Genomic DNA, 52,462 nt, shown 5'->3' on the forward strand with positions numbered 1-52,462 from the left:
TCGGTTTGGTTGTGTCAGAATCTTCAGTCGGTTTGGTTGTGTCAGAATCTTCAGTCGGTTTGGTTGTGTCAGAATCTTCAGTCGGTTTGGTTGTGTTAGAATTCTCAGTTACTTCAGCTGCTTCGGCTGCTTCGGTTATGTCAGAATTCTCAGCTACTTCAGCTGCTTCGGCTGCTTCGGCTGTGTCAGAATTCTCAGCTACTTCAACTGCTTCGGTTGACTTGTCTGAGCTGGTTGATATCGCCGAATCAACTGCCTCGGCAGCGTCGATATCGTCCTCGTCGGTGCCGTCTGATTTTGATCCAGTCTCTTTTTCAGACGATTCGTTTCGTTCGTCTCCGCGGACAGAAAATAACCCAAATAAACCACTCAGTGCGATCGTGCTGGCGAGTGGATCGCTAGTAGTTGCGGTTGCCGCTGCCGAAACGAGAATCCCCGTGCTGGCCGCCGTTGCAATACGACACGCAAAGGGCCGATCAGTCCACACGTCATCGTTCAAGTGGCGGTGAATTACCCACGCCAACTGCGAACGGTTACTCATATACAGTACCCACGCGAAAGAGCGAATAAATTTGTGGCCAAAACTATCCAACGTGATAATTAGCTCTGCCAGCGAAACTCCGTTTGCGTGTCGGGCGATCTAGACACTCCAAACAGTGTGGGTGAGTAGAACACAGCCAGCACGCTCACGCTTCGGGGGTGTGTCTTGACGGTGACGTCCGCGAGCACACAGACGATACGGACCGAACAGAGGCGTGTGTCAGCGTTACACGCCAGAATCGATGAGATACAAAAACGGTATTGTCGGGAATCGGAACTCGATCCGGGATGGGGGCCGACCGATGTCGTTATCTCGGGCGGTTTTGACCCGTTCGGTGATTCCCGCCTCTGCTAGTTCGTAGACGAGTCGTTCCACAGTCGCTGCAGTGAGCTCAATATCAGTTTCGACGATTGCTTCGGTCGCCGAACCCACACTATCGAGTGACTCCGGCGACAGTGCGACCAGCCGGCGTAATACCGCCAGACGGCTTTCAGACAGCGAAAGGACTCGCCCAAGCGAGACACACGGTTGCGGAACGTTTTCAATCGCCGACGTGAGATATTGGTCAGTCACGTTCTCTGCGTTCGATCGATCCGCTTCGATTACTGCCCCAAAGACGGCCGCAAGGGCGTCGTGTGCGTCGCCGTTAGCCCACGTTGCTACTGTTCGAAGCTGCTCGTGGGCGATTGCGTTCCGGACGAGACTGTCTGAGAGCCGAGTGGTGAGTATTTCGATGAGCGCGTGGCTCCGATAGGCGTCGAAGCGTTTGACTTCGATCGGATCGTCCGCGTCGATTCCGATCGACTGAGGCGGATCTCTTCCAATTAGAACGACGGATATCGTCGCGCTAATCGACGAGAGTGTCTCTCGGAGCGTGTCGAACGGTTGGGTTTCCGGCTCGCCAATGTGGTCAACGGCGATCACCGCCCCGCGTTGGACGGGTTCTAACGCGGACTCAAGTTTGTTTCTCACCCACTCGGTCCCGATGCCGTGTTTCGGTACCGACTCGTCGACTAACTGATCAAGGATCGATCGGTACAGCGAAAACGCGGTCGTTGCCTGCCGAGAGTCGACATAAACAAAGTCGAACACCCGGGCATAGTCGACCCGCGTCGACGTGTGAATCGGCTCGTTTCGAGCGGTTCGAATCCGATTGAACCCTCGAAACAGCGCTGTGATGACCGCACTTTTTCCGCTGCCTTTCGGTCCCCATACGTAGAGATCCGATGGAACGACACCCGAAAGTGCCGGATCTAATTCATCGAGGAGCTGTTCGAGCATCGACCCCTGACCGGTCGGCTCGTCGGGGTGATACAACGGACTCAGCGGCTCGTAATCGAGCACCAGCTGCGGATCCGAACCGAGCTGTCTGCGGCGGGCGATTCGATCGTCAATATCCATTTGTCAGTGTGTGTCTGGGTTTCCGAATTGTGGCGGTTCTGTAGGTGGGGTAGATCCGACGCACCCCAGGTACTCAGATACGGTACAACTGCATCTCAACAACGAAACGGGAGGGAAGGCGTTTAGACGTACCCGGCGTTCGGGATGACGCCTGCGATGTGGAGAATCGCGATAATGACCATAGCCAACGCGATCGCCATCGCCGGTGGGTCAACGTGTGTCCCGCCATGCGCGTAGAAGATACGCTGGGTGACCTCGCCGAAGAGGCCGCTGATTGCGCCGAACACGCCGGCTGCGAGCAGCGCGACGACGCTCCCTGCGATCGGGTCGACGACTACGGCGCCGACCGCGCCGATAAGGGTGATGTGGTGCGTCACCGGGATCTTCTCGACGCCGAGCTGTAAGAACAGCAGGCTGATCGCGGAGATGGCGTACCCGAGGAAGATGCTCCCCGTCTGCAGCCAGATGTACCCGCCGAGGATACCGCCGACGAGGCCGATTGCGGTGACGCCCGACCACTTGTACTGGTGCGGGAGCCATGGCTCGGTCGCCGGACGACCAGCGTGTTCCTCAGCTCCGCTGTCGGCCTTGGGATGGTCCTCGCCGCGCTCGAACGGCGACATGTCGAGAAGTCCGTCGCCCGCGGGCTTCCCGATAATCGGGTAGCCGAACGCGACCCGCGCGATGAGCGCGCTCAACACGACTGTCAGCGCGATCGAGTCGGTTAAGCCGGTGCCGCTCACCACGAGCAGGCTCCCGGAGAGCTGGTTGATCAGGACGCCGACCACGCCGAAGACGGCGCCGACGGCGAGGATGTCCGGCTTGGTGCCGAACGCGTACGTGATGTCTTTCCCGAAGTGGTAGCCGCCGTCAGCGGGGTTCATTTCAGGGTACTTTTTGCCGGCGTACGCCGAGGCAGCCACACCGCCCGCGAAGGCGATGTGCGGGCCGGTAATCGCACCGAACCCAATAACCCCGGTCACACTAACTGCGGGATCACCAGCGATTAAGAGCCCCTCACCGAGGAAGACGAGAAAGCCCGTGAAGATGAACGCCGGCAGTGCGCCGATGGCGGCGCCGAACGCTCCGCCGGCCAGGGCGGTGATGAGGAGGAGGACGAACGCCTCGACCTCCATCCCGATTATGGGAACCTGCAGGAGTGCATCATACATTCTTATTCGCCTCCGTCGCGGGCCCAGTCAAGCGACCGCTCGACCGCTTCGTTCCAGCGCCCGTAGCGCTCGTCGGCATCCACACCGGATTTCGCCTCGAAGCTCCGATCGATCTGCCAGTTGTCCCGCAGTTCATCAATCGTGTCCCAGTAGCCGACCGCGAGCCCAGCGGCGTACGCCGAGCCCAGCGCGGTCGTCTCGTCGACAACCGGCCGAACGATGTCGGTGTCGATAATGTTTGCCTGCAGCTGACACAGGAAGTTGTTCTTGACTGCACCGCCGTCGACGCGAAGGCTGCCCAGCTCGATGCCGGAGTCTTCGACCATCGCCTCGGCGACGTCGCGGGTCTGGAACGCGATCGATTCGAGCACCGCACGGACGAGGTGCTCGCGGCGGGTACCGCGGGTCATGCCGACGACCGTCCCGCGAGCGCGCTGATCCCAGTGTGGTGCACCGAGCCCGGCGAAGGCTGGGACGAAGTAGACGCCATCGGTTGAATCAACACTGCGAGCGAGCTTTTCGGACTCGGCAGCGTTGTCGATGAGCGTCATGTCTTCGAGCCACTCGATCGCCGCACCAGTGATAAAGATCGCACCCTCAAGCGCGTACTGAACCGGCTCGCCAGATCGCTGGAAGCCGACCGTGGTGAGCAAGCCGTGTTCGCTCATGACGGCCTCGTCGCCGGTGTTCATGAGCATGAATGAACCGGTGCCGTAGGTGTTTTTCGCGTCTCCGGCGTCGAAACAGGTCTGACCGAACAGCGCTGCCTGCTGGTCACCGAGTGCGCCCGCGACAGGCACTTCAGCGCCGAGGAAGCCGTCCGGATCTGTCGAACCGTAGGTTTCTTCATCCGACGATGGACGAACCTCTGGCAGGGTCGCTGCCGGGACGTTGAACTCTTCGAGGAGTTCCTCGTCCCAGTCCATCTCGTGGATGTTGAAAAGCATCGTCCGCGAGGCGTTCGTCACGTCGGTGATGTGGTTCCCGGTGAGATTGTAGATCACCCACGTATCGATCGTCCCGAACAGAATTTCACCGTCCTCTGCGCGCTCTCGAACGTCCTTTGGGCGCGAGCGCTGGAGCTTGATCGGATCGGTGTTGTCGAGCAGCCACTCGGCTTTCGTTGCCGAGAAGTACGCGTCGGGCTCAAGACCGGTCTTCTGTTGGACCTCGTCTTTTTTTCCGTCCGCTTCGAGCTTTTCGATCCGGTCTGTGGTCCGCCGGTCCTGCCAAACGATCGCATTCCCGATCGGCCGGCCGGATTCTGCGTCCCACATTACCGTCGTCTCACGCTGGTTCGTGACGCCGAGCGCCTCGAGCTGATCAGCGTCGATCAGCGCGTCGTCGAGCGCGGTGTTAATGACGGATTTCGTGTTCTCCCAGATCTCCATTGCGTCATGTTCAACCCATCCCGGGTTGGGATAGATCTGTTCGTGTTTTTCGTAGGCGTTGGCGATCACTTTCCCGCTGTGATCAAATACCATGAACCTCGTGCCTGTTGTCCCCTGGTCTATCGCTCCGACGTACGTGTCGTCTGTCATACGTATATCACCATTCTGATGCGGGCATGCTCCGGGCGTCCGGAATTCTTTATTGGTGCTCCCGCGTCATCAGTAAACACTATAGACAACCATGATAAAACTTTCTCCTTCTGCATGATTAACCGATATCTTCTGTGCATTTTTGCAGCTTGAAGGCAAATATGGCCGGCGAATATTGGAGAATTCCACTGCCAGCGCCGAATTTTTGTGTGTGATTATTACGCACAGACTAAATTTTTACCCTTAGTTCCGGTCGGCAGATAAAGTAAAGTGTATCGGGCCCAAGATGGAATTGAACCAATGACTGACACGCCACACGTCCTCGTAATCGGCGGCGGGTCAACGGGTTGCGGTATCACCCGAGACCTTGCTATGCGGGGATTCGAGGTAACCCTCGTTGAAAAGGGTAACCTCACGCACGGGACGACCGGACGCATGCACGGGTTGTTACACAGTGGAGGTCGGTACGCGGTGTCTGACCAGGCCAGCGCAACCGAGTGTATCGAGGAAAATCGGGTGTTACGCGACATTGCCAGCCACTGTGTCGAAATGACTGGTGGACTGTTCGTACAGCGCCCCGAAGATGACGACGAGTACTTCCAAAAGAAACTCGAGGGGTGTCGAGAGTGCGGCATTCCCGCAGAAGTACTCTCGGCCGAAGAAGCCCGCGAGATAGAGCCGTACCTCGCGACTGACATTAAGCGAGCGATCAAGGTTCCAGACGGCGCGATCGATCCATTCCGGCTCTGTGTAGCAAACGCTGCGAGCGCCCAAGAACACGGTGCACGGATCGAAACACATGCAGAGGTGATCGACGTACTCGTCGAAGACGACGAGGTAGTCGGTATCGAGGTCAAACACGATTCGGGACCAGGCAAACGCGAACACAAAACGCCAGGAACGACAGAAAAAATTTACGCGGACTACGTTGTGAGCGCGACGGGCGCGTGGGCAGGTCAGATCGGCGAGATGGCTGGCGTTGATGTTGAAGTTCGTCCCTCGAAGGGAGTGATGACGATCATGAACTCCCGTCAAGTCGACACAGTCGTCAACCGCTGTAAACCGAAGGGTGACGCCGACATCGTCGTCCCACACGAAACGACGTGCATTCTTGGAACAACAGACATCGAGGTTGAGGATCCCGAAGATTACCCTGAAGAGCAATGGGAGGTCGATCATATGATCGACACCCTCTCAGAGCTCGTCCCGATGTTGAATGATGCCCGAACGATCCGATCGTTCTGGGGTGTCCGACCGCTGTATGAGCCGCCGGGAACCGGAACAGATGATCCAACCGACATCACGCGGGATTTCTTCCTATTGGATCACGAGGAGCGCGATGGCCTCTCGGGGATGACCTCGATCGTCGGTGGGAAGTTTACGACCTATCGGATGATGGCCGAAAAGATCACCGACCACGTCTGCGAGCAGTTCGGGATCGACGCCGAATGTCGAACCGCCGACGAACCGCTGCCGGGCAGCGACGATTTCTCTGTATTGCGCGATTACATGGATGAGTTCGGACTGCGATCGCCGATCGGTCGCCGCAGCGTCCAGCGACTCGGCTCGCGGGCTGACGAGGTGTTGAAAACCGGTGAGCCGAATCCGGTGGTCTGTGAGTGTGAAGCGGTCACACGTGCGGAAATCCAGGATGCGATCGAGCAATCTGGCTCCGACCTCAACGCGGTTCGAATTCGCACGCGCGCGTCCATGGGTAACTGCCAGGGGGCATTCTGCTGTCAGCGAATGGCTCACGAGTTGTACCCGAACTACGACGAGGAGACGGCCTACTCGGCGTTCGACGAATTGTTTCAGGAACGCTGGAAGGGTGAGCGACATGCGCTGTGGGGCCAACAGCTCTCGCAGGCCATGTTGAAGTACAGTCTCCACTCGACGACAATGAACGCCGATCACGATGCGGTGCGAACCGGCGATGCGATCGATTTTGCGGCCTTCGATGGCGGAACCGACGCCGCCAGCGAATCTGGTGCGACCGGTGCGGCTGCAACCGACGGTGGCATCAGCTCTCCCGGCTCGAACGGAGGTGACCAGTAGGTGGCGATCCACGAGGACGTGTTGGTCATCGGTGGCGGTATCGCTGGAACGACCGCCGCACTCGCGGCCGCAGAGACGGGCGCACAGGTCAGACTCGTCACCCACAAAAAGAGCACGCTCAGACAGGCCAGCGGGCTGATCGACGTGCTCGGTTACGCACCAGACGTCGACGGTCCGGTGAGCGATCCCTTCGCTGCGATCGAGAGCCTTCCAGAGGGCCATCCGTACCAGCTCCTCGGGGAAACGGCGATCCGTGGCGGTCTCACCGTTTTCGACGAGGCAGTCGGCGAGGCCTACGAGGGCAGCCACACGGACACGAACGCGCTGCTTACGACGAGCGGCGGCGCGATCAAGCCGACGAGTCGATACCCAACCTCTACTGCAGCGGGACTCGTGAGCGATGATCGCGCGATGTTGATTGTCGGCTTCCGGTCGTTGACGGATTTCGACGGTGAACTCGTCGCAGATCATCTCGCCGCGGCTGGGGTTCCCTTCTCAGTCGACGGTGTCGAGATCGAGGTCCCCGGATCGTATCGCGCTGACTCGCGGGTGACCCGGATTGCAAACGCGCTCGATTTGAACAAAGACCTCGACTATGAGGGCAGAGCGCTCCCCGCTCGTGAGGCGTTCGCGGAAGTAATCAAACCGCATCTGGGAGACGCCGATCGGGTTGGGCTGCCGGCCGTGCTCGGCGACGATCACGCAGATGAAGTTCGCGCTGATCTCGAGCGACACCTTGGTGCAGCGGTGTTCGAACTCCCGATGGGGCCGCCAAGCTATCCGGGGCTGCGGCTCGAAGACATACTGTTCGACGCCCTCGATGAAGCGGGGGTCCGACTGAGTGATGGCAACCCAGCAGTCGGGTACGAGGCAGACGGCGATGCGATCGACGCAATCATTGTTGACCAGATGAACAAAGAGGTTCCCTACAGCGCCGAACAGGTAGTCCTCGCAACCGGCGGCTTAGTCGGCAAGGGAATCGACTCCGACCGCGAGGGCGTTCGCGAACCAGTGTTTGACTGTCACGTCCCGCACCCGGACGATCGCTACGACTGGTTCGTTGACGACGCCTTCGGCGAGCATCCGTTTGCGAAGTTCGGCGTACAGATCGACGAGGCGTGTAAACCACTTGACGGCGACGGAGTTCCGGAGTTTTCGAACCTTCGAGCAGCCGGCGGCGTCGTCGGTGGGGTCGACAGAACGGCAGAGAAATCAAAAAGCGGCGTCTCGCTGGCGACCGGCTATGTGGCTGGTACTGCGGCTGGGGAGGCGATCTAATACATGAGCGACGCAGAATCACCAAGCGACTTCGATCCAACGGCACAGTCATTCGAGCCAGTCCAGGTCTTCCCGAATAACGAGGATATGGATCTGCGCCCGGGCGCAGATAACTGCTACAAGTGTACAGCCTGTGACACGTCATGTCCGGTCGCGGAGGTCGACGAGGACTTCCCAGGACCGAAGTTCCAGGGTCCAGAGCAGTGGCGACTGAAACGAAAAGAAGACCAGGCGGTCGACGACTCGATCATGTCGTGTTCGAATTGTATGCGGTGTGACAATGCTTGTCCGTCGAGCGTTCCGCTCAGTCAGATGCACAACACCGCCCGTGGAGAGTACGTCTCAGAAGAGATGAATAAACTCTCCCAGGAGTACATCCGCAACCGGATCCTGGCGAACTATCGCTTTTTCGCCAAGATCGGCAGCAAGGTACCGCGGCTCTCCTCGGCAATTATGGGCAACAGACTCGTCCGCGAAATCAACGAACGGATCCTTGGGCTTCCCGCCGAGCGGGAGTTCCCCGCGTTCGCGACCGAGACGTTCCGCGAGTGGTGGAGCAACCGCGGCGGCCCGAAGGTCCGATCGGAGGACAAGCGCGTTGCGTATTTCCACGGCTGTTACTCGAACTTCAACACCCCTGAGGTCGGCAAGGCGATGGTTCGGGTGTTCGAGTCGTTCGGCTACGAGGTCGTCGTTCCAAAGCAGGGCTGTTCGGGAACACCAATGTTTGCAAACGGGATGCTCGATGATGCGAAACGCGAGGCGGGCATCACCGTCGAGAACTTCTCGGGGCTCATCGATGAGGGCTACGACGTGATCGCCTCCTGTACCTCCTGTTCAATGTCGCTGAAACAGGAATATCCAGAGCTGTTCAGCATGGATGGGATCGAAGACCTCTCTGCGCATACCTATGAAGCGATGGAGTACCTCCGAATTCACGAGGACCTCCACAGTGCGATCGAAGACGCATCCGTTGACGAGCAGGCGTACGCCTACCACGCGCCGTGTCACGCGCGGAACCAGGGGCTCGATCGCCAGGCTGTCGAGCTGTTCCGCGATCTCGATGGCGTCATCATCGAGGATGTGGGTGACTCCTGTTCGGGTATCTCTGGAACCTACGGCTGGAAGAAAGAAAAGTACGAAAACTCGATGAAGATCGGCGAGGAGATGTTCGACCACATGGAGCACGCGACCGGCGATGTCGGGATGACTGAGTGTCCGACGTGTTCGATGCAGATGGAACACGGTACCGGCTACGACATCAAACATCCCCTGCAACTTCTCGAAGAGGCGCTTGTCCAGTAACGATCGACGCTCTCGTCTCTGTTTTTGCGGTTGCGGGATCTGCGATTATTCTGAAAGTGAATTGGCGAATTGTCGAGTATCGTCGGTTGAAATAAAAGTGATATACAAAAATACCAGCGCATACTGCTGTTATTTTTCACTGGTTTCGGCTGCACTGACCGTAAGCACGGGTACGTCGGCAAACCTGACGATTTTCTCGGTGACACTCCCGATGACGTATCGCTGCATTCCCGATCGGCCGTGTGTACTCATCACGATCATATCGATTCCGGCATTGTCAACATACTCGAGTATCGTTTCGTAGGGTGAGCCGAACCGGACCGCAGTCTCCGTTTCGACGCCCTCGAATTGTTTGGCAACGGTAGTGACGATTTCAGTCCCCTCGTCTTCGAGGTCCTCACGCCCTGTGGGCCGGCTACCGACCATTCCCGACGCATCTTCCGTTGGAGCTCCAACCATCCCAGGACCACCCTCAAAATCAAGATTGCTGGCCAAGCCAATCCCTATGTGTTCGCTATCGATCACGTACAGCACGTGAACGGTTGCGTCATGCTGTTTGGCCTGGTTTTGAGCGTGCTCAATTGCTGATTCTGCGATCGAACTCCCGTCTGTTGGGTAGAGGATTTTGTCGTACATGCATATCACCGAGCGTTCTAATATTGTACAACTACCTGAAAAAGTGTGTTGGAAGTTATCACACTTTGTGACGGTCTATACCCAAAATTCGTGATTAAATCGGGTGTTTGGCGAGATCTTGACTCTGTTCGACCATTGGATGAGTACAGAAATTCTGATATGGTATATGATATTTTTGGCCGCCCAGCGAATTTCTGCTCTCCAGCGTAGGTGCAGTTGCGATGCACCAACATGGTAAAAACTGCAAACACCCACTCGGATTTTCGCGCTCGTAGTGCACACTTTTTGATCCAAATAAGGTACTTTGTTTGATAACACTCTTTTGCAGGTTTCGGTCTGAAAACCTGTAGGTACGCCGACCCATGCGTTCAAATACGGCGAACGATTGAAAGAGTGTATGTTCGTCGATCGGTCCGAACGGTTGGGCGAGAACCCGCCGATGAAAGGCTATGGGGTCGCGGTGACTCCCGGTGCCGATGGACCGATGCTGTTCGTCACGGGCTTTGGCTGTCCGAACCGGTTGTACACGTTCGATGGCCGCAGGATCCGCGATCGCGGCTGTGGCATTCTTGCGGACCCCGATCGTCGAGCAATCGGCGTTGCAGCCGCTGACGTCGACGCCGACGGTAAAGAGGAGATATACGTCCACAATACCGACGCCTACGGCGGTTACACGGACAACGGCGATATGCTCCTCGATCGGATTGCGCACGATGAGCGAGAATTGTGGTGTGACGTCTTCGGGCTGGATGTAAACTACGATCGTGGTAACTTCCACGCCGGGCGATCGGTCGCGGCGGTCGATCGGTTTGGGACCGGTCGATACGGTATGTTAGTCGCCTGCTACGGTGTCCCTTCACGGTTTTACGAACTCGGGGACGACGGTGAGCTTACCGACATGGCAGACGCTGTTGGGCTGCGATTCACTGATGGCTGTCGGTCCGTCATTGCCGGGCCGATCGTCTCCGAGTCGATGGATGTCTTTGTGGGTGCCGAGCGCGGACCAAACCGACTGTTCAGAAACGACAACGGTCACTTCGTCGACATCGCCGAAGCGTTCGGGCTAACAGATAAGGCGGGAAATGCAAGAGGAGCGGCGCTGTTGGATAACACTGCTGGCGGATTTGACATCGCAGTCGGTAACTGGGAAGGCCCCTGTCGGTTGTTTACCAGAGAGGGCGATCGGTTCCGCGAAACCGCGCCAGACGCACTGATCGGCTCCGAGCGCGTGAGGAATCTCGTCGTTGCTGATTTTGACAACGACGGCCGCCAGGAACTGTTCGTCAACGCGATCGGGGCGGAGAACCGCCTCTTTCAGTGGGAGAACCGACGGCTCGAAGCGATCGACCCCGGCGACGCGTTCGAACCACGGGGGCTCGGAACCGGCGCCACCGTTGCGGATATCGATGGAGACGGAACGCTTGAGCTGATCGTAGTTCACGGCGAAGTCTCCGCCCAACCGCTGTCGCTATTTTCGGTCCCAAACGACAATCGCTGGCTCCGGGTGCGACCAACCACACAGTACGGCGCTCCAGCTCGGGGCGCGCTCGTGGAGATGGAGACGACTGCCGGAACCCACCGCCGCGTGATCGACGCCGGGAGTAGTTACCTTTGTCAGGCCGAACCTGTCGCCCATTTCGGACTCGGAACCGATCGAACCCCGCTGTCAGTGACCGTCCGATGGCCCGACGGCCGGACACGGACGATCGACAATCCCAACGCGTGTTCCGAGCACACGATCCCACACCCGCTTTCGCCGCCGGGAAGGTAGATCGATCGCCCAAGAGCAGGTAGATCGCTCGCCCAAGAGGTATTTGTTGTCCTGTAACGTACTCCGTCGCATGAGCGACTCGACACGGGATAGCGCATCTCGCGAGCGTCGCCGAGAGATCGCCGGACGCTGTTTGTCTGCGGGAATCGCCGCTGCCCATCCCGACCGAGTTGTCCGTGATCACGTTTCGATATCCGAAGGCAAGGATACGCTGACGCTCCAATCCAGTGACGAGACGGAAACAATCGACCTCACTGCGTTCGATCGGCTCATACTCGTCGGCGGTGGGAACGCCGCTTCGCAGGTCGCTCGGGAGGTAGAGTTGATCCTCGGTGACCGTCTTTCGGCTGGCATTGTTGTCACAGACGATCCGGTGGAGTGCGATCGGACCACAGTGCTTGCTGGCGGGCACCCACTCCCCACGGAAACAGGCGTCGAGAGCGCAACGCAGGTGCTCGATTGGGTTCGCGAAGCCGACGAACGAACAATCGTCCTCGCCGTCGTGACTGGCGGAGCGAGTGCAGTGTTGGCCGTCCCGGCTGAAGACATCTCCGTGGGGGCACTTCAGGAGACGACAACCGCGTTGCTCGAAAGCGGGGCGACGATCGACGAGATCAATGCGGTCCGCAAACACCTCTCGGCGATCAAAGGGGGTCGACTCGCAGCGGCAGCCGCGCCGGCCACAGTTCGGGTGATCGTTCTCAGTGACGTCGTTGGCAACGATCTCACGACGATCGGCAGCGGGCCGTTCGAGCCTGACCCGACGACCTACGCCGACGCGATCGAGGTGCTCGAACAGTACGACCTCTCGGTACCCGATGCGGTCCAATCACACCTCGAAGCTGGTGCGGCGGGGTCGCTCTCGGAGACCCCAAAGCTAGGAGCGAACTGCTTCGATCGGGTTCGGACGCACATCATCGCCGACGGGATGACCGCGATGCGGGCGGCCGCATCGGTTGCCGAAAAAGCCGGTTACGAGCCGTTAGTGTTATCGGCGCGGATTCGTGGAGAGGCACGAGAAGCCGCAAAGACCGCTGTTGGGATCGCCGAAGAGTCGCTAGCCACGGGAGTCCCAATCGGTCCACCGGCGGCGATCATCTCTGGCGGGGAGACAACCGTGACCGTTGAGTCCGCGAACATATCAAATCGAAATACAGCGTCGAAGGGCATAGGCGGGCCGAACCAGGAGTTTGCCCTCTCGGCGGCGATCGAACTCGGCGACGAACCGATCACCGTAGGTGCAATCGACACCGACGGAATCGACGGCCCGACCGACGCGGCTGGCGCGATTGTCGACGAAGCAACCGTCAGTGATCGTGGGTCGATCGACGGAGATGAACACACGAGCAGGATCGATCGGTCGACAGCGATCGCAGCTCTTCGTGAGCACCGTGCGTACGGCGCGCTGGACGACGCAGATGCGCTGTATCGATGCGGTCCAACGGGAACCAACGTCAATGATCTACGAGTCGTACTCGTCGAGACGGATTGATCGTCGCGAAACTGTCACATCTGCCGAGTTGGATGGGTTCAAGTAAGCGCGGCGTCGACCCTGTTTGTATGGTTGATCTGACGTCCGATCTGGGCGAGGACGTAGATGAAACGAACGCCCCAACGTGTGCAGCGTGCGGTGAACCGATTATCCAGGAACCGACTCATCGAGTCGTGACTCGAATCGAAGACGGCATCGCGACCCATACTCACTTTTGTGATGATGCCTGCCGAGCTACCTGGAACGACAAATCCAATTGAGGAGGTCCTCCGGCGATCCCGGGTAGCGTTTTTATCCCCGGAGGGGGTATCTCGTGATATGATTTCCCTTGAGGACGCGGTGACAGCACGGTTAGAGTCTCACGGCGCGCGATTTGAGGTGTTGGTCGATCCAGATGCAGCGCTATCGATCAAACGCGGGGAGTTCGACGGGGAGCTTTCGGATGTGATCGCCGCTGAGGACGTCTTCGAAGACGCCTCACGCGGCGATCGACCCGCCGAAGCCGATCTTGAAAAGGTATTCGACACGACCGATCCGCTGGAGATAATTCCGGAAGTCATCACACGCGGGGAGATCCAGATCACAGCCGAGCAGCGACGCGAGATGCAAGAGCAGAAGCGAAAGAGCCTCATTAACACGATCACGCGAAATGCGGTCAATCCACAGATGGATAACGCACCGCACCCGCCAGAGCGGATCGAACGGGCGCTTGAAGAAGCAGGCTTTCAGGTCGATCCGATGGAACCGGTCGAAAACCAGGTCGACGACGCGCTCGACGCGCTGCGGCCGGTTATCCCCATCCGATTCGAGGAGGTGACGATCGCTGTTCAGGTCGAGGCCGAGCAAGCCGGTAGCGCCCAGGCACAGATCCGCCAGTACGGCGATCTCGAGCGCGAAGAGTGGCAAAGCGACGGATCGTGGGTTGGCGTATTGACTTTCCCCGCAGGTCTGCAAAACGACTTCTACGACATGGTTAATGACATCACGAGCGGACAGGCCGAAACACGCGTCATCAAGGATAAAGACGAACTCAGTACGCGCTGACTCGTTGGTGTGGTCTGCGGTAGCATTCGCGGGCCGGATTTAAGTCTGTCCGCCGGCTAGCTTCAACTCAACAGTGCAGGCTATCCGTACACTTCCGATCGACGCGGGTGAGACGTTGTGAGAGCGATCGTCGCCAAACGCACAGACGCAGGAACACCCGATCTCACCGAGATCCACGATCTTGCGGTCGCGGCCGGCTACGTTGTCGTCGGCGAACTCACCCAGACGCGTCAAGAGGATCCCGGCTACGTCTTCGGGGAAGGCAAGGTCGAAGAACTTGCCGCGCTTGCGGCCGACACCCGCGCTGGCGCGGTGATCATTGACAACGAGGTCGGCCCGTACCAGATGTACAATATCGGGCGAGCGATGCCCGATGGCGTCGAGGTGATCGATCGGTTCACGCTTATTCTCGAAATCTTCGGTCAGCGTGCGAACACGCGAAAAGCCCAATTGCAGGTCGAACTCGCCGAACTTCGCTACGAACTCCCCCGAGCAGAGGCCAAAGCCAGCCTCGCAAAGCGCGACGAGCGCCCCGGGTTCATGGGACTCGGCGAGTACGATGAGAGCCGCGAGAACGACATCAAGGCTCAGATCTCGAACATCAAAGCCGAGTTGGATACGATCGGAAAAAAGGAAGAAACCAGACGCGAGCGCCGTCGCGAGTCGGGATTCGATCTAGTGGCACTCGCGGGGTATACGAACGCCGGCAAGTCGACGCTGCTTCGTCGACTAGCCGCAGAACTCGACGTGGACGAAAACGAGGACAAACACCCCGATCTCGACACTGTCGCCGAGTCCAAGGACATGCTGTTTACCACGCTTGGAACCACGACGCGGCGTGCGGAGCTCGATCGCCGCGAGATCCTGCTGACAGATACAGTCGGGTTTATTTCCGATCTTCCCCACTGGCTCGTCGAGTCGTTCCAGTCGACGCTCGATTCCGTCTATCGGGCAGATCTGGTTTTACTCGTTGTCGACGCCAGCGAAGATGTTCAGACGATTCGTGAAAAGCTTGTCACCTGTCACGACACCCTCTACGATCGCAACGAGGCACCGATCGTCACCGTCTTCAACAAGATCGATCGCGTTGACGACGACAAACTCGATCGCAAACTTGCCGCGCTGTCGGGCCTCACTCCGAACCCTGTGACTGTCTCTGGGTTGACCGGTGAGAATGTCGAGTCTCTCCGCGAACGCGTTGAGCGAGAATTGCCCGACTTCGAGCGCGAGCGGTTGTTATTGCCAATGGGCGAGGAGACGATGGGCGTCGTCTCGTGGATCCACGACAACAGTTACGTCATCGACGAATCATACGAAAACGACCACGTTCTCTTGGATTTTGAGGCGCGGCCAACGATCGTCAAGCGCGCCCGCGCGAAAGCAGCAGATCTTCAGCCAGTTGAACGGGCGTAACGCTCCTGACGATTGGCATTTGACGGTTTTCTGCGCCTATCGACCCCGAGGTACCGGCGAAACGAGGATTTACCACGCCGAAAACCGTCGTGTATTATCATGACAGATTCACGCGGAGAGCCACCGACTGAATCAGACGATCGAATTCCGGTGACCGTCGTCAGCGGTGTACTCGGTGCGGGTAAGACGACGCTCGTGAACAACCTCCTGCGAAACGAGCAGGGGTACCGTATCGCGGTGATCGTCAACGACATGGGTGAAGTAAACGTCGACGCTAATCTCTTTGAGCGAGAAAACGAGGACGCTGGCATTGTCGATCTCTCGAACGGCTGTATCTGCTGTCGGCTACAGGACGATCTGTTGACCGAGGCCGAACGGCTCGCAGAGCTTCGGGAGTTCGACTACCTTGTCGTCGAGTCCTCCGGAATCTCCGAGCCGATCCCGGTCGCGCGAACACTCGTCGAAGGGACTGCAGACAGCAATGACCCACGCGAGCGGTTTCGTCTCGATACGACTGTCACCGTCCTCGACAGCTACGGCTTCTGGAAGGAGTTTGATTCAGGCGCGTCGATCCCCGACAGTGACGATCCCGATCGCCCACTCGCGGAGGTGCTCGTCGAGTCGATCGAGTTCTGTGACGTTTTGCTCTGCAATAAAACGGACATGGTCCCGGATGCGGAGATGGATACGATCGAAGCCGCCATCAGGCAACTCCAGCCGCGGGCACACATCGAACGGACGACCTACAGTGAGGTTGATCCCGGGTTGGTGTTAGGAACCGGCCGGTTCGATTTCGAAGAAGCCCGGCGATCGGCCGGCTGGAAAGCACAACTCCGAGAACACCGCCGCGGCGACTATGACGTGGATGCCAACGAGCATGCGACGGGTGGACACAGCCACACGGAAGGTGCGGCCGATGCACACGGAATTGATTCGTTTGTCTACGCTCGCGACCGACCGTTCGATCCCGAAGCGCTTGTCGAGGCACTGGGCGAGCGCGACGACAACGTGATTCGCGCAAAGGGGCTGTGTCACGTCGCCGGCACGGATTCGGTGATCGGAATGAGCCGGGCAGGAGGCGCGATTCAGGCGGGGCCGATCGGCGACTGGGGCGAGGAGTCACCACGGACCGAACTGGTGTTTATTGGCAGCGATATGGACCGCGACGGAGTAACAGAACTGCTCGACAGTTGTCTCACTGAACCAGACGCAGCTGTTGCGGATCCCGTGTCGGTGTTTCCCGTCAGGATCGATCCCTGAACAAACGTTGCCTTAGACCGTCAGATCGTCCTGTAGCTCGTCGAATCCTTCGCTGAAGCCGTAGTTCGATCGCTCCGCACGAAGGTCTGCCATCGCGTCCTGGTAGGTGCGATCGTACTCCAACAGATTCGTCCATCCGTCTGTCATCGCATAGTTGCAGTACTTACACATGGTGTATGGTTACCATCGGGCGGCTATTCATCTTTTCGCGGAGCAGTGGGTTATCGTAGCGGTTGCAATTATTTTTTCACTCCGATTCAGTTACCGCAAGTTCACGCTTTCTCGGACTGCTTTTCCCGGTGCCTGTTGCAAAGAGTTGCAAACGTTACTATAATCTTTGCCGGTGCCCGACAGTGATAACCGAGCAGAAACGCTACAGACGTGGTATGTGCAATCAACTGTCGCACCGAGACGTATGAAACCGACATCAAACGCGATCGACGGCGAACTGACCGGTGAGTGTGAACGCTGTGACTGGTTCGTGGTGCGAGGATCGTATCCAGAACTCGTCAAGGCGTACCACCACCACCTTCGATCGGAACACCCACGGACCTGGCTTCGTCGGTAACTGGTTTCACAGACGATATTACTAATATCGGGGTCGTATTATAATGATATATGCCTGCCAAATCAAGCGGATCGCACCTCTTCGGACACCTCGTGTCACTCATTGCCGCCGGACTGTTGGTTGAGCACATCAACACGTTTTTGCCCTCGTTTGAACAGGTTTCGTACCTTGCGGGATCTGCATTTACTGCAGCGACAGATATCTCGGTGTCTCCCGAGGTGAGCGGAATGTTCCTCATTTCGACCGTGTTGATTTCGCTGTGGGGCGTTGGGTATCACTTTTATCACTAACACGCATTTTCACGCTACGATTCAGAAACTATCGGCTCAGACGCGCGTAAACCGAATATGGTACTATTTCTTACAAAGTGTTGCAAACGCTACTATGGCCTTGCTCGTTTGTCGGATAATAAATGGATGTGGAGGGCCGGGACAGATTGATTTTGCTTGCCTACGGCTCGAGTAAGACCTTCGTTACGCCCTCTTCGCGGTTGTCGAAGGCTTCGTACATTTCCGGTGCCTCATCCAGTCCGACACGGTGAGAGACCACCCAACTTGGGTCTGCTTTTCCGGAGATAATCATGTCACGGAGGTACCGGTTGTAGCTTTTGACGTTACACTGGCCGGTCCCGACCTTCTGGCCCTTCTCGAAGAGCTTCCCGAAGTCGATTCCAAGTCGACCCTGTGCGGCCATGTCGTCCGGTGCACCCGGGTCAGACGGCACGTACAGCCCCGGCACGCCGAGTTGGCCGGTCGGTCTGACGACCTGGATTAGTTGGTTGAGCACAACCGCCGGGTTCTCGCGGGCCGGATCGTAAGCGTCATCGCCCGGATCGGTCTCAGGATCGATCGCCTGGTAGCCGACCGCATCGACACCCTTGTCCACCTCGCCGCCGTGGGCGTCGATGATCTGCTCGACGGGATCGCCCTCCTCAAAGTTGATTGTTGTGGCATTTGCGTGTTCTTCGGCGAGTTCAAGCCGACTAGGGACGCGATCGACGATGTACACCTCCGAGGCACCCTGCAGGTGGGCGCTATAGGCGGCCATCAGTCCGACTGGTCCAGCACCGAAGACGGCGATCGACTCGCCGGGCTGCAAGTCCGCGAGCCGTGTCCCGTGCCAGCCCGTCGGGAAGATATCGGCCAGCAGTGAGAATGAGTCCTCGTGTTCGTCACCTTCTGGCAGCTTCAGCGCGTTGTGGTCAGCGTACGGGACGCGGAGTTTCTCGGCCTGTCCGCCTTTGTACGGTCCCATCGCGACGTAGCCGTACGCACCACCGGCGAATCCGGGGTTGACGTTGGTACAGAAGCCGGTGTAGCCTTCTTCACAGTTCTGACAGAATCCACAAGAAACGTTGAACGGCAAGACAATTCGATCGCCCTCTTCGAGCGTGCTGACGGCGTCACCGGTTTCGGTGACGACCCCCATGTTCTCGTGTCCGAATACGATCCCGGGCTCGGCCGCGGTTCGGCCCTCGTACATGTGGAGGTCCGATCCACAGATACACGTCGTCGTGATGTCGATTACGACGTCGTTTGGATGTTCAATTTTCGGTTCCTCGACCTCCTCTACAGATACCTCGTGTGGGCCCTGATATACGACTGCTCTCATTGACATTTTTTGATCACCGAACGGCAGTTTGTATTAATCATTAATGTTAATTATCTTTTTCTCACGATATTTGGTACTATAATTAACTTGTTGTTATCACTCAGTATTTTTTATTAGTAATTAGCAAACAAAACCGCCGAAATTGGTCGGTGTTATCGTCGGGCCGAGACTGGCGAGTCATCGATCGGGGTAGCCGAATCCACCACTTTACCGAGTCCGAGTCGATCGAGGGTTTCGGGTGTTGGGAGGCCATTCGGTCCCCATCCGCGGGCGGCGTAGTAGGCATCTAACAGCGTGTCGAAGTGATTGGGATCGATTGCGGGACGATCTGTGCCGGTAGCGGGTTCCCGAAGTGGAGCGGGTAGGCGATCCTGCCGGCGGTCAAACCCTTCGCGAGCATTAAATAGCCGAACGAGCGTCCAGATCCGCTCGCCGACGCGGGTGAGTTCCTCGGTTGTATACGAGCGGCCGATCGCCTCGAGCCACTCACTCCCGAGGGTATCCCACATCGCTTCCCCGACGAAGTCGTCGATCACGAGGCTCCACAGCGTCGATCGAACCGTCTGTGCACCCACGACCGTCTCGACCCGATCGGCGATTGACCAGTCGGTTCCCGCAAACGCCTCGGTTTCGATTGGCCTGGCTCGACGGTGACACGCACCGCGATCGCTTGTCGCGTACGCGAGTGCCATCCCCGCGGTTCCGCGCGGATCGTACGAGGGCAACGCCATTGATTTGATCGTCGGGATGAACGAGTCTCCGCCGTAGGTCTCGCCGGCAGCGGCGACCCCGTCGGCAAGTACCGCTGGCAGGTCAGCTGGCCATGAATCTGCCCCCGCAGTATCGCGGACGGCGATCGCCCCAAGCAGCTGTTTTGCCGCGTCCACATCGCCAAATGAAAGCCTCGCATCGATAAGGTCGTCGTCGGCAGCACGGATCGCCCAAGCAACCGCGTTGCCGGCGTCGATCACGTCCATGCCGAGGCGATCACAGGCCTCCCCAAGCGTCGCTACTCCGTCGAGATCCGTGATTCCCAATCCCGCGCCGAGCGTCATCGGTGCAGCGCCTCGCAACACGACCGAACCATCGTGAGTTTCGACGTAGAAGTCGCCGGGAATCGCCTCGTCACCGTCCTCGCGCGAACTGGCTTCGGCTTTGATCGCCTCAATGCCAATATCGTCGATCGCCTCGAAGCGATCGCGTTGCCACCCCTCAGTTGCGAGGTGGCCAACCTCGTTGGCGAAGTCGACGCTCTCCATGGTTCCCGCGGCGGCCTGCCACTTGCCGGTGTCGTGGTCGACGTATTCGGCCGTCAGCCGATCGTGGAGTCGTTCAATTTCCGGTGGGATCACCGGTGGCCCGTCGGCAGCGACGACCGCTTTGAGCCGTTTGCTCCCCATTACTGCTCCTGCGCCCCCGCGGCCGGCGTGGTGATCACCGCCGTCAGAGGCGATCGTTGCGTATACAACCCCGTGTTCGCCAGCCGGACCGATACACGCCGTTGCGGCGTCTGTATACGCCTCGTCTGTCTCGACGGTGTCTAGCCCCCATGTCTCGGCGGGTTCAATTCGCGCATCACCATTGGAGACGACGATTTTGACTGGCTCATCTGCTTTGCCGGTGACGAACAGCGCGAGACAATCTTGCAGTGACCCTGCGAGCCGATCGGGAAACGACCCACCGCTGTAGGAATCGAGGAACGTCCCCGTCAAGGGAGATTTGGTGACAACCGCGTACCGCGACTGTCCGGGCAGGTAACCAGATAGCGGTCCCAAAACAAAGCCGATAACGTTCGCTGGGCTCTGTGGATTCGTCTCAGGAGCGAGGTGTTCGTACAGATAGCGCGCGCCGAGACCTTTGCCGCCGAGATAGTCTCGGAGCCACCGCTCGGGGAGCTCGATCCGATCGACGCTGCCGGTCGTCAGATCGATCGACAACACGTGGTCGCGGCGGGGATCGTCCATTGGGGACACCGTAACCGTTCGGCGGTGTTGAGCGTTTTGATCCGGACAGTTGCTCCCTTCAGTCGATTCACTATGAGAAAATACCGATTATACGATGATACAACGAGCCTGCTGAGACCACAACAAGTCAACTATCCGAATAATTACACAGAATGAGCCTGCTTAGCTGCCCGTCGTTGGCTCACTCCGCTTCGAACCGATCGACCCAGCACCGCCAGATTGCCATATAACACTCCCACAGCGATCGGTCGTATCGATCAGCCAGCGATCGAACCGCCGCGAGGTAGTCCGCGTACGCCGCCGCGTCGAGTTCTTCGTCCGGATACGGGTCTGAAAGTTCGGTCAGCGCAGCAACAACGGTCCACTCGCGGTCCCCAACCACAACGTACTCCTCAGGTGATATAAATTGGAGGAAGGCAGTTGCGATCTCCATGTCGACGGCTGGAAGCCCGGTGAGGTGCTCGATCGCCGAAGCGGTGTTTTCGGCCGCCACAGCGTCGACAGCGTCGAGAATTGTTGTTCGCATCGTTCGGAAGCCGGTTTCGGCGAACGCTTCCTCCGCCTTCCGTCGATCGCGATGCGGGTACGCCCCGAGGTACCGACGGAAGTACCACCGGACGATCCACTCGGCGTCTCGCGGCCCGAAATCGTCGTTTTTGAACGCATCCGGCGTCGTCTCGATCGACTGCTGTTCGACTGCGTACAGCGGCTCCATTTCGCGATATTCCTCGATATAGCGATCGAAGTCAGCCTGCGTAAGATCCATACACTATGTATACACTCATGCGGGAAAGAATGCTCCTTCGTGCGGGCTGGTGTATCCGAGACCGAGCAACTGAGCGTGGTCTGTGAATGGTTCATACACACGAGCGTGGTCTGTGGGTGGTTCATACACACGAGCGCAGTCTGGAAGTTTCTCGATTCCAAGAATTGTCAGGAATGTTGCTTATCGACACATTCATACACAGTGGCTCGCAATCGTTGTCATATGAACGTGTCAAACACAGGTGATTCACATGTCTAGTGAGGAACCAGTAAAGACGATCTGCCCATACTGCGGTGTCGGCTGTGGGATTCAGGTCAAACAGGGCGAAGAACCCGGCGACGTGCAGTTCATGCCGTGGGGTGACGCACCCGTCAACGAGGGTCGAATCTGCATCAAAGGCGGCGCGGCGACGCAAGTCGTCGACCACGAGGATCGACTGACCGATCCACTGATCAAAGAAGACGGCGAGTTCCGCGAGGCCACGTGGGAGGAGGCTTACGAGATGATCGTCTCAGAGATGAGCCGCATCCGCGATGAGTACAACCCCGACGCGATGGGCTTTTTCGGGTCCTCAAAGACGATGAACGAGGAGAACTACCTCCTGCAGAAACTCGCCCGACGCTACGGCACCAACAACGTCGACAACTGCACCCGAATGTGTCACGCCTCGACCGTCTGGGCGCTGCGGACGAGCCTCGGCGCGGGTGCGATGACAAACAGCATGGAAGACCTCGAGGAGGCTGCTGACGTCTTCTGGATCCAGGGCGCAAACCCCGGCGAGCAGCACCCGATCGCCAACAGCCAGTACTTCCGACAGGCAGTACTGGAGGGCGCAACGGTCATTCAGGTCGATCCGCACGCGAACAAAACGACCCGATCGTTCAAGATCGACGAGACCGATCGACACATGCATCTCCAGCTCAAGCCGGGAACCGACATCCCGCTTCTCAACATCGTCATCAAGACGATCCTCGAACGCCACGAGGAAGAACCCGAGAAGGGCTGGATCGACGAGGAGTTCATCGAAGCGCGCACTGAAGGCTTTGAACACCTCAAAGAGACGCTCGAAGACTTCGACAAGGAAGCCGCCGCCGAAGAGTGCGGCGTCCCGCTCGAAGATATCGAACTCGCCGCCGAAAAGTACGCAATGGCGAACAACTCGGCCATCTTCACCGGTATGGGGATGAGCCAGCACACCTGCGGCGTCGACAACGTCCAAAATGAGATCAATCTCGCGTTGATCACCGGGAACCTTGGCCGACCAGGGACGGGCGTCAACCCGCTCCGCGGACAGAACAACGTCCAGGGAACCTGCGACGTCGGTGCGATGCCGAACGTTCTGCCGGGCTATCAGCTAGTCGACGACGACGAGGCCCGCAAATCCGTCGAAGAAGTATGGGGATTCGAGATTCCCGACGAGCCTGGCCTCACCAACGTGGAGATTTCCCACGAAGCCGGCAAGTCGATCCAGGGGCTATTCATCATGGGCGAAAACCCTGTGATGAGCGAGCCTGACGGCAATCAGGTCGAAAAGCGCCTCGAAGAGCTCGAGTTCATCGCCGTCCAGGACATCTTCATGACGGAAACCGCGAAGTTCGCGGACGTGATCCTGCCTGCAACCACGTGGGCCGAGCGCGGCGGCACTGTCACGAACACCGATCGCCGCGTCCAGCGAATGCGTGGGGTGGATAAGGTTCACGAGAACACGAAACACGATCTCGATATCCTGATGGAGATCGGGAGCCGCCTCTTCGAAGAAGAGAAATTCCGCTTCGAGGACGTTGAAGACGTCTTCGAGGAACTCAGACAGGTCTGTCCGAGCTACCACGGCATGACCTATGACTCTCTTGGCGAGGAGGGCATCCACTGGCCGTGTTACGAACCCGGCGACGAAGGTGACCTGTTCCTCTACGAGGACGGATTCGAAACCGAGAGCGGACTCGGCCAGATCGAAGGTGTTCGCCACCAGCCGCCAGCAGAGGTTCCGGACGAAGAGTACCCGCTCTTGCTCACGACCGGGCGTCTCGAAGAGCACTACAACACCGGCACCATGAGCCGTCGATCGCCGACGCTGAACCGCCAGCAACCGGAGAACTTCGTCGACGTTCACCCGACCGACGCAGAGCACTACGGCATTGAGGACGGCGACATGGTGACGCTGAAGTCCCGCCGCGGGGCGATCGAAGTCAAAGCCCAGGTGACAGAAGACACGAAAGAGGGTGTCGTCTGGACCACGCCGCACTTTGCCGCCGCGTCGGCGAACCGGCTCACCAACGACGTGCTCGACGACCGGGCGAAGATTCCCGAGTACAAAGCTGCTGCGGCTGAAATCGCCATTACAGTCGGCGACGGCTCGGCGGCCGAGCCTGCAGACGACTGATTGACGCTGCTCGGAGAACTCCTCGGACCCGCCCAACCGACGCAATTTTTTGCCGATAGAACGCGCGAATCAAGAGGCCACAGCCCGTATTTTCAGCTGTGTTGGGTTCTTCGATCCTCCGGATGCAGTGGCGGGATGGACTGTTCGCTCACTGGCCGATCGCGCCCGAACTGGTCAGCGACCGCCTTCCCGATCGACTTTCGGTTCGGACCTATGATGGCGACGCCTGGCTGGGAATCGTCCCGTTCGAGATGGCCGAAATTGGCGTCCGTGGGGTGCCGATCGGGCGATCGTTCCCCGAACTGAATCTCCGGACGTACGTCGAGGGGCCACGAGGGCCCGGCGTCTACTTTTTTAATCTTGATGCGGACGATCGGCTCAGCGTCGCGCTCGCCCGTCGGCTCTTTGCGCTACCGTACTACGCCGCGGAGATGTCGATGGTTCGCGACGGCGAGATGGTGACGATCGCCAGCCGTCGGACACACGACGGCGTCCCGCCGGCACGATTCCGTGCAGAGTACCGACCGACAAGCGAGGTCTATCGCGCTGAACCGGGATCGCTCGCGGCGTTTCTCGTCGAGAACTATCGATTCTACGCCGCGGGCAATCGGCTGTACTACGGTGAGATCGACCACGAGCCGTGGCCGCTGCAGGACGGCGAGATCGAGATTCGATCGAACACCCTGTTTGAAGCTGAAGGATTCGAGGAACCTGCGGGCGAGCCGATCGTCCACTATAGTCGATCGCTAGATGTGACTGCCGATCGGCTGCGGGTCGCCTAACCGTGGCCGAGACGAATCACACCGCTTTCGCCTATCTCGGCTGAACCGAATCACAACGCTTCGATCGCCTCGCCCATAATCGCGATCGCCTCGCGTAACTCTTCCTCGTCAGTGGCGTAGGAGATCCGCGCGTAGCCCGTGCCGTGGTCGCCAAAGGCCGCTCCGGGGACGACGATGACGCCGCGATCGATGCACTCGTCGACAAATCCCTCGGGAACCTCGGGCATCGCGTAGAAGGCTCCCTGTGGCGTTGGTACGTGGATCCCGTGTGATTCGAGTCCCTCAAGCAGAATGTCCCGGCGGCGCTCGAAGGAGTCGGTCATCTCGCCGACGATGTCCTGTGGTCCAGTCAGGGCAGCCTCAGCCGCATACTGTGCTGGTGCACTGGCACAGGCTTGTGCGTACTGGTGAACTCGGAGCATCCGCTCGACGCGAGGCTCAGCGCCGTACACCCAGCCGAGCCGCCAGCCGGTCATCGAGTACAGTTTCGACGCGGAGTTGACCACGACAACGTTGTCGCTGTCGGCAAACTCGATCGGCGAGTAGTGTTCGCCCTCGAAGACGGTGTACTCGTAGACTTCGTCGGAGACACAGAGGACGTCGTGTTCGTCTGCGATCCGTGCGAACCCTTCAATGTCTTCTTTCGGTGAGACTGCGCCGGTCGGATTGCCGGGGCTGTTGACTACGAACGCCGCCGTGTTCTCTGTGATCGCCGCCTCGATCGCTTCGGGGTCGATCGTCAGGTCATCCCGAAGTGGAACTGGAACCGGTTCACCGCCAGCGAGTTTCGTGAGCGCGTCGTAGGAGACGAACCCCGGATCGGGGATAATGACCTCCTCACCGGCATCGACGTGTGCTTCGAGCGCGATGTGCAGTGCCTCGCTGCCGCCAGCAGTGGCGATCACGTTCGACGGATTGAGATCGATTCCCTGATCCGCCTCGTGTTTCGCGGCGATCGCTTCTCTGAGCGATTCGATGCCTTTGTTTTCTGTGTATTCGTCTGCAAGCCCCGAGTCGATCGCGTCGATCGCCGCCTGTCTGGCGTGTTCGGGGGTCTGAAAGTCCGGCTGGCCCAACCCGAGGTTGATCGCATCCTCGCCGGCTGCTTCGAAGACTTCTCGAATACCGCTGATCGAAATCCGCTCGACCCGAGCGGAGAATCCTGTCATACGTGTACTCCCGGTTTCCGCGGCGATAGTTCTTACCGTGTCAGCGCTTCGGCAAGCGAATACCAGCAAAATCGTTAGCGTCCGCCTACCGGTCCCGTTGCTTACGATGATCGGAGTATCCGAGTGAACTGCAATGAGTGGGCATCTCGGAGGAGTAACAGAGTAACACGTTTGACTCTAGGCCGCGCGTTTTGTGTATGGGCAATCGAGAGGACCACACCGGCCCGTACACTCGACACGGTGCAATTGACCGCGACGACGCCGACGAACTCGCGTCGTTCCGCGATCGGTTTCACATCCCCGACGAGGAACAGTACATGGACGGTAACTCGCTTGGGTTGCTCTCTGAAGACGCCGAAGAAACGCTCGATCGGGTCGTCGACGAGTGGCGCACCAAGGCGATTCGCGGCTGGACCGACACGGACCCGTCGTGGTTTACCTACGGCGAATACCTCGGCGATCGGCTCGCGCCGCTTGTGGGCGCAGAACCCGAGGAAGTTGTCGTCGCCAATTCGACAACGGTGAACATCCACACCCTGATCGGCACGTTCATCGACGAGATCCGCCGTAAGGACGGTCCGGACGCGGAGCCGGCCGTCTTGGTCAACGAACTCGACTTTCCAACGGATCACTACGCGATCGCGGCCCAACTGCGCCAGCGTGGGATCAACCCCGACGAGAAGCTTCGACGCGTCGAGAGCGCGGATGGCCGGACAATCGAAACCGACGCGATTGTCGAGGCGATCGAGTCCAACCCGGACGTGGGGATTGTCTTCATGCCGGGCGTGCTGTATCGCAGCGGGCAGCTTTTGGACATTGAAACAATTACCCAGGCCGCACACGACCATGGCGCGTACGCGGGCTTCGACTGTGCGCACTCGATCGGCGTCGTCCCCCACGACTTCTCGGGCCACGGCGTCGACTTCGCGGTCTGGTGTACGTACAAGTATCTCAACGCAGGACCAGGTTCGCTCGCGGGGCTCTACGTTAACAAGACGCACTTTGGCACCGAACCAGCGCTCGCCGGCTGGTGGGGCCACGAGAAGGCGACACAGTTCGAGATGAACCAGACGTTTACGCCCGCCGGGGACGCCGGCGCGTGGCAGATCGGAACTGTCTCAATGCTTTCGGCGGCCCCACTCGAAGGATCGCTGTCGATACTTGAGGAAGCGGGAATCGATCGAATCCGTGAAAAATCGATCGCGCTCACTGATTACCTCATAGAACTCGTCGACGAACGTCTCGGTCAGGCGTTTTCGATCGGGACACCAAGGGAACTCGATCGTCGAGGTGGCCACGTCGCGATCGAACACCCCGAGGCGGCGGCGCTGGCTACTGTGTTGCGCGACCGGGGCGTGATCGTTGACTTCCGGCCACCGAACGTCGTTCGCGTCTGTCCGTCGCCGCTGTGTACCCGGTTCGTCGACGTGTGGGACGTTGTCGAAGAGATCCGATTGATTACGACCGAGGAGTCACTGTCTGAGATCCAAACGCCCGATGGCGTAACCTGAAAAGAAACCCTCAGGTGCCCGCCGTCCTAATCAACGGCAATGAACGTCTCCGGGCTTCGATACCTGGCCGCCGGGCTGTTGTTGGCCGTGGCAGCGACCCATCTGTACTGGGGATTCCCGCGGCTCGTCACCCAGATCCAGATCGGCATCGTCCACGATCCGCGTCCCCCGGTATTCGTGCTGTCGGGAACCGCGATCGTTCTCGGAATCGCACGGGTGCTCGACGGGGCGAATCCTCGGCCGCTGTACCTGGTTGGGATCGCGCTCATGCTCGGCTACATCGCCGGCTACGCCGCGTGGCACACCGTGTTGGGTCACGGTGCGTTCTGGCCGTGGGGACTCGGCGGCGACGGCCTCCACTACGACATGGGGTTCATCGAATTGATGATCACGCATCTGTCGGTGGAGACGACTGCCGCAATTTCGAAGGTATTTGAGATTGCGGCGGCAATCGTTCTCTCGATTTTGTACATATTTGACGACGAGCCGACCGAAACAAGCCCCCCGATACCCCCGCAAAAAGACGGTTACGAGGGCTGATCTGGCCGTCTGAGTTGATCGCCTGATTATTCGAGCGCGTCGATCGCCTGGGCGACTGCATCGTTGGTTACCGTTGCTCTTGCGTCGGCGATCGCATATTCAGCGATCGACCAGAGTGCTGCACGCTCGACACTACGGTCGGCGTGTCTCTCGATTGTGTCGTCACCGCGGTGGATCGAACTGATCGCCGCTGACAGCTGTGGTTCAAGAAGATACTGCGAGCCGGTATCGGCCGTCGCCCGCGCATCCTCGATCGATTCAACCGCGCTGATTTTTGCGTCCTCAACCGCTGTTTCGTCCTCGGGGCGGCCAAGTCCACCCTCCTCGACAACCGTTCGGAGTCGATCGACCATCTGGAGATCACAGAGCGCGTCCAGCGCTGTGGTGAACCCCTGTGCGCTCTCTGGATCGTTGTCGCGATACCGATCTACAGAGCTCTGGACCAGTCTCAGTACCTGTTCGCCGGCCGGTGCTCTTGGAGTGCTATCCGTCTCAGCGTCGAACAGCGTATGCCTGTTCGGATCGTCGGGAATGGTCTCGACCCGAGTAGTGATCTCTTCGTCCATAGCGTCGATCGCCTGCTCGATCGCCTCTCCGAAGGGTTCTGGATCGTGGACGGATTCGCGATGTCTCTCAAGGAGGTGCATCGCATCGTTGGTCGCAGCCCGTACAAACCCGGTCCGTCCAGAGAGTTCTCCGACTGCCTCGACCGTCGAGACAGTCGAGGGCGGTTCAGGCCGATCGAGCGCTCGGATTGCGGCTGCCAGCCGACGTTCGATCCGATCGTAAATGGGTATTGCCTCATGAGGATCGCGCCCCTCGACAGTGAGTGATTCGGCCCGCCCGGCTGCTCGCTCACGGAGCTCTGTTAGCCCAGGAGTGATCTCCGCTCGAGTCAACTCGCCGCGGGCTGCACGATACGCGCCGTTCGCTTCTTCGCTATCGCTGCGAGCGCCCCGTAGCGGTCCCAAACGGCCGATATTCGTTTCTTCATCGTCGGCGCGATTGAGTTTTTGACGTGTGTCCTCGCGTTCGTTGTCAATATACTGTCGAACCGCCTCGTTTGGGATCTCGGTCTCGAGCGCCGACGGAATCTCTTCGAGAAGTGACTCGACCCGATCGACCTCGCGTTCGACGTACGCCGCGTCGACTTCGATGGGGAACGGCTCAGCCCGTGCGGGTACGTCCATCGCGGCGATTTCCCTCAGATCCCTGGCTTCTGCGTCGATCGGCTCGGGACCGTCGTCGAACAGACAGCCGGCGATTGACGCACCAACAGCGGTTCCGATCGTCCTGAGCAATCGACGGCGGGACAGTTCTCCACTCATTGGCCGTCCTCCTCGTCACTCGCGAAATGTTCCGATGGCAACCGACAACTTCCACTGATGCCGACGCCGCTCCCAGAATCGGTATCAAGCGTTACCGGGACAGAAATGGCCGTTATTTGGGTTTGTTGCTCCTCACTGGAACACTCGACAGATGACTCGCGCATCGTTTCACAGAACTGGACGCCAAGGCGATCCTCCGCTCGCCACTCCACGTACTGGGGTGCGTGGTGGTAACACGCTGATACCGCGGTTTCGACGACGAGGCCGGTTTGAGAGCCGTACTCGATTGAACGGAGAAACTCGGTCGGTACGTCGCCGTCGATCGGTTCGTCGCTGAATTCGAGCTTGTCGACGTCAGCTGCTGACAGGACGTAAACAAATCTGCGTGGTTCGTCCGCATCGGCAGTGCCGAGAACATCTGCCCCGTCGAATCGAACAGTTTCGAACTCGATGTCGGTGATGACGTCATCCGGCTCGGGCGGGACTGACGTGCTCGCCTCATCGGAGCCTGAACACCCCGCAAGTGTGGCGATCGCGACGGTCAGCGCCGGGACGCTCGACGCGTGTGGAGGGCCATATTCAGCATACTTGCCGACACTTTATTGATTTTGTGTTGGTTCTCCCATCCAGAACAGCTGAAGCGACGTTTTGTCAGTTCTGTTCAACCCGAGAGTATCAGTCGGCGTTGACCAGATCGGTGTTCGGGAGCGCTGAGCCGGTTTCGCGTCGAACACCAGCTACAAGCGCGATTCCGGCGAGTACCGGGACCACCGCGCATGCGGCGTACACGGGCGCGAAGCCGATCGCGTCGATCGCCGGCAGCGTCAACACGGGACCGAAGCCGCCACCGAGATCGCCGAAGACATTGTTTGTGCCCATCGCTCGGCCCATTCGATCGTCCGGCGTCAGATCCGCCAAGAGCGCGATCAGCGGCCCGCTCGTGCCCCCCTGGCCGGCTCCGATCAGTAGGCAAGCGATCGTCAGGGCGTAGAAATCCGCACTCACCGTGAGGATGAGAAAGCCAACGAAGGAGATGCCTATAAACGCGAGCAGCGTCGGTACCCGCGAGTCGAAGCGATCCGAGAGCACGCCGCCAATGATCATGAACACCGACGCCGAAAGCACTGTAATTGCCATGAATACGCCGGAACTTCCCTGCGGCCCGAAGCCAAGCACTGCGATGTCGTACGCCTCTAAGAACAATACGAGCGAAGCGAAGAGCGCCCCAATGTACGCGAAGTACAGCCCGAAATTCACGAGGCCAACCGTGACAGCGGGAACAGTTAATTCGATGTCGAATGGGCTCACTGTTTCGTCCTCCTCGTCGACGTGAGTCTCCGGCACGGTAAAGAACGCAACGAGGCTCGCAAACAGCGCAAATCCGGCTGCGAGAATGAAGGCCTCGGAGATCCCGTACAGTTCGCTAACCACGCCGCCGAGGACCAGTCCACTTGGGAACCCGAGAGTGATCCCGCCACGGACGAGGCCCATGCTCGTTCCTCGGGCCTCGCGGTCGGCGATGTCAGCGACGATCGTGTACGCGGTTGCGAACACTAGCGCGCTCCCGACTCCCCAGAGAATCCGCGAGAAGAGAAACCACGCCGCGGGGGCGGCTGCGTGGACTGCGACAACGTATCCGAGCGTCGCGAGCCCTTCGATCGTTAGTCCGGCGACAAACGGCTTTCTGGTACCAAACCGATCGGTTAACACGCCAGCCGGTGCGTTCATGAACAGCCGCGTAAACCGGTTCGCACTCAGGATGATCCCGACCACGAAGGGGGTAATTCCGAGTATCGCGCCGAGATTCGGGAGGATCGGAAACACGACCCCACCACCAAACCCAACAAAAAACGTGCTCGCGACGACTGCGAGCATCACTGTTCGGGCGTTGGGAGGAGTGGTTGAACCGGTCGATTCAGTCGCTTGGATCGATTCCGTCGATTCGGGCCCAGTAGCTGATCGATCTGCGCTCATCTTAGCTTCCACCCGTCGTGTCCGTCGCCGTTTCACCAGCGGTCCGGTCCTCATTGGATCCAGTCGTCTCTGGGCCGTCGACAACTCGATTCATCCACGTGCCACGGAAGAACCAGATCGCCGTCGTGATCGCGCTCGCGACAAACGAGATTGCCACGGCGTACCACACACCCGTGATCCCGAGCGCGAACCACGTGAGCGCGGCGTAGGCGATCGGCAGCCGGAACAGCCACAACTCCTGCAGCGAGAAAATCATTGCCAGCCGCGTGCTCCCTGCCCCGCGGAATCCGCCGAGCATCACCTGGAAGACGCCCAAAAAGACGTACGCCGGCCCGGCGATCAAGATGTACGCTGCACCGATTTCGATCACAGCGCTCTGCTCACCTGTTGTCTCAATAAAGAACGCGACGATCGACTCGGCATACGGAATTGCAATCGCAAGCACAACAGCGAAGACCCCAATGATGAGCCCTGAACTGATGTACACCGCGCGCTTGGCGCGATCGAACTGCTTGGCCCCAATATTTTGTCCGACGACGGTCTCAGTCCCCCGGGCGAGACCCAGCGCGGGCAAAAACATGAGCGAAGAGAGCCGATTGACGATCCCGTAGGCGGCAACCGCTTGATCGCCGGCGATCGCGATGATCGCGGTCAAGAGCGCAATCCCGAGCGAGCGAAAGCCCTGTTCGGTGGCGATCGGTGCGCCGATATCGAAGATTTTCCGGACGGTCTTTCGTTTGAGCCACAGGTCTTCGAGCCGCGGTTGCAGTCCGACCCGGCCGCTGAAGAGGAGGTACAATCCCGCTACTGCAGCAAGTCCCCGAGCAATAACCGTCGCAACGGCTGCGCCGGTGACGCCGTAGCCTTCGAAACCGGTTGCGGCGTATAGGCCGTCGCCAAGCGCCTCCATGCCGATCCACGCGAAAATCGGGTTGTCGGCGAACCCGAGGATCAAGAACGGATCGATGACGACGTTGACCGCGGCGCTGACGGCCATCAGGTACAGTGGCGTACGCGTATCACCCCAACCGCGCGAGAGGGCATCGAAAATAAAGAACCAGAACATGAACAAGACACCGACAAAGATCACCCTCGTGTATTGCGTCGCGAGGGTGTGTGGAGCGCTGCCCGGTGCCGCGCCGATCAACGCGAGGAGCCACGGTGTCGCCACGTAACCGACGATCGCAAATCCGGCTGCGATGAGCGTCACAAACGAGAGCGTTTGTCCAGCGACGTGGTGTGAACGTTGAAAATCTCCTGCGCCCTTATTCTGGGAAACGAGGACGGTTCCGGCCACAGTGAGCCCGCCGCCGACGCTCACCATAAGAAAGACGATCGCCCACGAGTACGACAGCGCGGCAACCGCGTCCTCGCCAAGCCGACCAACCCAGTAGGTATCCGCCAGGTTGTATGCGACCTGTAACAACTGTGAGGCGACGATTGGCGCGGACAGGACGACCAGCGGCCCTGCGAGCTTCCCATCGGTCACGTTGACGGAACGATCGGTTCCGCCGGCGCGTGCCACTACTGACCACCCCTCTCGTTATCCTCAACGAACAGCCACGTCTCGAAGACATCGATGAGGTGATGACAGACGGCGTCCGTATACCAGTCGGTCCGGAGTGTGATCTGGCGGGTACGTGCGCCGTCAACGGTTGCGATGATCCACGCGGCTGTCGCCTCGACATCCACGTCGCGAAACGCACCTGATTCGATCCCCTCACGGAGAATCGATTCGACGGTGCCACGCAGCAACTCATCGCTCGCACGGAGCTGTTCGCTGAACGCCTCGTTGAACGCACCCTGTGCGCGTAACTCCAACAACGCAAGGTGAAACGCCGCTCGATCGTCTTCGTCGGGATCGATCACGAACCACTCGACGAACGACAGCAGTCGCTCTTCGGGTGGGGCGTCCACGGTCACCGCAATGCGCTCTTCGAAATCCGAGAGCAGGTGTTCGATGAACGATACCAACAGATCCGCTTTCGTGTCGTAGTGATAGTGTAACAGGGATTTTGATTTGCCGGCCCCATCGGCGATATCCGCCATCGTGAGCCCGACGTAGCCGCGATCGCAGAGGGCGTCGTAGGTCGCCTGCATGATCTCGTCGTGGGTCTCTTCACTTGTCATTTGGTCCTGACTGAACGGTCAGTCAGCGACGGTAATAGGGTTGTCGTTTGACGGTTACTCGATCGGAAAATGAACTAAATTGAGCGGGATATGTCGCCTGGCGATCCTACTCTTCTGCCCCGAGAATCCCGCGGTGGGTCATCGCCTCGGGATTGAGCACCTCGTCTGCCTCCTCCGGCGACAGATACCCTTCGTCGATCGCGACCTGTCGAACGGTTTTGTCGTCTGCGAGCGCCTTCTTTGCCACCTTCGAGGCCTTGTCGTAGCCAATAGCGGGGTTCAGCGCTGTCGCCAGTGCCATCGACTGTTCGACCTGTTCGGCGCAGTGCTCCTCGTTGGCTTCGAGCTTTGCGACGAACCGCTCACCAAAGACCTGCGACACGTTCGAGAGGAGTTCGGCGGACTGCAGGAAGTTGTGCGCGAGGACAGGCTTGTAGAGATTCAAATCGAGTTCGCCGCGGGATGCGCCGGCAGCGATCGCCGCGTCGTTGCCGAGGACCTGCTTGTGAACCTGGTTGACCGACTCGGCAACAACGGGGTTGATCTTGCCGGGCATGATCGACGATCCGGGCTGGTTTTCTGGTTGTTCGATCTCGCCGAAGCCGTTTCGCGGACCTGACGCAAAAAGCCGCAGATCGTTGGCCATCTTGTTGAGCGAGCCGGCGATCGTCCGCAAGGCGCCGTGTGCGTCGGCCATGGCGTCGTGGGCTGCCTGCGCCTCAAAGTGGTTGTCGGCCTCGCGGAACGTCGTTTCGGCCTCCGCAGAGATGTATTCAGCCGCGAGTTCAGGGAACTCCGGGTGGGTGTTCAGTCCGGTCCCGACTGCGGTGCCACCGAGGGCGAGCTCACGAAGCGGCTCGGTCGCGTTCTCCGCACGCGCGATCGCCTTTTCGACCTGTGTGCGGTAGCCGCCAAACTCCTGGCCGAGTCGAACCGGCGTGGCGTCCTGGAGGTGTGTTCGTCCAGTCTTGACAACGCCGTCGAATGCTTCCTCCTTCGCTTTGAGTTCGGCGTGCAGCGATTCGAGCGCGGGGATGAGATCCTTCTCGACGGCTTCGAGCGCGGCCACGTGCATCGCGGTCGGGATCACGTCGTTCGAGGACTGCCCGTAGTTCACGTGATCGTTCGGATGGACGACGCGATCGCCGATCGCTGCCCCGGCGATCTCGGCTGCGCGGTTGGCGATCACCTCGTTCGCGTTCATGTTCGAGGAGGTCCCCGACCCTGTCTGAAATACGTCAACGGGGAACTGCTCGTCGTGTTCGCCCGCGATCACTTCGTCGGCGGCAGCGACGATTGCGTCGGCGGTTTCTGCGCCAACCAGACCGAGTTCGCGGTTTGCCTGTGCGGCGCCTTTCTTGACGATTCCCAGTGCGCGGACAAACCGACGGCCGAACGAGATTCCAGAGATGGGAAAGTTCTCGATCGCTCGCTGGGTTTGTGCGCCCCAGTAGGCGTCTGCGGGCACCTGCATTTCTCCGAGACTGTCGGACTCAACGCGGTAGCTATCGTCTGACATACCCGAATAGACGGCCGACGCGAGCGTAAAACCCATCGATCTGCGGGCGCGAAAGCGAGTCGTCTGCGTGTCAGTTTCTGGCGATACTGAACGCTATGAGCCGTTACGTCTCCGAATAAATAATACCGATCGGCGGGCGAACCCGCACGATCGGTGCTTCACAAACCGAAAAACCGCGGACGAACCCTCTCGGGAATTACAGCCGGGTCAGGTTGGTTGCACGCGGACCCTTGTCCGCCTGCTCGATTTCGAATTCGACTTCCTGTCCTTCCTCGAGATCGGGTCCGCCGACGTCCTCCATGTGGAAGAAAACGTCGTCGTCCGAATCGTCGGTCTCGATGAAACCATAGCCGCCGGTGTCATTGAAGAAACCGACTTTACCAGTAGACATTGCAACTGTACGAAGCAGTGCCGGGGGTATAAGGCTTGTGTGATAGCGTGAGGGGCGTCATCCAAACACACGCATACCAGCCAAGCACGCCCCAATCGGATGGTATCCCGGCTCGACAGCAGGCCCATCAGTGGGCTTGGTTGGCTCGTTCACCGCGTTCACCCGCTCGTACCAGTTGCCATGCGGCGCGACGAGATGTGCGTCGGCGTACGCCCACAGCCGATCGTACCAGTCGCGATAGCGCTCGTGGGCCGTTCGTTCGAACAACAGCGCCGCCGCCCCGATCGCCTCCGCGACTGTCCACCCATACGTGTCGGTGACGATCGGTTCGCCGTCCCGGTCGATCGTGTAGTAGAAGCCGCCGTGGTTGTCGTTCCACCCGATCGTCGTTGCCCACGCAAACAGTTCCTCCGCGTGCGGTATCGCCCAACTGGGTCGTGTAACCGCTGGTTCGGTCGCCGAACGGGCATCGATCGTCGCGAGCAGCCGCGCCCACTCGGCGTGGTGGCCCGGCTGGTATCCCCACGGACGGAACTGATCAGCTGGCTCCGATCGGTTGTACGCGAAGTCGTGTTCCCACGCAGGCGTGTAGTGCTCCCAGAGCAGTCCGCCGGTTTCCGCTGGAAGTTCGACACAGAGCTGCTCGGCAATCTCGATCGCCCGTCGAAGCTGCGGTGGAGAGCCAGTCGCGTCGTAGACGGCGAGGTGGGCCTCACAGGCGTGCATATTTGCGTTTTGGCCGCGGTAGGCCTCGATCGGTTCCCACTGCTCGTCTAGATCACTTCGATAGAGGCCGTGATTGGACTCGTAAAACCGATCCTCGAGGATATTCAGCGTAGTCTCAAGTCGGCCCGACGCGTGTGTCGCGCCTGCCTGGACCGCGTGGGCCGCAGCCAGCACACAGAAGGCGTGCCCGTAGGTCGATCGCATCCGATCGCGCGTTGGGGCCTCGTCCTCGTCCGCTCGTATTACGAGCTGATCGAATCCACCAGCCGTCCGATCGTAGTGACGCTCCCAGAGACGATCGAGCGCGGCAGTCGCCGTGGTCCGCCAATCGCCCTCGAGACCGAATTCGGCCGCGATCGCGGTGGTGACCACGAATCGAGCCGAAGCGACGAGGTGTAAGCGCTCTGGACACGTCAGCTCGCCAGTCAGTTCATCGCGCTCGGCACTGAAGGATCTCACAGATCGGTCTGGCGAATAGAAGGTGTAGATCTGGTCAATTCGCTCAGTGAGTGCGTCCGGATCGCGGTTCGAGCGGTCTGGGGTGGGCATCCCGATTAATTATTCTTCGACCGCCTCGTACTCCTCGGGCGTATACGTCTTGATCTCCATCGCGTGGATGTCCGTTGTCATCCGATCGCCGAGCGCGTCGTAGACTAGTTTGTGTTGGTCGACGAGGGATTTTCCCTCGAACGCCGGAGAGACCACAATTGCGCCGTAGTGGGCGTCTTCGGCCTCGTCGTTGTGAACGCGTGGCATCATTACAGTCGCGTCGGCGTCCTCGATTGCGGCTTCGATCGTCGCTTCGATCTCATCTGTGTCCATAACGATCTCACCGTTCCGGCGGGCAAAAAATGGGACGTATCCGGCTGTGACGCGCTCGATCAATTGTTATTATCAGCCAAGAGTGTCTGTCCGACGTCACCGATTGCGAAGGCGATCGCGAGCAGCTGCAAATCGGACTGGATCCGTGTCGTCAGTAGCGGCCATGTCGTTTGCTGACTGGAGCTGGGAGTCGATGAGGCGATTCTGCTGGCGTGACCATTCACGATCGTCGTGGGTCCGAACATACTCAGCCCACCGTTTGATCATTGCACGCCGTTGCTCAGTGTTCTGGCGTTTTTTATCCTCAAACTCCTGTGAGTTCAACATAGTAGTCCTCAACTCCAAGCTCGTTGACGTACATTTCGAGCCGCTCCGTGTTAAATCGTTCCTCGAAGGTCAAATACAGGTGAAGTGCGTCTTCGAAATCTTTCCCGCTGAGGCTGTCTGAACTGTGTGCAAGGCGGAGTTTGTACGCAATCTGTAGTTCGAGCGGACTGATATCGATCTGTCCTTCGTCGAATACAACGGTGAGGGGGTTCGAGAGTGCCTCGCGTTCCACATCGTTCGAGACAAACCACAGCTCGAAGTTTGGGAACATTTGTCCGTCTTCGGCAACTCGGATCCGACTACCGTCACTCAACATCGAATACATCTCATCAAGCGGCATCGCCATGCCCCAGTACCCCTGATTTTTGAGTTCGGTAACCAACTGTGCAGTCTCAGTTTGAGAGAGCGACTCTAGAATAACGTCGATATCTTCAGTCGATCGAGATCGTCCAGTAAGGATAGCGACGTATCCACTCACGATAACATAGTTCACGTCGCAGACGTCGAGGATCCTGGTGAACTCAAGTACATCTTTGTCAAGCTGTGAAAGCTCCCGTGAAACCGAGAGCGTGTCGTCACTGAGTTCCATCAGTTCGCTAATATTGCTCACCGGCACTAAGTTACCGGGACTAAATGGCGATTCAGCTATGGGAAATTCTCAAAGCCAATCGTTGAGTCCGGTCTGGACCATCGAGGATTCGATCCGCTCGAAGCCGCGTTCGACTTCGCTTGCGTCGATCTCCCAGGTGTCGACGACGTACTCTCTGGCAGCGTCCACGTCTGGATTCACGTCAGTTCGAATCGTGTAGTCGTCTGTTGTCGGTGGATTGAAGAACAGCTCACGGATGCGATCGGCGTGTGAAATGTGCTCGCCTCGCGCTTCGAGCACGGCAAACAGATCGCCGTATTGGTGGATCAGTTTGATCGCGGTCTTGGGCCCGACTCCGTGCACTCCCTCGTTGAAATCGGTCCCACAGAGAATCCCTACATCGACGAGTTGCTCGTAGGTGATGTCGTGGCGATCGAGCGTCGCTTCGAGGTCCATCAGCTCTGGATGGCCCTTGCTCGTAATCCCCCTGAGAGTTCTGGGTGCGCCGAAAAGCAATGTGTCGTAGTCTTCACTGCCGACGTAGTCGACGTCGCCGATCCGGTTCATGTATGACGCCTGTGCCTCACCCTCCGCTGGCGCGTCGATGTACGGCACGTCGAGCATCGTCAACAGCTCACGGGTCGTCTCCTGGATCGTCTCGGTGAGCCGCTGGGTCCGCGCCTCAAGGCGAGCGGCGGCGACGGCGTCGCCACGTTCTCTTGCGGCTTCGAGTTGCTCCTCGGCGTCATGGCGCTGCGCGCGGCGGCGTTCGACCTCGTCGTCTTTGAGCTCTGTCACCCCGCCGTCGAAAACGAAGATCGGGACGAGTTCGTGTTCGAAGAACTTCGGGAGTCCTTTGATGACGCCAATTAGGTTTGCGACTTCAGTGCCATCATTGGTGGTGTAGACTGCGTCATTCGTCCATTTGACTGTCGTCGTGAGGTACCGGTACAGCCAGTTGTGTGCATCCACGGCGACGGTCGAGCCGGTACACTCCGCGAACGGGAGTTCCGTGATCGACGCGAGCGATCGAAGGTCCGAATTACCCATACCCGGTGTTCGGCCGCCGTCGGTTTGAGACTGACCATTGGTGATCACCTGCTATCGCCTGCCGTCGTCCGCTGTCATCTGCAGGATACCACCGATCAACCGCTTTGACGCGACGGCGGATCGCTGTGTACCCGCGCGTCGAGGAACGATCGCTCGGCCGCTGAGAGCCCCTCACGATTCCGGTAGTGGTCGAGTCCCGCTTGGTAGCGCTTGGTGTCCCCCGCTGAGTCAGTTTCATGCGAATCAGCAGCGTCGATCGGTCGCTCTAAGACCAGTTCGGCCAATCCGGTGGTCCGGCCGGTAAACGCAAAACCAACCTTGTAGAGCGCCTCGTACGCGAACGGGTTGTTCACCGCGATCGATGCCCGGTCGAAGTCACGATCCTCTGCCCCCTTGAGCACGTGTTCGACAAGTTTGGGAGCAAGCCCTTGCCCGCGTCGGTCTCGTCGTACGGTGACGTATCGTAGCCAGAGGGTCTCTGGATCGCGGCGGTCGGGGCTGAACGCGATCGCAGCGAGGATCGAGCGATCGAATACGTCGGAATGTATCGTCGACGGAAGCGCTGGAAGATCTCGGGGATACGTCTCTTCGGCCCGCTCATCGCAGATGACGGCCTTTCCGGTCCCCGTCATCACGAACTTGCCGGCGTAGCTGAAGACGCGGTAATCGAGGCGAACCGTCGGCTCGTCTTCTGGCCACCCGAGCATTCGACACTCCATGAAGTGATGATCGGTTTCGAAGACGGTGGGTGTTTCGGCTGTACCAGGGAAGTGTGTTTTATTCTTGCTGGTCGAATGCCTGGGTATGTACGGACCCGGCGATGTTCAATTTTTCACGCGGCTGTCTCGGATCTACGATCTTGTCATGCCCGCTGCGAACGAGGCAGCGATCGACGCGGGCCTCTCGTCCGCGGAACGCCCCGTCAACCGGGTGCTTGACGTTGGTGGCGGCAGCGGTCGGGCAACGGTTGCCACCGGGCGCACAGACTCTATTGTGGTCGATATCTCCGCCGGGATGCTCTCACGAGCGCAGGCCAGGGGCCTGGCATGCATCCGCGGGGACGCCCGTCGGCTTCCAATCAGCGATCGGTCGGTTGACGCGGTCCTCATCGTCGACGCCTTTCACCACATGCCTGACGGCGAGGTCGTCCTTGACGAACTCGTCCGCGTGCTTCGTCCGGGGGGCGTGATCGTCATCAGAGAGTTCGATCCCTCACGGCTTCTCGGACGGACGATCGAACTCAGCGAACACGCGATCGGCATGCAGTCGACGTTCTACACACCGACCCGGCTGGCGTACGAACTGGCCGAGCGAGGACTCGATGTCTCGACCACCGACAATCGGCTCGGCTACACAGCTATTGGTGTCCTATCAGTCGACGATTCCCAGTGATCTCTTTGATTGTCAACATATCACAGGGGCAGACCAGGACCGTTGATATCATTATCGCCCGCCCGAACACCCAGGTATGAGCGCGATATCGGAGGCGACTGGGGGGCGCGTTGAGATGGCAGCTCTACCGCTTACGATCGGTGACCTCGCCGCAATAATTGCAGTGTTGACCTACGGGATGATCGACCACAACACGTTCGTTGACCCGACACACATTCTCATGGTGTATGCCCCGTTCATCATCGGCTGGTTGATCGCCTTTCCGATTGTTGGTGCGTACTCCGCAGGAGCCGCAGAGTCGGCGAAGGCAGCAATTCCACTCGGTGTTCGATCGTGGGTGGTCGCAGCTGTCATCGGGTTCGCCCTGCGATGGACGCCGGTCTTTCCGGGCGGGCTCGCGGGGGCCTTCGTGGCTATCACGTTCGTGTTGGTCGGCGTGTTGATCGGTGTCTGGCGGTGGCTCTTTTTCAAGATTGTGGGATAGCGACGGAGACGATCTGAGTCGCGAATTCTCACCGAGAGCAGATCTTTGCTAACCTGAGAGGCGGGTCGATACGGCTATTTTGTCGTCGGTTACTGGACCAAGAAAATATCACTATTACTAATTTTTTCGTGAGGTGAATGCAAAAAACAAACCCGACGAATCAGCAATTTCAAAACCCCCGAAAACAACTACTTTAGAATCTCTAGCGTATGTTTATATCCATAACTTATGAGAATTATATTGCATAGTTCTTTCAATGGGCTCCGTGAACCACGGGAAACAATTATATACCCACTGTACATACCATGTGCTGTATTATGACTGGATACTACGACTACGTACTCGGGCTCATTCCCGTATCGCTGATCGGAATACCTGCTTTGCTCAGCGTGATTGGCTTGCCATTGACGGCGGCCGTGCCCCTCGGTGCGACAGCGGCGATCGGGATCATCGCCCACGCCGTGTTCGTCAATGTTCCAGTCGACCCACAAGCGACAGAGTCCACCGCTCGGCCTCCCAGTCAGAACAGCATAAACGCCGACTGATTGCGGTCGATTTTTTGTAGCACACGCCCGTTTCGGGTGATATGACCGACACACTGTTCTTACGAAGCGATGAGCTCGATGGGCTTGCAACACCCGCAGAGTACGTTGACGCGGTCCGATCGGGCTACAGAGAGTACGGTGAGGGCGCTCCTGCCGAGCCCCGGACAAAACTCGTCAACCGTGATCCGGCGGGGATGTTGACGACATATGCCGCAATCCTCCCAGAGACTGGCGCGATGGGCGGCTACACGTACAGCGCGGGGTTCGGTGCACGGGATGCGTGGTTCATGACGCCGCTTTTCGACGCTGAATCCGGTGAGCCGATTGCGCTGTTGGACGGTGCGAGCATGAATCCCTACAAGACCGGCGCAGCTGGTGGCGTCGGCGTTGATGCACTGGCCCGCGAGGACGCGACTGTTGCCGGAATCATTGGCAGCGGCGCACAGGCGCGCGGACAGCTGAAAGCGATCGCAGCCGTCCGAGATCTGCAAGTGGTTCGGGTGTTCTCACCCACGCGCGAACATCGCGAAGCGTTCGCCACCGACCTATCCGCGGAGTTGAACCTGGACGTTCAGGCAGTCGATTCCAGCGCCGAAGCCGCGGGGGGTGCTGATATCGTCGTAACCGCGACAAACGCCTCGAGCCCAGTGATCGACCGCGATACGATCGATCCGGGAACTCACATCACCGCAATGGGACAGTACAATCCGAACAAACACGAACTCGACGCCGAGACGATCGCCGACAGCGTCTACGTCCCCGACATCGCCGCCAGAGCGACGAAAGATGCCGGTTCGTTCATCAACGCGATCGATGCAGGCCTCGTCGATGAGGGTCACATCCACGGCGACCTTGGGGATGTACTCGCCGGAGCGGCCCCAGGGCGACAGTCTGACGAGGAGATCACCGTGTTCGACAGCGGTGGAACCGGGATCGAGACCGTGGCGGCGGCCTACATGCTGTACCAGAAGGCGATCGACGCTGGGCTCGGGACAACGATCGATTTCGCGCCGGCAAGCGAGGCACTCACCGGACAGTAACAGCGGTTTCTCACTCGCTTCACCGGACAGTAACAGCGGTTTCTCGCGTACTTTCGGTAGCCGGTGTTAAGCCACTGAAGCATCAAGATTACTCAGGCGATGGGATCGAGCCACCTCCCCGGCGTAGACGGCGACGACAACGGTCGCGATCGGATCGTCTTCCACGTCGACATGGACTGTTTTTACGCCTCCTGCGAGCGGCTTCGCGAACCCGAACTGCGCGGCGCACCGGTGGTGGTCGGGATGGGCTACGAGGCTGGCGAGTCTCATGGCGCGGTTGCAACGGCGAGCTACGAGGCCCGCGAACACGGGATCGAAAGCGCACAGCCGATCGGTCAGGCGCTTGACGCATTACCGCGAATCGGTTCGACCCCACCTGATCACGACGGCCCAGTGGGTCACTACCGACCAGTTGATCTAGATTTCTACAAAGATGTCGCTGGAAGTGTCAAATCGATTCTCCACGAGTGTGCAGAGACCGTCCGCGAGGTGAGCATCGACGAGGCGTACCTCGACGTCACCGATCGAACGGGATGGACGAAAGCCTCTGACGGCCGTCCCCTCGCTGAGGGATACGCCAGATACGTCAAAGACCGAATCGATCGGGAAGTTGGCGTCACGGCGAGTATCGGCGTAGCGCCCGATATGGCAACCGCAAAGATCGCCAGTGATTACGACAAGCCTGATGGGCTCACTGTTGTCGCACCTGGGACCGTCCGATCGTTCCTCGAACCGATCCCGATCGACGAACTCCACGGCGTCGGCCCCGTCACCGCGGACGAACTCCGGTCAATGGGGATCGAAACCGCAGGTGACCTCGCCACAGCCGACCGCGATACGCTGGTCGAACGGTTTGGCTCACGGGGCGGTGAACTGTACGATCGCGCCCGCGGCGAGGACGACAGAGCGGTGACACCGACGGGAGATCCGAAGAGCCTCTCGCGAGAATCGGCGTTTACGCAGGCAACCGAGGAGGCTGAGGCGATCAAATCGAAGGTGAAAGCGTTGGCTGCAGATGTCGCCGAGCGAGCCCGCGAGCGTGGGGCACTGTATCGGACAATCGGGATCAAAGTCGTGAGGCCACCCTTCGACGTGAATACTCGGGCACAATCGCTCTCAGGGCCTGTCGATGCGCCCGACCTCGTCGAGAAGGTCGCGCTCGATCTCTGCGCGGAGTTCGAGGGCGATCGGGTGCGAAAGCTTGGAGTTCGCGTCTCGAATCTCGATTTCGATGGGAGTGATCAAGCGACGCTGACCGGCTATGAAACCACGACAGATGAGCGCGATCGCCCCACTCAAAATGGCCAACCCGATCGACCAGAGGGCGAACGCATCGTTGATTGGATCGACACCGATGAACGGCCGATCGATGACACCCGCTCAACGGCAGAGGGAAGACCGACCGGGCAGCGATCGCTATCGGAGTTCGCTGATTCTGATCGGTGAGCTGACGTCGAGTGAGTGGTCGATCAGGCGATACGCTGAGGCACGCGATCGAATGTCTGACGCAATACTATGTACGTAGAGCGACAGTATGTACCTAATGAGCGATACCAAACACATCACTGTCGCGGACGTGAGCGCCGGTCCCGGCGGGACGAACGAGATTGAGCCGGATACACAAGTCGAACTGCCGGTCGTTGACATCCTCACCGGCCGTGGGTTCGTTACGGGGAAATCGGGATCCGGGAAGTCAAACACGGCCTCGGTGGTCATGGAGAATCTCTTGGATAACAACTTCCCTGTACTTGTGGTAGACTCGGACGGCGAGTACTACGGGCTCAAAGAGGAGTACGAGATCCTCCACGTTGGCGCGGATGAGGAGTGTGATATCCAGGTGAACCCTGAGCACGCCGAGAAGATCGCCTCACTGGCCCTCGAACAGAATGTGCCGATCATTCTCGACGTGTCCGGCTACCTCGACGACGCGGACGCTCAAGAACTCATTCTTGAGACCTCGAGGCATCTCTTTGCGAAAGAAAAGAAGCTCAAGAAGCCGTTCTTGCTCGTGATCGAAGAGTGCCACGAGTACATCCCCGAGAAAGGCGGAATGGGTGAGGCCGGCAAGATGCTCATTAAGATCGGCAAGCGCGGGAGAAAACACGGTCTTGGTATCCTCGGCATCAGCCAGCGGCCCGCAGACGTCAAAAAAGACTTTATTACGCAGTGTGACTGGCTCGTCTGGCATCGGCTGACCTGGCGAAACGACACAAAAGTCGTTGGGCGGATCCTCGGTAACGAGTACGCGAACGCAGTCGAAGATCTCGGTGACGGAGAGGGCTTTCTGGTCACAGATTGGTCTGAATCGATCCGACGGGTCCAATTCCACAGAAAGCGAACCTTCGATGCGGGTGCGACGCCCGGCCTCGAGGACTTCGAGCGCCCAGAGCTCAAATCTGTCAGTGGAAATCTCGTCTCAGAACTAGAGGAGATATCTGACGAGAAACAGCGACGTGAAAGCGAGATCGCCGACCTGCGCCAACAGCTCGATAAAAAAGACGCCAGGATCCAACAACTCGAGCAGGAACTCGAAGAGGCAAAGGATCTCAGCCAGATGGCCGACAAGTTTGCTCAGGCGCTTTTGAGCCGATCGGAGGCCTCCTACCGCGGTGGAAGCGGCCAAACGCCGGCACACGACGACGCACAATCTGATCTTTACGAGTATGAAGCCGGCGAGCGCGATCATTCAGATCCGACTGAGCCTACGGCGGCCGACGATGGGTGGGACGACGACGCTGTCGCCGCGTGGGTCGGCGAACCTCCGAACGAATCCACCTCTGCGGCACGTGAAACGAACGGAATCACTGCGGCGGATCCCGCGTCTCCGGACGCACCCGACGACGACATCGCCGCACTGGCACAGTTAGGGACTGTCTCGAAAGACGATATCACAGAGGACGCGTTGGAGTTCGCCGAAGCCGTCGAGCTCGGAACCCGGCGGGCGGTGATCGACGAACTGTGCGATCGTATTGAATCGCTCCCCGAGCCGAGTCTTGACGTTCTTCGACACTACCGAATCGAAGGAACGAGCGATCCGCTGACTGCGCACATCGAAACGGGTGGCGACGCCGACCAGCAGTTCGCCTACAGCCGTCATCGGCCACTCAGACAGGCTGGTGTTGTTCAACACATCGGTCACGGAGAATATCAGTATGCGGTTCCGGATCTCATCGACGAGGCCTACGCCCATCAACTCGGACCCGACGAGGTCGACGAGATGGTCGCAGCGATCGAGTCGACGTTCGTCGATTCAGTCGAAGACCCTCGGACACCGCGGCCCGCCCGCGGCGATCGTGGCTTCGTCTTTGAGATGGAGTGAGTATTTCAGTCCTCGGAAATGGGGGTGATTTTCGTAACTTTGGCTTCCCGGTGTTACTGGGGAAGGTATGAATCAGGGTCAGATTACCGAGTACTGATACACCGTACTGAGCGCGGTCAGGGTTGGTTCGTTCCGGTGTTAATGTTTGTCATCGACCCCTCGTCAAGTGCCTGTCGCCATAAGAGGTGAATTGACCGGGCAACGATGTCAACTGAGCGTTCCCTGAGACACGATGCCTCTACGTGTGTATCCGCGCTTGACGCGTCTGGTGGCGGGTGGAAGTGTCGGTCGTCGGGCGGTGCTGAAAAGTCGTGAGGGTGGATATCCCACCGGAGATCGCGCCCGGACGTATCCGAGTAGTGGATGTTGTAGTCGTCCACCGTCGTCCATCGAACCGTGAATATAGTTGTATCTGCCTCCCCGATGCCGTACGAGATCGTGAGTCGGAGTTCTCGGGGGTTGAGTCGGTCATCGATTGCGCCTGAGGCCATCGGTTCGATAGCGGTGAACGCATCTCGAAATGCATCGAGTTTCGTCACGTCGACAGTGCCTCGAAGCGCGTGAGAGTCACCGTCTTCACTGTCGAAGTGCATCAGACTGCTTCTGGCTCACCAGTGGGGTTTTCGACCGCGCTGAGCGCGAGCGCCACTTCAGCGAATGCGAGGTTCCGCCGCGTCGTTCGCCACTTCAGGAGCGTCTCTGCGTCGATCTCCGCGTGGGATCGGACGGCGTCATCGGGCGAGTTAGCGCCGAAGCGGTCGCCGTACTCTCGAAGCTCCTCGCGCATCTCCAGAACGCGTGTCGAGAGCGTATCGGTGTCCGTTTCGTCGAGGATACGCCGAGCCTGTTCGAGGGCGAGCGAGTCCGTGGACCGCTGATACAGCGTTCCCGTCGAGTCTGGTGACGCGGTCTCTGCCACGTAGCCGTGTTCGACAAGCGAACGGAGGTGCTTGCGGGCTGTCTGCTCCGACGTAAGGGCCTTTTTGGCAACGATCGCCGCGCTCATGGGCTCGTACGCCGTGCGCATCACTGACCGCACACGGTCGAACGGGCTGGTCTCACGCTTCCAGTCCTCTTTGGCGCGCTCGTTCACATCTTCGAACGGAGGGGCAGATTCTGGCATCGAATTACTATACGAGACAGGAGCAGATCACTCTTCGGGATGCTATTCTTATCCTCCTGGCCTGTCGGGTGCGTATCAGTACGCCTAAGAGCCAATGAGCGACTTTCCTCACTCTACACGGGTTGCTGGAGGACTGTACTTCTCCTCTCAACCAGGTTGCGAGGACGTCTTCGCGGTCCAATGCGATTTCTTGAACGGCTGAAATTCAGAGAGATTGCGAGGCGGATACCCCGAGGCTTGACCTCGGGGAGGAAGCCGACACTCGATGACACAAACCACGTACGATGGCAAGGCTGACTCCCCACACCTGAAAAATACTTTCAAGTATCACTAAGCATACTAATGAAGTATGGAGGTCGTTAGGAACATCCAGATAAAGCTCGACGTTCCCGAGGACGCTCATAGCGTTCTCGATGAGACGTTCGAGCAATTCCAACAGGCGGCCCAACACGTCGCTGACGCTGGATGGAGTGACGACCCCACAGAAATCGAGGACACGAAGAACACGCTCCACGAACAAACCTACACTACTGTTCGGGAGCAGACTAGTCTGCAAGCCAGTCTCGTCCAATCTGCTCGAGATCTCGCCGCCGACGCGCTCGGCAACTGCAAAGACCGCATCCTCGACGAAGGTGAAAAGGCAAGCAAGCCTGAGTTCCGAGGGAGCGTCGTCGTGTACAATGGGCGCACCATCACGTACAACGACGACCACGTAACGCTCGCAACCGTGGACGACCGCGTGACTGCCGAGTTCGTCACACCCGAGGATGACGAGGGGACACCGTTTGCGGAGTATTGGACGTCAGAGTGGGAACGGAAGGAAGCCACGCTCCACAAGCCTGACGGCACGTACTACCTCCACGTCGCAGTCGAGAAAGAAGTCGAACCCGCCGATTCTAGCGACGATTCGACCGAGAACGGAGTGGTTCTTGGCGTTGACTTGAACGTGGACGGCTACCTGGCCGTCACCTCAACGGGAACGTTCCTTGGAAACGCAGACTACCTCAACCACTGCCGCGACGAGTATGAGCGTCGGCGCGGCAACCTCCAACAGACAGGCACTCGCTCCGCACACCTTACCATCAAGAGCATCGGCTCACGGTTCGCTCGGTGGAGTGCAGACTACCTCCACCGCATCTCGAAAGCGATTGTGCAGGAAGCCGTGGAGAACGACTGTACGGCGATTGCGTTCGAGAACCTGACGCATATCCGCGAACGCATCTCGAACGCCTCGAAGTTCCAGCAGTGGGCGTTCCGCGAACTCCAACGCCACGTCGAATACAAAGCCGAAGAATACGGCATCGACGTGGACGATGTTGCCCCTGCATACACGTCGCAGCGGTGCAGTCACGGCGAATGCGGATTCACCCACGAGGACAACCGAGATGGTGACGAGTTCGAGTGCCTGAAGTGTGGTAAGGAACTCCACGCCGACTATAACGCCGCTCGGAATATCGGGTGGCGTCTTATCCAGCACTGGCTCAAGTCTGGTGCTGGACGGGCCACCAGTCAACTGGCCCTCAAGTCAGGGACGCTGAACGCGAACGGTCGATTCAGACCTACTGCACTACTCAGTTAGAGCGGGAGTCCACTGACAAGCCTCGGGGCTTGACCCCGAGGCGGTTGACCAGCCCGGTGTACGTCGAAGCTGTTTGGCTTCATCAACTCCTCGTCTCGATATCGCTGAAAAATCCGGTGTCAGTAACCACACCCGCCTTCATACCTCTTGGCCGCCTCGATGGAAAAGTTACGAATGTAAGCCAGAGTACCGAGTACTGATTTAGCTGAATTGAGGCACTAAGCCCCCTTCCTCAACGAGTGAGTGAAGCGAGCGAGTAGGGAGGGGATACAGCGCCGCACAGTTCTCATACACTCTACGGTTGCAGGCCCACACAATCACAACTCTTTTATGCATATAGTAAATATAATGCATACAGTGAAGCGGACCACAATCACGCTCCGAGAGGACCAACACAAATGGATTCAGGAACACCACTTGAATCTCTCATCGTTCATTCGTGAGCGACTTGACGAGTACATCGAGGAACACGAGTAGCAGATGTACTACGCCTACAACTACCGACTCAAGCCGTCCGACGCCCACCGTGAGGTGTTGGACCGCCACCGCGATATTTGTAGGCAACTATACAATCACGCGCTCTACCGCTTCGACCAAATCCCCGAGGACGCAGGTACGCTCAACCAACGTGTTCGGTCCATCCGAGACGAAATCCCCGACCTGAAAGATTGGTGGGATGACCTCTCGGACGTGTACTCGACAGTTCTGCAAACCGCAGTCATGCGAATCGAGCAGAACGTCAAAGGCCTCTCCAAACTCAAGGAGAACGGCTACGACGTCGGTCAACTCAAGTGGGAACCGCCACGGGAGTTTCGCAGTTTCACGTACAGTCAGTCTGGCTTCAAGCTCGACAAGAAGGGCGGTCAGACTGTCATGTCTCTCTCGAAACTCGCAGACATTCCGATTCGGCTTCACCGTGCCATCCCTGACGTTCACAAGAGCGACAGCTCTTGTGCAGCCCATCAAAAATCTCCGATTTCTGAGGACGACGCGAAACTCAAGCAAGTCACGGTTAAGAAGGAATCGACGGGCGAGTGGTTCGCCACGTTCGGTGTCGAAATGGACCGCGAACCACCCGAACCGCCTGAGAATCCCGAGAAGTGCGTCGGTATCGATGTGGGGATTCTCAAGTACGCCCACGACACCGACGGCACGGCAGTCGGGTCACTCGACCTTTCCGACGAGCGCGAACGCTTGGAGCGCGAGCAACGGAAGCTCTCGCGGAAACAGCACGGGTCCAACAACTACGAAAAGCAACGACGGCGCGTTGCGAGGTGTCACGCCGACCTCCGACGGAAGCGCCGCGACTTCCTCCACAAGCTCTCGAATTACTACGCCACCGAGTACGACCTCGTAGCGGTCGAAGACCTGAATGTGAAGGGGATAATGGAGTCGCCGTCGAACAGTCGCAACACGGCGTCTGCGGCATGGCGGACGTTCCTCTCGTTACTCGAATACAAGTGTGAGCGGGAGGGAACGCACTTCGTCGCGGTCAACCCGAGAGGAACGACCAAAGAGTGTGCGTCCTGTGGCGTTTCGACGGAGAAGCCGTTGTGGGTCCGTGAACACTCCTGTCCCGCGTGCGGGTTTGAGGCGGACAGGGACGCGAACGCAGCGTGGAACATCCTTTCTCGTGGCCTCGAAGACGTAGGAGTGGGATACTCCGAATCAACGCCTGTGGAGACTGCGCTCCCTGTGGATACGTCCGTGTCTGCAAAGCGCGTCGTTGAAACAGGAAGCCCTACCCTCAAGGAGCGAACGGCGTCAGCCGTGAGCGAGTAGGGTAGGGTAGTTCACCGCGTCGATTGAAGTGCGTATACAGCGCGTCGATTGAAATGAGTGTTCTGCGCGTTTATAATTCCGAGACGAGATCTTCCAGCACGGCTGCCGGATCGTCGGCTTTTGCGACCCCGCTGGCCAGAAGCACACCTGTTGCACCTAGTTCGCCTGCGGCGGCGACGTCATCACCGGTCGAGACGCCCGCCCCACAAAATACTGAGACCCCATCGTTTACGCGGCTGGCAGCGTCAACTGCGTTGGTCACGATGTCTGGATCCGCAGAGCTGACAGAGACGTCTCCACCGATAAGCTCCGGCGGCTCGACGGCCGCAGCATCCGGTCCGAGCGCGGCGACAGCGGCGATCTGCTCGGGGTTGTTCCCACAAACACAGGTTTCGAGACCAGCGCGTTCGGCAGCAGCCACCGAGGCGTCGATGTCTGCGAGCCGCAGGCGGTTCTCCGAGTGATTGATCAGCGTGCCGACCGCGCCAGCATCTGCGACCGCCTCCGCAAGCGTACTCCCAGTGTGGCTGCCGTGACCGTTCGGTGAGACGTGTTGTGCCCACGTTTCGACGCCTGTCTCGGAGACACGCTCGAGATGGGCCGCTTGGGGCGCAACTGCGATCCGAACGCCGGATTCTTCGGCCACATCGCGGGCGGCAGTTGCGATCTCGATCGGGTCACACGGGTACGCCTTGAGGTTGACCAGGATGAACATACTCTACTGAATGCTCCCCTTGACAAATAGGTTGACCCTTTCGGCCAATCTTGAGTCAGCCAAGGGCCCGCCGTCTTTACAACAGCAGTACTTTAGCTTTTGGACGGCCTCCGCTCTAAAGAAAACAGCGAGAGTTCCACGGGTTTCCGAAAACGTCCGTTTTCGGCTTTCGCAAATCTTCGATTTGCTCAACACCTGACCCGTGGGTGAATCGCGTACGCTCGCCTAATGTTCAGTATCCTCTATGTACCGAGGAACCACGTCCTCGGAAACTGCACCCGTCGTCCCGACGTAGTAGCCATCCTTCCACAGGCCACTTCCCCAGAAGTACCGCTGTTTGAGTTCAGGATGACGCTTGAGAACCGTTCGTCCCGAGTAACCTTTGAATTGCTTGGCTATCTCGGCAGGACTCCATTTCGGCTCGGTCTCCACGAACAAGTGAACGTGGTCGGAGGCAATCTCCATCGACACAATTTCGTGACCAAACCGCTCGGCAGTCCCCCGGAACAACTCCGAAAGTTCGTCTAGAGCTACTTCCAAAATCCCGTGTCGATACTAAGCGGAGCGAAGCTCCGCGAGGTACGCAAAGCTCCGCTTTGCTTGACTTCGGACATTGCAAATCTCTGATTTGCAAGCAGTCAATCTTTGATTGACGACACCACACGAAATGATATTTACACGAACTAATCGAATGTCCGTGACTCCTGTAAGTTCCTATCCTAATCCCTACTTTTACTATCATTTAATTCGATAGTCAAGGTATGGGTATCGAAGAAGTCACGAAGACCGCACGCACTCGACTCTGTATAGAGTCTGGTGAGCGGTCGTGGCTCAAAGATGCCCGCTTCACCGCACGAGACATCTCCAACGACACACTCCGACTCAAACAAGACGGCTACAACAAGACCGAAATTCAACGCGAAGTTGACCGCGATGACTTCCTGCGGAACAACAAGTGCGCGGTCGTCGCCAAGGCTCTGCAAGCGTGGGATTCTTACAAAGAACTCCTCAACTGGTGGCACGACCAAGACGACACCCACGTCGGGAAACCGTCGCCACCGGCCACAGACAAGAACGGAGCCTACCCACTTGTCATGGCGCACACCGAAGGCTACCGACTCACCTGCAACGACGAAGATGACCGGGTTCAGTTCCGTGTGAGTCCGAAGCCGTATAAGAAGGTGAAAGGGCATCTTCAAGGGCGACCGGAAGATCTTGAACTCATCGAATCGGCCTTGACTGAAGATGAGTGGTCGTTGGGACAGGCTGAACTTCTGTCTCGAAAATCAAAGATTTTCGACGAGTCATCGAAGTGCCGTGGCACTTCGAGATACCGAGATGGCGTGTACTACCTACACGTCACGGTCAAAACAGAAACCAAAGTGCCTGAATCCGAAGACGCTGACACGCTCGTCGGCGTCGATATT

Annotated in this window: 48 protein-coding genes and 3 pseudogenes; 25 read left to right on the forward strand and 26 right to left on the reverse strand. The window is 58.8% G+C overall.

Annotated features, from left to right (window positions below; all coding sequences use genetic code 11):
- The 4 genes and pseudogenes from E5K03_RS14075 to glpK form a co-directional block, all read right to left on the reverse strand.
- Window positions 1-541: pseudogene (locus E5K03_RS14075) on the reverse strand (hypothetical protein); the annotation flags it as partial.
- A 225-nt stretch (window positions 542-766) separates the two neighbouring features.
- Window positions 767-1,942 carry a Cdc6/Cdc18 family protein gene (locus E5K03_RS14080; RefSeq protein ID WP_138007435.1) on the reverse strand — a complete coding sequence of 392 codons (1,176 nt, stop codon included), beginning with the start codon at window positions 1,940-1,942 and terminating at the stop codon, window positions 767-769.
- Window positions 1,943-2,064: 122 nt separating this feature from the next.
- Entirely contained in the window at window positions 2,065-3,114 is a 1,050-nt protein-coding gene (locus E5K03_RS14085) for a hypothetical protein (protein WP_138007436.1), read from the reverse strand.
- Window positions 3,115-3,116: 2 nt separating this feature from the next.
- A complete protein-coding gene (gene glpK, locus E5K03_RS14090) occupies window positions 3,117-4,655 on the reverse strand; it encodes a glycerol kinase GlpK (protein WP_138007437.1) in 1,539 nt (512 codons plus the stop codon).
- A 300-nt stretch (window positions 4,656-4,955) separates the two neighbouring features.
- Between glpK and glpA the strand changes: the two genes are divergently transcribed.
- Genes glpA through E5K03_RS14105 form a run of 3 tightly spaced genes read left to right on the forward strand, consistent with a single transcriptional unit; the run spans window position 4,956 to window position 9,293 of the window.
- The gene (glpA, locus tag E5K03_RS14095; protein WP_138007438.1) at window positions 4,956-6,710 is read left to right on the forward strand and encodes an anaerobic glycerol-3-phosphate dehydrogenase subunit GlpA; all 1,755 of its coding nucleotides are present in this window, start codon (window positions 4,956-4,958) and stop codon (window positions 6,708-6,710) included.
- On the forward strand, window positions 6,711-7,988 hold the full coding sequence (glpB, locus tag E5K03_RS14100; RefSeq protein WP_138007439.1) for a glycerol-3-phosphate dehydrogenase subunit GlpB: 1,278 nt from the start codon (window positions 6,711-6,713) through the stop codon (window positions 7,986-7,988).
- Between the two features lie 3 nt (window positions 7,989-7,991).
- The gene (locus tag E5K03_RS14105) at window positions 7,992-9,293 is read left to right on the forward strand and encodes an anaerobic glycerol-3-phosphate dehydrogenase subunit C (RefSeq protein ID WP_138007440.1); all 1,302 of its coding nucleotides are present in this window, start codon (window positions 7,992-7,994) and stop codon (window positions 9,291-9,293) included.
- 129 nt (window positions 9,294-9,422) lie between these two features.
- On the opposite strand, the gene E5K03_RS14110 is transcribed toward E5K03_RS14105, so the two are convergent.
- Window positions 9,423-9,929 carry a universal stress protein gene (locus E5K03_RS14110; protein ID WP_138007441.1) on the reverse strand — a complete coding sequence of 169 codons (507 nt, stop codon included), beginning with the start codon at window positions 9,927-9,929 and terminating at the stop codon, window positions 9,423-9,425.
- A gap of 397 nt (window positions 9,930-10,326) precedes the next feature.
- On the opposite strand from E5K03_RS14110, the gene E5K03_RS14115 reads away from it, so the two are divergent.
- The 6 genes from E5K03_RS14115 to E5K03_RS14140 all read left to right on the forward strand — a co-directional run bounded on the left by E5K03_RS14115 (window position 10,327) and on the right by E5K03_RS14140 (window position 16,909).
- Entirely contained in the window at window positions 10,327-11,700 is a 1,374-nt protein-coding gene (locus E5K03_RS14115) for a CRTAC1 family protein (RefSeq protein ID WP_138007442.1), read from the forward strand.
- A 70-nt stretch (window positions 11,701-11,770) separates the two neighbouring features.
- Window positions 11,771-13,192 carry a glycerate kinase type-2 family protein gene (locus E5K03_RS14120; RefSeq protein WP_138007443.1) on the forward strand — a complete coding sequence of 474 codons (1,422 nt, stop codon included), beginning with the start codon at window positions 11,771-11,773 and terminating at the stop codon, window positions 13,190-13,192.
- A gap of 68 nt (window positions 13,193-13,260) precedes the next feature.
- Window positions 13,261-13,452 carry a DUF7576 family protein gene (locus E5K03_RS14125; RefSeq protein WP_138007444.1) on the forward strand — a complete coding sequence of 64 codons (192 nt, stop codon included), beginning with the start codon at window positions 13,261-13,263 and terminating at the stop codon, window positions 13,450-13,452.
- Window positions 13,453-13,510: 58 nt separating this feature from the next.
- Window positions 13,511-14,236: a ribosome assembly factor SBDS gene (locus tag E5K03_RS14130; protein WP_138007445.1), complete on the forward strand. Its 726-nt coding sequence runs from the start codon at window positions 13,511-13,513 to the stop codon at window positions 14,234-14,236.
- A gap of 117 nt (window positions 14,237-14,353) precedes the next feature.
- Complete coding sequence (gene hflX / locus E5K03_RS14135; RefSeq protein WP_138007446.1) at window positions 14,354-15,649, forward strand: GTPase HflX; 1,296 nt, start codon at window positions 14,354-14,356, stop codon at window positions 15,647-15,649.
- A 99-nt stretch (window positions 15,650-15,748) separates the two neighbouring features.
- Window positions 15,749-16,909 carry a CobW family GTP-binding protein gene (locus E5K03_RS14140; RefSeq protein WP_138007447.1) on the forward strand — a complete coding sequence of 387 codons (1,161 nt, stop codon included), beginning with the start codon at window positions 15,749-15,751 and terminating at the stop codon, window positions 16,907-16,909.
- Between the two features lie 12 nt (window positions 16,910-16,921).
- On the opposite strand, the gene E5K03_RS17775 is transcribed toward E5K03_RS14140, so the two are convergent.
- A complete protein-coding gene (locus tag E5K03_RS17775) occupies window positions 16,922-17,056 on the reverse strand; it encodes a hypothetical protein (RefSeq protein WP_265338740.1) in 135 nt (44 codons plus the stop codon).
- A 268-nt stretch (window positions 17,057-17,324) separates the two neighbouring features.
- Here E5K03_RS17775 and E5K03_RS17315 point away from each other — a divergent pair, with 268 nt between their 5' ends.
- The gene (locus tag E5K03_RS17315) at window positions 17,325-17,477 is read left to right on the forward strand and encodes a hypothetical protein (protein ID WP_171006704.1); all 153 of its coding nucleotides are present in this window, start codon (window positions 17,325-17,327) and stop codon (window positions 17,475-17,477) included.
- Between the two features lie 50 nt (window positions 17,478-17,527).
- Window positions 17,528-17,767 (forward strand): hypothetical protein, encoded by a 240-nt coding sequence (locus E5K03_RS14145; RefSeq protein WP_138007448.1) that lies wholly within the window; start codon window positions 17,528-17,530, stop codon window positions 17,765-17,767.
- A 160-nt stretch (window positions 17,768-17,927) separates the two neighbouring features.
- Here the strand turns inward: E5K03_RS14145 and E5K03_RS14150 are convergent, their stop codons facing one another.
- The 3 genes from E5K03_RS14150 to E5K03_RS14160 all read right to left on the reverse strand — a co-directional run bounded on the left by E5K03_RS14150 (window position 17,928) and on the right by E5K03_RS14160 (window position 21,818).
- Window positions 17,928-19,088: a glutathione-independent formaldehyde dehydrogenase gene (locus E5K03_RS14150; protein WP_138007449.1), complete on the reverse strand. Its 1,161-nt coding sequence runs from the start codon at window positions 19,086-19,088 to the stop codon at window positions 17,928-17,930.
- A gap of 152 nt (window positions 19,089-19,240) precedes the next feature.
- Complete coding sequence (locus E5K03_RS14155; RefSeq protein ID WP_138007450.1) at window positions 19,241-21,052, reverse strand: aldehyde ferredoxin oxidoreductase family protein; 1,812 nt, start codon at window positions 21,050-21,052, stop codon at window positions 19,241-19,243.
- 181 nt (window positions 21,053-21,233) lie between these two features.
- Window positions 21,234-21,818, reverse strand: coding sequence for a hypothetical protein (locus E5K03_RS14160; protein ID WP_138007451.1), 585 nt, complete (start codon window positions 21,816-21,818; stop codon window positions 21,234-21,236).
- A 250-nt stretch (window positions 21,819-22,068) separates the two neighbouring features.
- Here E5K03_RS14160 and fdhF point away from each other — a divergent pair, with 250 nt between their 5' ends.
- Together fdhF and E5K03_RS14170 are read left to right on the forward strand one after the other, a co-directional pair.
- On the forward strand, window positions 22,069-24,198 hold the full coding sequence (fdhF, locus tag E5K03_RS14165) for a formate dehydrogenase subunit alpha (RefSeq protein ID WP_138007452.1): 2,130 nt from the start codon (window positions 22,069-22,071) through the stop codon (window positions 24,196-24,198).
- A gap of 98 nt (window positions 24,199-24,296) precedes the next feature.
- The gene (locus E5K03_RS14170) at window positions 24,297-24,980 is read left to right on the forward strand and encodes a YqjF family protein (protein ID WP_138007453.1); all 684 of its coding nucleotides are present in this window, start codon (window positions 24,297-24,299) and stop codon (window positions 24,978-24,980) included.
- Window positions 24,981-25,030: 50 nt separating this feature from the next.
- Here E5K03_RS14170 and E5K03_RS14175 read toward each other — a convergent pair whose 3' ends face one another.
- Window positions 25,031-26,149, reverse strand: coding sequence for a pyridoxal phosphate-dependent aminotransferase (locus tag E5K03_RS14175; protein ID WP_138007454.1), 1,119 nt, complete (start codon window positions 26,147-26,149; stop codon window positions 25,031-25,033).
- A gap of 197 nt (window positions 26,150-26,346) precedes the next feature.
- Here E5K03_RS14175 and kynU point away from each other — a divergent pair, with 197 nt between their 5' ends.
- Both kynU and E5K03_RS14185 read left to right on the forward strand, forming a co-directional pair.
- Window positions 26,347-27,660, forward strand: a complete 1,314-nt coding sequence (gene kynU, locus E5K03_RS14180) for a kynureninase (protein WP_138007455.1) — start codon at window positions 26,347-26,349, stop codon at window positions 27,658-27,660.
- A 39-nt stretch (window positions 27,661-27,699) separates the two neighbouring features.
- Window positions 27,700-28,200, forward strand: a complete 501-nt coding sequence (locus tag E5K03_RS14185) for a hypothetical protein (protein ID WP_138007456.1) — start codon at window positions 27,700-27,702, stop codon at window positions 28,198-28,200.
- Between the two features lie 26 nt (window positions 28,201-28,226).
- Here the strand turns inward: E5K03_RS14185 and E5K03_RS14190 are convergent, their stop codons facing one another.
- Window positions 28,227-29,528 (reverse strand): hypothetical protein, encoded by a 1,302-nt coding sequence (locus tag E5K03_RS14190; protein WP_138007457.1) that lies wholly within the window; start codon window positions 29,526-29,528, stop codon window positions 28,227-28,229.
- Window positions 29,529-29,987: 459 nt separating this feature from the next.
- On the opposite strand from E5K03_RS14190, the gene E5K03_RS17320 reads away from it, so the two are divergent.
- The gene (locus tag E5K03_RS17320; RefSeq protein ID WP_171006706.1) at window positions 29,988-30,134 is read left to right on the forward strand and encodes a hypothetical protein; all 147 of its coding nucleotides are present in this window, start codon (window positions 29,988-29,990) and stop codon (window positions 30,132-30,134) included.
- 69 nt (window positions 30,135-30,203) lie between these two features.
- On the opposite strand, the gene E5K03_RS14195 is transcribed toward E5K03_RS17320, so the two are convergent.
- The 11 genes from E5K03_RS14195 to E5K03_RS14245 form a co-directional block, all read right to left on the reverse strand.
- Window positions 30,204-31,403, reverse strand: coding sequence for an MFS transporter (locus E5K03_RS14195; protein ID WP_138007478.1), 1,200 nt, complete (start codon window positions 31,401-31,403; stop codon window positions 30,204-30,206).
- Window positions 31,404-31,503: 100 nt separating this feature from the next.
- Window positions 31,504-33,027: an MATE family efflux transporter gene (locus tag E5K03_RS14200; RefSeq protein WP_138007458.1), complete on the reverse strand. Its 1,524-nt coding sequence runs from the start codon at window positions 33,025-33,027 to the stop codon at window positions 31,504-31,506.
- On the reverse strand, window positions 33,027-33,632 hold the full coding sequence (locus tag E5K03_RS14205; RefSeq protein ID WP_138007459.1) for a TetR family transcriptional regulator C-terminal domain-containing protein: 606 nt from the start codon (window positions 33,630-33,632) through the stop codon (window positions 33,027-33,029). Before E5K03_RS14205 ends, E5K03_RS14200 begins: the two co-directional genes overlap by 1 nt.
- Window positions 33,633-33,738: 106 nt before the next feature.
- Window positions 33,739-35,151 carry a class II fumarate hydratase gene (locus tag E5K03_RS14210; RefSeq protein ID WP_138007460.1) on the reverse strand — a complete coding sequence of 471 codons (1,413 nt, stop codon included), beginning with the start codon at window positions 35,149-35,151 and terminating at the stop codon, window positions 33,739-33,741.
- Between the two features lie 196 nt (window positions 35,152-35,347).
- On the reverse strand, window positions 35,348-35,542 hold the full coding sequence (locus E5K03_RS14215) for a cold-shock protein (RefSeq protein ID WP_137198647.1): 195 nt from the start codon (window positions 35,540-35,542) through the stop codon (window positions 35,348-35,350).
- Window positions 35,543-35,599: 57 nt separating this feature from the next.
- Window positions 35,600-36,817 carry an AGE family epimerase/isomerase gene (locus E5K03_RS14220; protein ID WP_138007461.1) on the reverse strand — a complete coding sequence of 406 codons (1,218 nt, stop codon included), beginning with the start codon at window positions 36,815-36,817 and terminating at the stop codon, window positions 35,600-35,602.
- 9 nt (window positions 36,818-36,826) lie between these two features.
- The gene (locus E5K03_RS14225; protein WP_138007462.1) at window positions 36,827-37,090 is read right to left on the reverse strand and encodes a BolA family protein; all 264 of its coding nucleotides are present in this window, start codon (window positions 37,088-37,090) and stop codon (window positions 36,827-36,829) included.
- 96 nt (window positions 37,091-37,186) lie between these two features.
- On the reverse strand, window positions 37,187-37,417 hold the full coding sequence (locus E5K03_RS14230; RefSeq protein WP_138007463.1) for a hypothetical protein: 231 nt from the start codon (window positions 37,415-37,417) through the stop codon (window positions 37,187-37,189).
- Window positions 37,395-38,006: a hypothetical protein gene (locus E5K03_RS14235; protein ID WP_138007464.1), complete on the reverse strand. Its 612-nt coding sequence runs from the start codon at window positions 38,004-38,006 to the stop codon at window positions 37,395-37,397. The genes E5K03_RS14230 and E5K03_RS14235 overlap by 23 nt, the downstream gene beginning before the upstream one ends.
- A gap of 69 nt (window positions 38,007-38,075) precedes the next feature.
- The gene (gene fen, locus E5K03_RS14240) at window positions 38,076-39,056 is read right to left on the reverse strand and encodes a flap endonuclease-1 (protein WP_138007465.1); all 981 of its coding nucleotides are present in this window, start codon (window positions 39,054-39,056) and stop codon (window positions 38,076-38,078) included.
- 95 nt (window positions 39,057-39,151) lie between these two features.
- Window positions 39,152-39,763 (reverse strand): GNAT family N-acetyltransferase, encoded by a 612-nt coding sequence (locus tag E5K03_RS14245; RefSeq protein WP_321167633.1) that lies wholly within the window; start codon window positions 39,761-39,763, stop codon window positions 39,152-39,154.
- A 97-nt stretch (window positions 39,764-39,860) separates the two neighbouring features.
- Here E5K03_RS14245 and E5K03_RS14250 point away from each other — a divergent pair, with 97 nt between their 5' ends.
- From E5K03_RS14250 to E5K03_RS14275, 6 genes are all read left to right on the forward strand, one after another.
- The gene (locus tag E5K03_RS14250; RefSeq protein ID WP_138007467.1) at window positions 39,861-40,448 is read left to right on the forward strand and encodes a class I SAM-dependent methyltransferase; all 588 of its coding nucleotides are present in this window, start codon (window positions 39,861-39,863) and stop codon (window positions 40,446-40,448) included.
- 76 nt (window positions 40,449-40,524) lie between these two features.
- Window positions 40,525-40,932 carry a DUF3054 domain-containing protein gene (locus E5K03_RS14255; RefSeq protein WP_138007468.1) on the forward strand — a complete coding sequence of 136 codons (408 nt, stop codon included), beginning with the start codon at window positions 40,525-40,527 and terminating at the stop codon, window positions 40,930-40,932.
- A gap of 317 nt (window positions 40,933-41,249) precedes the next feature.
- On the forward strand, window positions 41,250-41,477 hold the full coding sequence (locus tag E5K03_RS17625) for a hypothetical protein (protein WP_138007469.1): 228 nt from the start codon (window positions 41,250-41,252) through the stop codon (window positions 41,475-41,477).
- Between the two features lie 41 nt (window positions 41,478-41,518).
- Window positions 41,519-42,517 carry an ornithine cyclodeaminase family protein gene (locus tag E5K03_RS14265; protein WP_138007470.1) on the forward strand — a complete coding sequence of 333 codons (999 nt, stop codon included), beginning with the start codon at window positions 41,519-41,521 and terminating at the stop codon, window positions 42,515-42,517.
- A gap of 99 nt (window positions 42,518-42,616) precedes the next feature.
- On the forward strand, window positions 42,617-43,963 hold the full coding sequence (dinB, locus tag E5K03_RS14270; RefSeq protein ID WP_138007471.1) for a DNA polymerase IV: 1,347 nt from the start codon (window positions 42,617-42,619) through the stop codon (window positions 43,961-43,963).
- A gap of 97 nt (window positions 43,964-44,060) precedes the next feature.
- Window positions 44,061-45,836, forward strand: a complete 1,776-nt coding sequence (locus tag E5K03_RS14275) for a helicase HerA domain-containing protein (protein WP_138007472.1) — start codon at window positions 44,061-44,063, stop codon at window positions 45,834-45,836.
- Window positions 45,837-45,952: 116 nt separating this feature from the next.
- Here E5K03_RS14275 and E5K03_RS14280 read toward each other — a convergent pair whose 3' ends face one another.
- Together E5K03_RS14280 and E5K03_RS14285 are read right to left on the reverse strand one after the other, a co-directional pair.
- Window positions 45,953-46,429: a hypothetical protein gene (locus E5K03_RS14280; protein WP_138007473.1), complete on the reverse strand. Its 477-nt coding sequence runs from the start codon at window positions 46,427-46,429 to the stop codon at window positions 45,953-45,955.
- A complete protein-coding gene (locus E5K03_RS14285) occupies window positions 46,429-46,959 on the reverse strand; it encodes a DUF7342 family protein (protein ID WP_138007474.1) in 531 nt (176 codons plus the stop codon). The genes E5K03_RS14280 and E5K03_RS14285 overlap by 1 nt, the downstream gene beginning before the upstream one ends.
- Window positions 46,960-47,308: 349 nt before the next feature.
- Between E5K03_RS14285 and E5K03_RS14290 the strand changes: the two genes are divergently transcribed.
- Window positions 47,309-48,538: an RNA-guided endonuclease InsQ/TnpB family protein gene (locus E5K03_RS14290; RefSeq protein WP_138007475.1), complete on the forward strand. Its 1,230-nt coding sequence runs from the start codon at window positions 47,309-47,311 to the stop codon at window positions 48,536-48,538.
- Window positions 48,539-49,018: 480 nt separating this feature from the next.
- Window positions 49,019-50,320: an RNA-guided endonuclease InsQ/TnpB family protein gene (locus tag E5K03_RS14295; protein ID WP_138007476.1), complete on the forward strand. Its 1,302-nt coding sequence runs from the start codon at window positions 49,019-49,021 to the stop codon at window positions 50,318-50,320.
- Between the two features lie 70 nt (window positions 50,321-50,390).
- On the opposite strand, the gene tpiA is transcribed toward E5K03_RS14295, so the two are convergent.
- Together tpiA and tnpA are read right to left on the reverse strand one after the other, a co-directional pair.
- Window positions 50,391-51,035 carry a triose-phosphate isomerase gene (gene tpiA / locus E5K03_RS14300; protein WP_138007477.1) on the reverse strand — a complete coding sequence of 215 codons (645 nt, stop codon included), beginning with the start codon at window positions 51,033-51,035 and terminating at the stop codon, window positions 50,391-50,393.
- A 225-nt stretch (window positions 51,036-51,260) separates the two neighbouring features.
- Window positions 51,261-51,753: pseudogene (tnpA, locus tag E5K03_RS14305) on the reverse strand (IS200/IS605 family transposase).
- Window positions 51,754-51,796: 43 nt separating this feature from the next.
- Between tnpA and E5K03_RS14310 the strand changes: the two are divergent.
- Window positions 51,797-52,462 (forward strand): annotated as a pseudogene (locus E5K03_RS14310) (RNA-guided endonuclease TnpB family protein); the annotation flags it as partial.

The organism is Halalkalirubrum salinum (genome assembly GCF_005543295.1).
Classification (GTDB): Archaea; Halobacteriota; Halobacteria; order Halobacteriales; family Haloferacaceae; genus Halalkalirubrum; species Halalkalirubrum salinum.

Coding starts and splice junctions, on each gene's coding strand:
- E5K03_RS14080 (WP_138007435.1), bottom strand. CDS start 1,942: ATGGATATTGACGATCGAATCGCCCGCCGCAGACAGCTCGGTTCGGAT.
- E5K03_RS14140 (WP_138007447.1), top strand. CDS start 15,749: ATGACAGATTCACGCGGAGAGCCACCGACTGAATCAGACGATCGAATT.
- E5K03_RS14205 (WP_138007459.1), bottom strand. CDS start 33,632: ATGACAAGTGAAGAGACCCACGACGAGATCATGCAGGCGACCTACGAC.
- E5K03_RS14160 (WP_138007451.1), bottom strand. CDS start 21,818: ATGGATCTTACGCAGGCTGACTTCGATCGCTATATCGAGGAATATCGC.
- E5K03_RS14280 (WP_138007473.1), bottom strand. CDS start 46,429: ATGCACTTCGACAGTGAAGACGGTGACTCTCACGCGCTTCGAGGCACT.
- glpK (WP_138007437.1), bottom strand. CDS start 4,655: ATGACAGACGACACGTACGTCGGAGCGATAGACCAGGGGACAACAGGC.
- E5K03_RS14195 (WP_138007478.1), bottom strand. CDS start 31,403: ATGCTCGCAGTCGTCGCGAGCACGTTTTTTGTTGGGTTTGGTGGTGGG.
- E5K03_RS14210 (WP_138007460.1), bottom strand. CDS start 35,151: ATGTCAGACGATAGCTACCGCGTTGAGTCCGACAGTCTCGGAGAAATG.
- E5K03_RS14220 (WP_138007461.1), bottom strand. CDS start 36,817: ATGCCCACCCCAGACCGCTCGAACCGCGATCCGGACGCACTCACTGAG.
- E5K03_RS14120 (WP_138007443.1), top strand. CDS start 11,771: ATGAGCGACTCGACACGGGATAGCGCATCTCGCGAGCGTCGCCGAGAG.
- fdhF (WP_138007452.1), top strand. CDS start 22,069: ATGTCTAGTGAGGAACCAGTAAAGACGATCTGCCCATACTGCGGTGTC.
- tpiA (WP_138007477.1), bottom strand. CDS start 51,035: ATGTTCATCCTGGTCAACCTCAAGGCGTACCCGTGTGACCCGATCGAG.
- E5K03_RS14265 (WP_138007470.1), top strand. CDS start 41,519: ATGACCGACACACTGTTCTTACGAAGCGATGAGCTCGATGGGCTTGCA.
- E5K03_RS14215 (WP_137198647.1), bottom strand. CDS start 35,542: ATGTCTACTGGTAAAGTCGGTTTCTTCAATGACACCGGCGGCTATGGT.
- E5K03_RS14110 (WP_138007441.1), bottom strand. CDS start 9,929: ATGTACGACAAAATCCTCTACCCAACAGACGGGAGTTCGATCGCAGAA.
- E5K03_RS14250 (WP_138007467.1), top strand. CDS start 39,861: ATGTACGGACCCGGCGATGTTCAATTTTTCACGCGGCTGTCTCGGATC.
- E5K03_RS17775 (WP_265338740.1), bottom strand. CDS start 17,056: ATGACAGACGGATGGACGAATCTGTTGGAGTACGATCGCACCTACCAG.
- E5K03_RS14290 (WP_138007475.1), top strand. CDS start 47,309: ATGGAGGTCGTTAGGAACATCCAGATAAAGCTCGACGTTCCCGAGGAC.
- fen (WP_138007465.1), bottom strand. CDS start 39,056: ATGGGTAATTCGGACCTTCGATCGCTCGCGTCGATCACGGAACTCCCG.
- E5K03_RS14150 (WP_138007449.1), bottom strand. CDS start 19,088: ATGAGAGCAGTCGTATATCAGGGCCCACACGAGGTATCTGTAGAGGAG.
- E5K03_RS14225 (WP_138007462.1), bottom strand. CDS start 37,090: ATGGACACAGATGAGATCGAAGCGACGATCGAAGCCGCAATCGAGGAC.
- E5K03_RS17625 (WP_138007469.1), top strand. CDS start 41,250: ATGACTGGATACTACGACTACGTACTCGGGCTCATTCCCGTATCGCTG.
- E5K03_RS14145 (WP_138007448.1), top strand. CDS start 17,528: ATGCCTGCCAAATCAAGCGGATCGCACCTCTTCGGACACCTCGTGTCA.
- E5K03_RS14285 (WP_138007474.1), bottom strand. CDS start 46,959: ATGCCAGAATCTGCCCCTCCGTTCGAAGATGTGAACGAGCGCGCCAAA.
- dinB (WP_138007471.1), top strand. CDS start 42,617: ATGGGATCGAGCCACCTCCCCGGCGTAGACGGCGACGACAACGGTCGC.
- E5K03_RS14155 (WP_138007450.1), bottom strand. CDS start 21,052: ATGGACGATCCCCGCCGCGACCACGTGTTGTCGATCGATCTGACGACC.
- E5K03_RS14255 (WP_138007468.1), top strand. CDS start 40,525: ATGAGCGCGATATCGGAGGCGACTGGGGGGCGCGTTGAGATGGCAGCT.
- E5K03_RS14130 (WP_138007445.1), top strand. CDS start 13,511: ATGATTTCCCTTGAGGACGCGGTGACAGCACGGTTAGAGTCTCACGGC.
- E5K03_RS17320 (WP_171006706.1), top strand. CDS start 29,988: ATGACGTCATCCGGCTCGGGCGGGACTGACGTGCTCGCCTCATCGGAG.
- E5K03_RS14230 (WP_138007463.1), bottom strand. CDS start 37,417: ATGTTGAACTCACAGGAGTTTGAGGATAAAAAACGCCAGAACACTGAG.
- E5K03_RS14115 (WP_138007442.1), top strand. CDS start 10,327: ATGTTCGTCGATCGGTCCGAACGGTTGGGCGAGAACCCGCCGATGAAA.
- E5K03_RS17315 (WP_171006704.1), top strand. CDS start 17,325: ATGAAACCGACATCAAACGCGATCGACGGCGAACTGACCGGTGAGTGT.
- E5K03_RS14245 (WP_321167633.1), bottom strand. CDS start 39,763: ATGCTCGGGTGGCCAGAAGACGAGCCGACGGTTCGCCTCGATTACCGC.
- kynU (WP_138007455.1), top strand. CDS start 26,347: ATGGGCAATCGAGAGGACCACACCGGCCCGTACACTCGACACGGTGCA.
- E5K03_RS14295 (WP_138007476.1), top strand. CDS start 49,019: ATGTACTACGCCTACAACTACCGACTCAAGCCGTCCGACGCCCACCGT.
- E5K03_RS14125 (WP_138007444.1), top strand. CDS start 13,261: ATGGTTGATCTGACGTCCGATCTGGGCGAGGACGTAGATGAAACGAAC.
- glpA (WP_138007438.1), top strand. CDS start 4,956: ATGACTGACACGCCACACGTCCTCGTAATCGGCGGCGGGTCAACGGGT.
- E5K03_RS14185 (WP_138007456.1), top strand. CDS start 27,700: ATGAACGTCTCCGGGCTTCGATACCTGGCCGCCGGGCTGTTGTTGGCC.
- E5K03_RS14085 (WP_138007436.1), bottom strand. CDS start 3,114: ATGTATGATGCACTCCTGCAGGTTCCCATAATCGGGATGGAGGTCGAG.
- E5K03_RS14275 (WP_138007472.1), top strand. CDS start 44,061: ATGAGCGATACCAAACACATCACTGTCGCGGACGTGAGCGCCGGTCCC.
- E5K03_RS14105 (WP_138007440.1), top strand. CDS start 7,992: ATGAGCGACGCAGAATCACCAAGCGACTTCGATCCAACGGCACAGTCA.
- E5K03_RS14175 (WP_138007454.1), bottom strand. CDS start 26,149: ATGACAGGATTCTCCGCTCGGGTCGAGCGGATTTCGATCAGCGGTATT.
- E5K03_RS14235 (WP_138007464.1), bottom strand. CDS start 38,006: ATGGAACTCAGTGACGACACGCTCTCGGTTTCACGGGAGCTTTCACAG.
- E5K03_RS14190 (WP_138007457.1), bottom strand. CDS start 29,528: ATGAGTGGAGAACTGTCCCGCCGTCGATTGCTCAGGACGATCGGAACC.